This is a genomic window from Collinsella sp. AM10-26, from assembly GCF_003472525.1.
GTDB lineage: Bacteria > Actinomycetota > Coriobacteriia > Coriobacteriales > Coriobacteriaceae > Collinsella.
This window is the reverse complement of record NZ_QRMC01000002.1, coordinates 199,312-242,638: the sequence shown is the minus strand read 5'-3', so window position 1 is coordinate 242,638 and position 43,327 is coordinate 199,312. Positions and strand designations below refer to the sequence as shown.

General features: G+C 61.0%; 37 protein-coding genes and 6 tRNA genes (1 of these 43 cut by a window edge). 39 read left to right on the top strand and 4 right to left on the bottom strand.

Features of this window, described 5'->3' with window-relative positions; translation table 11 throughout:
- Window positions 1-340 precede the first annotated feature (340 nt).
- On the bottom strand, window positions 341-1,915 hold the full coding sequence (locus tag DW123_RS02665; RefSeq protein ID WP_118273104.1) for a carboxypeptidase M32: 1,575 nt from the start codon (window positions 1,913-1,915) through the stop codon (window positions 341-343).
- A gap of 503 nt (window positions 1,916-2,418) precedes the next feature.
- Here DW123_RS02665 and pheS point away from each other — a divergent pair.
- The 6 genes from pheS (at window position 2,419) to DW123_RS02635 (ending at window position 9,915) form a co-directional block, all read left to right on the top strand.
- The gene (pheS, locus tag DW123_RS02660; protein WP_040359117.1) at window positions 2,419-3,495 is read left to right on the top strand and encodes a phenylalanine--tRNA ligase subunit alpha; all 1,077 of its coding nucleotides are present in this window, start codon (window positions 2,419-2,421) and stop codon (window positions 3,493-3,495) included.
- Between the two features lie 162 nt (window positions 3,496-3,657).
- The gene (pheT, locus tag DW123_RS02655) at window positions 3,658-6,111 is read left to right on the top strand and encodes a phenylalanine--tRNA ligase subunit beta (protein ID WP_118273103.1); all 2,454 of its coding nucleotides are present in this window, start codon (window positions 3,658-3,660) and stop codon (window positions 6,109-6,111) included.
- A 166-nt stretch (window positions 6,112-6,277) separates the two neighbouring features.
- Window positions 6,278-7,360, top strand: coding sequence for a cobalt transporter CbiM (gene cbiM, locus DW123_RS02650; protein ID WP_118273102.1), 1,083 nt, complete (start codon window positions 6,278-6,280; stop codon window positions 7,358-7,360).
- A complete protein-coding gene (locus tag DW123_RS02645) occupies window positions 7,338-8,174 on the top strand; it encodes an energy-coupling factor transporter transmembrane protein EcfT (protein ID WP_118273101.1) in 837 nt (278 codons plus the stop codon). Before cbiM ends, DW123_RS02645 begins: the two co-directional genes overlap by 23 nt.
- Window positions 8,175-8,218: 44 nt before the next feature.
- Window positions 8,219-8,986 carry an energy-coupling factor ABC transporter ATP-binding protein gene (locus DW123_RS02640; protein WP_118273100.1) on the top strand — a complete coding sequence of 256 codons (768 nt, stop codon included), beginning with the start codon at window positions 8,219-8,221 and terminating at the stop codon, window positions 8,984-8,986.
- 80 nt (window positions 8,987-9,066) lie between these two features.
- The gene (locus tag DW123_RS02635; protein WP_118273099.1) at window positions 9,067-9,915 is read left to right on the top strand and encodes a hypothetical protein; all 849 of its coding nucleotides are present in this window, start codon (window positions 9,067-9,069) and stop codon (window positions 9,913-9,915) included.
- Here DW123_RS02635 and DW123_RS02630 read toward each other — a convergent pair.
- Both DW123_RS02630 and pyk read right to left on the bottom strand, forming a co-directional pair.
- A complete protein-coding gene (locus DW123_RS02630; RefSeq protein WP_117743144.1) occupies window positions 9,912-10,985 on the bottom strand; it encodes a hypothetical protein in 1,074 nt (357 codons plus the stop codon). The genes DW123_RS02635 and DW123_RS02630 overlap by 4 nt on opposite strands.
- Window positions 10,986-11,400: 415 nt before the next feature.
- A complete protein-coding gene (gene pyk / locus DW123_RS02625) occupies window positions 11,401-12,861 on the bottom strand; it encodes a pyruvate kinase (protein ID WP_118098052.1) in 1,461 nt (486 codons plus the stop codon).
- Between the two features lie 440 nt (window positions 12,862-13,301).
- On the opposite strand from pyk, the gene DW123_RS02620 reads away from it, so the two are divergent.
- The 26 genes from DW123_RS02620 (at window position 13,302) to proC (ending at window position 36,907) form a co-directional block, all read left to right on the top strand.
- The gene (locus tag DW123_RS02620) at window positions 13,302-15,983 is read left to right on the top strand and encodes a cation-translocating P-type ATPase (protein WP_117734719.1); all 2,682 of its coding nucleotides are present in this window, start codon (window positions 13,302-13,304) and stop codon (window positions 15,981-15,983) included.
- Between the two features lie 471 nt (window positions 15,984-16,454).
- Complete coding sequence (gene rsgA, locus DW123_RS02615; protein WP_199570180.1) at window positions 16,455-17,408, top strand: ribosome small subunit-dependent GTPase A; 954 nt, start codon at window positions 16,455-16,457, stop codon at window positions 17,406-17,408.
- Between the two features lie 252 nt (window positions 17,409-17,660).
- Window positions 17,661-18,320 carry a Flp pilus assembly protein CpaB gene (cpaB, locus tag DW123_RS02610; protein WP_233502122.1) on the top strand — a complete coding sequence of 220 codons (660 nt, stop codon included), beginning with the start codon at window positions 17,661-17,663 and terminating at the stop codon, window positions 18,318-18,320.
- Window positions 18,320-19,969 carry a hypothetical protein gene (locus DW123_RS02605; RefSeq protein WP_118273097.1) on the top strand — a complete coding sequence of 550 codons (1,650 nt, stop codon included), beginning with the start codon at window positions 18,320-18,322 and terminating at the stop codon, window positions 19,967-19,969. Before cpaB ends, DW123_RS02605 begins: the two co-directional genes overlap by 1 nt.
- The gene (locus DW123_RS02600) at window positions 19,966-21,294 is read left to right on the top strand and encodes a CpaF family protein (protein ID WP_118273096.1); all 1,329 of its coding nucleotides are present in this window, start codon (window positions 19,966-19,968) and stop codon (window positions 21,292-21,294) included. Before DW123_RS02605 ends, DW123_RS02600 begins: the two co-directional genes overlap by 4 nt.
- A complete protein-coding gene (locus DW123_RS02595; RefSeq protein WP_118273095.1) occupies window positions 21,267-22,193 on the top strand; it encodes a type II secretion system F family protein in 927 nt (308 codons plus the stop codon). The genes DW123_RS02600 and DW123_RS02595 overlap by 28 nt, the downstream gene beginning before the upstream one ends.
- Window positions 22,190-22,831 (top strand): type II secretion system F family protein, encoded by a 642-nt coding sequence (locus DW123_RS02590; RefSeq protein WP_118273094.1) that lies wholly within the window; start codon window positions 22,190-22,192, stop codon window positions 22,829-22,831. The genes DW123_RS02595 and DW123_RS02590 overlap by 4 nt, the downstream gene beginning before the upstream one ends.
- Window positions 22,832-22,841: 10 nt before the next feature.
- On the top strand, window positions 22,842-23,075 hold the full coding sequence (locus tag DW123_RS02585) for a hypothetical protein (protein ID WP_117734713.1): 234 nt from the start codon (window positions 22,842-22,844) through the stop codon (window positions 23,073-23,075).
- Between the two features lie 296 nt (window positions 23,076-23,371).
- The gene (locus tag DW123_RS02580; protein ID WP_117734712.1) at window positions 23,372-23,602 is read left to right on the top strand and encodes a hypothetical protein; all 231 of its coding nucleotides are present in this window, start codon (window positions 23,372-23,374) and stop codon (window positions 23,600-23,602) included.
- A 1-nt stretch (window position 23,603) separates the two neighbouring features.
- Window positions 23,604-23,822 carry a hypothetical protein gene (locus DW123_RS02575; protein WP_117734711.1) on the top strand — a complete coding sequence of 73 codons (219 nt, stop codon included), beginning with the start codon at window positions 23,604-23,606 and terminating at the stop codon, window positions 23,820-23,822.
- Window positions 23,758-24,294: a TadE/TadG family type IV pilus assembly protein gene (locus tag DW123_RS02570; protein WP_117734710.1), complete on the top strand. Its 537-nt coding sequence runs from the start codon at window positions 23,758-23,760 to the stop codon at window positions 24,292-24,294. The genes DW123_RS02575 and DW123_RS02570 overlap by 65 nt, the downstream gene beginning before the upstream one ends.
- Window positions 24,295-24,358: 64 nt before the next feature.
- A complete protein-coding gene (locus tag DW123_RS02565) occupies window positions 24,359-26,419 on the top strand; it encodes a hypothetical protein (protein ID WP_118273093.1) in 2,061 nt (686 codons plus the stop codon).
- Window positions 26,419-26,895: a TadE/TadG family type IV pilus assembly protein gene (locus DW123_RS02560; RefSeq protein WP_055285913.1), complete on the top strand. Its 477-nt coding sequence runs from the start codon at window positions 26,419-26,421 to the stop codon at window positions 26,893-26,895. Before DW123_RS02565 ends, DW123_RS02560 begins: the two co-directional genes overlap by 1 nt.
- Window positions 26,892-27,251: a DUF192 domain-containing protein gene (locus DW123_RS02555; protein WP_233502120.1), complete on the top strand. Its 360-nt coding sequence runs from the start codon at window positions 26,892-26,894 to the stop codon at window positions 27,249-27,251. The genes DW123_RS02560 and DW123_RS02555 overlap by 4 nt, the downstream gene beginning before the upstream one ends.
- Before the next feature lie 58 nt (window positions 27,252-27,309).
- Window positions 27,310-27,576, top strand: coding sequence for a hypothetical protein (locus DW123_RS02550; RefSeq protein WP_117734706.1), 267 nt, complete (start codon window positions 27,310-27,312; stop codon window positions 27,574-27,576).
- Window positions 27,576-27,860 (top strand): ribbon-helix-helix domain-containing protein, encoded by a 285-nt coding sequence (locus tag DW123_RS02545; RefSeq protein WP_117634287.1) that lies wholly within the window; start codon window positions 27,576-27,578, stop codon window positions 27,858-27,860. Before DW123_RS02550 ends, DW123_RS02545 begins: the two co-directional genes overlap by 1 nt.
- A gap of 123 nt (window positions 27,861-27,983) precedes the next feature.
- Window positions 27,984-28,056: transfer RNA gene (locus tag DW123_RS02540), tRNA-Phe, on the top strand.
- A 391-nt stretch (window positions 28,057-28,447) separates the two neighbouring features.
- On the top strand, window positions 28,448-29,509 hold the full coding sequence (locus DW123_RS02535) for a glycoside hydrolase family 5 protein (RefSeq protein WP_117634285.1): 1,062 nt from the start codon (window positions 28,448-28,450) through the stop codon (window positions 29,507-29,509).
- A 6-nt stretch (window positions 29,510-29,515) separates the two neighbouring features.
- Complete coding sequence (gene rsmI, locus DW123_RS02530; protein WP_117634283.1) at window positions 29,516-30,394, top strand: 16S rRNA (cytidine(1402)-2'-O)-methyltransferase; 879 nt, start codon at window positions 29,516-29,518, stop codon at window positions 30,392-30,394.
- A 69-nt stretch (window positions 30,395-30,463) separates the two neighbouring features.
- Complete coding sequence (metG, locus tag DW123_RS02525) at window positions 30,464-32,065, top strand: methionine--tRNA ligase (protein WP_118273092.1); 1,602 nt, start codon at window positions 30,464-30,466, stop codon at window positions 32,063-32,065.
- A 107-nt stretch (window positions 32,066-32,172) separates the two neighbouring features.
- Window positions 32,173-33,033, top strand: a complete 861-nt coding sequence (gene rsmA / locus DW123_RS02520) for a 16S rRNA (adenine(1518)-N(6)/adenine(1519)-N(6))-dimethyltransferase RsmA (protein WP_118098035.1) — start codon at window positions 32,173-32,175, stop codon at window positions 33,031-33,033.
- A complete protein-coding gene (locus DW123_RS02515; RefSeq protein WP_118273091.1) occupies window positions 33,023-33,940 on the top strand; it encodes a TatD family hydrolase in 918 nt (305 codons plus the stop codon). The genes rsmA and DW123_RS02515 overlap by 11 nt, the downstream gene beginning before the upstream one ends.
- A gap of 43 nt (window positions 33,941-33,983) precedes the next feature.
- Window positions 33,984-34,070: transfer RNA gene (locus tag DW123_RS02510), tRNA-Leu, on the top strand.
- A 577-nt stretch (window positions 34,071-34,647) separates the two neighbouring features.
- Window positions 34,648-35,586, top strand: coding sequence for an SPFH domain-containing protein (locus tag DW123_RS02505; RefSeq protein WP_117794003.1), 939 nt, complete (start codon window positions 34,648-34,650; stop codon window positions 35,584-35,586).
- 6 nt (window positions 35,587-35,592) lie between these two features.
- The gene (gene rlmH, locus DW123_RS02500) at window positions 35,593-36,063 is read left to right on the top strand and encodes a 23S rRNA (pseudouridine(1915)-N(3))-methyltransferase RlmH (RefSeq protein WP_022094530.1); all 471 of its coding nucleotides are present in this window, start codon (window positions 35,593-35,595) and stop codon (window positions 36,061-36,063) included.
- Between the two features lie 73 nt (window positions 36,064-36,136).
- Window positions 36,137-36,907, top strand: coding sequence for a pyrroline-5-carboxylate reductase (proC, locus tag DW123_RS02495; protein ID WP_117634270.1), 771 nt, complete (start codon window positions 36,137-36,139; stop codon window positions 36,905-36,907).
- A gap of 156 nt (window positions 36,908-37,063) precedes the next feature.
- Here the strand turns inward: proC and DW123_RS09635 are convergent, their stop codons facing one another.
- Window positions 37,064-37,237, bottom strand: a complete 174-nt coding sequence (locus tag DW123_RS09635) for a DUF6724 family protein (protein WP_171025133.1) — start codon at window positions 37,235-37,237, stop codon at window positions 37,064-37,066.
- Window positions 37,238-37,348: 111 nt separating this feature from the next.
- Between DW123_RS09635 and serS the strand changes: the two genes are divergently transcribed.
- The 7 genes from serS to DW123_RS02455 form a co-directional block, all read left to right on the top strand.
- The gene (gene serS, locus DW123_RS02490; protein ID WP_118273090.1) at window positions 37,349-38,632 is read left to right on the top strand and encodes a serine--tRNA ligase; all 1,284 of its coding nucleotides are present in this window, start codon (window positions 37,349-37,351) and stop codon (window positions 38,630-38,632) included.
- A gap of 173 nt (window positions 38,633-38,805) precedes the next feature.
- Window positions 38,806-39,183 (top strand): hypothetical protein, encoded by a 378-nt coding sequence (locus DW123_RS02485; RefSeq protein ID WP_117734697.1) that lies wholly within the window; start codon window positions 38,806-38,808, stop codon window positions 39,181-39,183.
- Window positions 39,184-39,260: 77 nt separating this feature from the next.
- Window positions 39,261-39,337 (top strand) — tRNA-Arg (locus DW123_RS02480).
- Between the two features lie 164 nt (window positions 39,338-39,501).
- A tRNA-Arg gene (locus DW123_RS02475) sits at window positions 39,502-39,578 on the top strand.
- Window positions 39,579-39,741: 163 nt separating this feature from the next.
- Window positions 39,742-39,818, top strand: a tRNA-Arg gene (locus DW123_RS02470).
- 347 nt (window positions 39,819-40,165) lie between these two features.
- Window positions 40,166-40,242: transfer RNA gene (locus DW123_RS02465), tRNA-Arg, on the top strand.
- Window positions 40,243-41,161: 919 nt separating this feature from the next.
- Window positions 41,162-43,327 carry the 5' portion of a lipopolysaccharide assembly protein LapB gene (locus DW123_RS02455; RefSeq protein WP_117799388.1) on the top strand. Its footprint extends 276 nt past the window's final position, so the window shows 2,166 of its 2,442 coding nt (coding positions 1-2,166); it begins with the start codon at window positions 41,162-41,164; the stop codon falls past the right edge of the window.

The window sequence follows — 43,327 nt, the reverse complement described above, 5'->3', positions numbered from 1 at the left end:
GGATGAGATTAAATCTCATCCGCGACCCTGTTTTAGCCCGAAATAAATGCTATCAACTTGACAACAGTACTCATTTTTGCCTTTTTTGACCACAGCCTCTCCGGAGCAGTCACCCAGCACTTGGGGACGTTCCCTTTCTGCCGGCACTTAGGGACGTTCCTTATCTGCCGGCAGTTTAGGAACGTCCCCAAGTGCCGGGTCCCCAAGTGCCGGGTTGTTGGCTGGCGAAGAGTGTCCCAAACGACTAGTCATTAAAGAGCGGCCCCAATGACTAAGTGAAAGGGGGCGCTGCGAATTGATTCCGCGGCACTCCCCTTTGCGTTGGCGTGTCGGTTATGCCTTACAGCTGGTACAGCGTGGTGAACTTGTCTTGGAGGTAGCTGCAGTAGTAACGGGCGTCAAAGTCCATGCCACAGGCGCCCTTGATGAGCTCCGGCGCGTCCTTGGCGCGGCCCCACTGCCAAATGTGCTCGCCCAGCCAGGCACGGACGGGCGCCAGATCGCCGCTCGCGCAGGTACCGGTAAGGTCGACGCCGTCGCGGCACATGGCCGGCACAAACATGGCGTCGTAGGCGCTGCCCAGCGCATAGGTGGGGAAGTAGCCAAACGAGCCGCCGCTCCAGTGCGTATCCTGTAGGCAGCCGCGCGTGTCGTCGGGAACGGGAATGCCCAAGTACTCATCCATGAAGCGGTTCCAAAGCGCGGGGATGTCCTTGGCCGTGGCCTCGCCGGCAAACAGCATGCGCTCGATCTCGTAGCGCACCATAATATGCAGCGGATAGGTGAGCTCGTCGGCCTCGGTGCGGACCAGCGACGGCTGCGCGATGTTCACGGCGCGGTAGAGCGTGTCTTCGTCCACGCTGCCATAGACCTCGGGCGCGTGGCGGCGCAGTACCTCGAGCAGCGGCCCCATAAAGGCGCGGCTGCGGCCCACGGTGTTCTCGAAGAATCGGCTTTGGCTCTCGTGGATGCCCATGGAGGTGCCGCCCTCCAGGCACGTGCGCGCATAGGCGGGGTTCACGCCCAGCTCGTACATGGCGTGTCCCGCCTCGTGGATGATGCTGTAGACATTGGAGATACAATCGTCCTCGTAGATGTGCGTCGCGATGCGCGCGTCACCCACGGCAAAACCCTCGCTAAACGGGTGCTCGGTAAAGGCAAGCGTGGTGTCGTCCAGGTTCAGGCCGACAAGCTTCATCAGGTCGAAGCTCATGGCACGCTGGGCAGCCTCGGGCACGTGGGCGTGCAAAAAGTCGGCGGCCGGCTGCTGGCCGCGCTCGCCGATGGCGTGCACGAGCGGCACGACCGTGGCCTTGACCTCGTCACAAAACGCATCGAAGCTCTTGGCGGAAAGGCCGCGCTCGTACTGGTCGAGCCAAACGTCGTATGGGTCGCGCTTGGGGTCCATAAGCTCGGCCTGATGCTTGAGCTGGCCCACGATCTTGTCCACATAGGGCTCAAAGCTCGTCCAGTCATTGGCCGTCTTGGCCTTGTGCCACACGGCGTCGGCCTCGCAGGTGAGCCTGGTCCAGGCCTCGGCCTCCTCGGTAGGGACAACGCTCGCTTCGCGCTGGTCGCGGCCGAGCACGCGGATCTCGTCGAGCAGCTGCGGGTCGTCTACATGTCCGCCTGCAACCGTCTCGCGCGCTAACGAGCGTACGAGCTCAACGGATTTCTCGCTGGTCAGCAGCTTGTGATGCTCGCCGGCAAGCGTACCCATGGCGTCGGCACGGGCGGCAGCGCCGTTGGCGGGAGCAATCGTCGCTCCATCGAACTCGGCAATCTTGAGCAGGTACTCGCGAGTCCACAGCTTGCCTTCGAGTTTGCGGAACTTTTTGACGGCCTTATCGACCTTCATGCCTTTAGGCGTCTTGCCCGCTGCGGGCTTGGCCTTCTTATCGAGTTTCTTTCCCATATCGTATCCTTAATCTCGCAGGCCGAGCGCCGCAGGCGGGTGCACGGCCAGTTTGCACAGCTACCTGCTTTGTACCCAGCGCGAACAAAACGGAACGCGGCGATGCGCTCGCGAAATGTGTTATCCTATAGCCCAATGCGTTGACGGAGAGGGTTTTGCCCGCCGTGTCGCCGGCAAGAGAGGGAAGGTCATGGGCTGCAAGCCTTCCTGCGGTGGCAAGGGCCAAGCGTTCACTCCCGAGCAGCGACCTCAACGGGCGCGCGGCCAGTGGCAGCAAAGCCCCAGTAGGGAAGCCGTGAGCCTCGCGACAAGAGGCGCAGAGTGGGCGCGGCGGGCCAGACATCCGCCGGGTCAAACAAGGTGGTACCGCGGAATTTAACCGTCCTTGGGCAATGCACATGCCCGAGGGCGGTTTTTTGTTACCGAACCGGGCCGCGCATCCGCAGCATCGGGCGGCGTCAGCCGTCCCGGAGCGCGGATACGCGAGAGACGAAAGGGAAGACATGAGTCTGATTGATGATCTGGTCAAACTCGAGGAAGAGGCCAAGGAGCTCGTCGCAGGCGCCGACGACGCCGCAAAGCTCGAGGCTGCGCGCGTTGAGCTGCTCGGCCGCAAGGGCCGCATCACCGGCCTGATGCGTATGATGGGCAAGCTCGCTCCCGAGGATCGTCCCGTCATGGGCAAGCGCGCCAACGAGATGCGCCAGCTGATCGAGGGCATGCTCGACGAGCGCACCACCGAGATGAAGGCCGCCGCCCTCAAGCACGCACTCGAGCACGAGGCCGTCGACATTACGCTGCCGGGCATCCGTCCGCAGATCGGTCACCAGCACCTGATCAAGCAGATTATCGAGGAGGCCGAGGACATCTTCTGTGGCATCGGCTACACCGTCGAGTCCGGCCCCATGGTCGATACCTCCTACTACAACTTCACCGCGCTCAACGCGCCCATGGATCACCCGAGCCGCTCGGCCCGCGATACCTTCTACGTGGTCGACAACAACCCCGGCAGCGTCGCGCACCCCGAGGCTCACGCCCATGGCGAGTCCGACGTGCTGCTGCGCACCCAGACCTCGGGCGTGCAGATCCACACCATGGAGTCGCAAAAGCCGCCCATCTACATGATCTGTCCGGGCACCGTCTATCGTCCCGATACGGCCGACGCCTGCCACCTGCCGCAGTTCAACCAGATCGAGGGCCTGGTCGTCGACGAGGGCATCACCTTTGGCGATCTTAAGGGCACGCTCGACTACTTTGTTAAGTGCATGTTTGGCGAGGACCGCAAGACGCGTTACCGCCCGCACTTCTTCCCCTTCACCGAGCCCAGCTGCGAGGTGGACGTGAGCTGCCACGTGTGCGGTGGCAAGGGCTGCAACTTCTGCAAGCACAGCGGCTGGATCGAGATCTTGGGCTGCGGCATGGTCGACCCCAACGTTCTCATCAACTGCGGCATCGACCCCGAGAAGTACACCGGCTTCGCCTTTGGCATTGGCGCCGAGCGCGTCGCGGCCCTGCGCTACGACCTGCCCGACCTCAGAACGCTCATGACAGGCGATATGCGTTTCCTGAACCAATTTTAGGCTTGCCCAGGCACCCCATCTTGGCGTTCAAACCGTCGCTCGCGTACCTTTAGTACGCGTCGCTCCTCTTTCACGCCAACCTGGGGCACCTGGACAACCCTAAGGCGAACGTCTTCATTTGATATTCCTCCCTATGCGGAGATTAAGAACTAGGAGAGCTACATGCGCGTTTCTTACGACTGGCTCAAGACCATGATCGATATTCCGGAAGATCCTAAGACCCTTTCGGACGAGTATATCCGCACCGGCACCGAGGTTGAGGCGATTGACACCGTGGGCGAGTCCTTCGACCACGTGGTGACCGCCAAGGTGCTCACCAAGACCCCGCACCCCGATAGCGACCATATGTATGTGTGCTCGGTCGACGTGGGTGACAAGAACCTCGACGCCGACGACAACCCCGCCCCGCTGCAGATTGTCTGCGGCGCGCAGAACTTCGAGGCCGGCGACCACATCGTCACGGCAATGATCGGCGCAGTTCTGCCCGGCGACGTCAAGATCAAGAAGAGCAAGCTTCGCGGCGTCGTGTCCATGGGCATGAACTGCTCCGCGCGCGAGCTCGGCTTGGGCGGCGACCACTCCGGCATCATGATTCTGCCCGAGGATACGCCCTGTGGCATGCCGTTTGCCGAGTATGTGGGCTCGAGCGACACCGTGCTCGACTGCGAGATCACGCCCAACCGCCCCGACTGCCTGTCCATGATCGGCATGGCCCGCGAGACCGGCGCCATCTTCGACCGCGATTTTCACGTTGAGCTGCCCGCCATCAAGGCCGAGACCGGCCGCGCGACCGACGACGAGCTTTCGGTCGAGATTGCCGACGAGGGCCTGTGCGACCGCTATGTCGCCCGCATCGTGCGCAACGTGAAGGTCGGCCCGTCGCCCGACTGGATGGTCAAGCGCCTCAACGCCCTGGGCGTGCGTCCGCACAACAACATCGTCGACATCACCAACTACGTGATGATGCTCACCGGTCAGCCGCTGCACGCCTTTGACCTGTCAACCTTTGCCGAGCGCGAGGGCCATCGCCGCGTGGTGGTTCGCGCCGCCCAGCAGGACGAGAAGTTCACGACCCTCGACGGCGAGGAGCGCACGCTCGACGCCGGCATGGGCCTCATCACCGACGGCGAGCGTCCCGTGGCGCTGGCCGGCGTTATGGGCGGCATGGATTCCGAGATCGAGGACGACACCGTCGACGTGATGGTCGAGAGCGCCTGCTTCAACGCCGGTCGTACCTCGCACACCAGCCGCGACCTGTCGCTGATCTCCGACGCCTCCATCCGCTTTGAGCGCCAGGTCGACGAGACCGGCTGCGTGGATGTCGCCAACGTTACCTGCGCGCTCATCGAGGAGATCGCCGGCGGCGAGGTCGCTCCCGGCTACGTTGACGTTTTCCCCGCGCCCAAGACCATCGACAGCATCAAGCTGCGCCTGGCCCGCGTGCATGCCATCTGCGGCGCCGACATCGAGCCCGACTTTATCGAGCGTTCGCTCACCCGCTTGGGCTGCACCGTTGAGCGCGACGGCGAGGACTTCATGGTCACTCCGCCGAGCTTCCGTCCCGACCTGCCGCGCGAGATCGACCTGATCGAGGAGGTCCTGCGCCTGTGGGGCATGGGCCGTGTGACGGCGACCATCCCGGCTGCCAAGAACCACATCGGTGGCCTGACTCGCGAGCAGAAGCTCACCCGCAAGGTCGGCGAGATCCTGCGCGCCTGCGGCCTCAACGAGACCACGACCTTTGGCTTTGCCGCCCCGGGCGACCTGGAGAAGATCGGTATGTCCACCGAGGGCCGCGGTTGCCCCGTGGTGCTCATGAATCCGCTGGTAGCCGAGCAGACCGAGATGCGTCGTTCGCTGCTGCCGGGCCTGCTGCAATCCGTGGCCTATAACGAGGCCCACGGCACGCCCAACGTGCACCTGTACGAGGTCGGCAGCCTGTTCCACGGTCGCGAGAACGCCAGCCTGCCCAAGGAGACCACGTCCGTGGCGGGTGTGCTCTCGGGCCAGTGGAGCGAGCAGTCCTGGAACATGAAGTACCGCAAGCTGCGCTTCTTCTTTGGTAAGGGCATTGTCGAGGAGCTGCTCGCCCAGCTGCGCATCGAGAAGGTTCGCTTCCGTCCCGCCGTGGGCGAGGGCTACGCCTTCTTGCAGCCGGGCCGTGCCGCCGAGGTTCTGTCTGGCGGTACCGTGCTGGGCTGGGTCGGCGAGATCCACCCCGAGGCGCGCGAGGCCTGCGGCATAGATGAGGTCGTCGTTGCCTTTGAGCTCGACCTGGACAAGCTGATCAAGGGTGCCCGCAACCAGGAGAACTACCGCGAGTTCTCGCAGTACCCGGCTGTTGAGCACGACCTGGCAATTGTGGTCGACAACGCTGTGACCTGCGAGGATCTTGAGCGCCGCATTACCAGTGCCGGCGGTAAGCTGCTCGAGGGCGTGCGCCTGTTCGACGTCTACCGCGATCCGGTTCGCATCGGCAAGGGCAAAAAGTCCATGGCCTTTGCGCTTACGTATCGCTCCGACGACCACACGCTCACCAGCGAAGAGGTCGAGAAGGCGCACCAGAAGATCGTCACCAAGGTGTGCAAGGGCGTAAACGGCGAGGTTCGCGGATAGGATCGCTTGCGTCTGTGACGAATGTATTGCAAAACGGCGCACTGCTTTGTTGGCAGTGCGCCGTTTGCTATGATAGCCGGCGGCGTGTTACGAACCTAGCAATACGTAACACTGGCAAGGTGATTCAAACGGCACTGCGATCGCGTGCCGACAACCGGGAGGCGCTATGCACATTCCAGATAATTATCTGTCCCCGCAGACCGATGTCGTCATGGCGGTGGCGATGGTGCCCGTTTGGGTCCACTGCATCAAGAAGGTGCGCGCCACGCTCGATCGCGAGCATATGGCTTTTCTGGGCATCTGCGCCGCGTTCTCCTTCTTGCTCATGATGTTCAACGTGCCGCTGCCCGGCGGCACCACGGGTCACGCCGTCGGCGGTGCGCTCATCGCGCTGCTGCTGGGTCCGGAGGCCGCCGCCATCGCGGTTTCGGTCGCGCTGGCGCTGCAGGCGCTGCTGTTTGGCGACGGCGGCGTTCTGTCGTTTGGCGCCAACTGCTTTAACATGGCCTTTGTGCTGCCGTTTGTCGCTGCTATCGTGTTCGGTGCGCTCAACAGTCGTCTGCACGACAAGAGCTGGGGCACCTCGGTTTCTGCCGTCGTGAGCGGTTGGGTCGGCCTGTGCCTGGCGGCCCTGTGCGCGGCAATCGAGTTTGGTATTCAGCCGATGCTCTTTACCAACGTTTCGGGCGCGCCGCTGTACTGCCCCTTCCCACTGTCCGTGGCTATTCCGGCCATGTTGATTCCGCATATGCTGGTTGCCGGCGTGATCGAGGGCGTGGCGACGGCCGCCATCTACGGTTTCATTAAGAAGACGGCGCCGAGCGTTATCGTCGGGCCCGAGGCCGTCGATGGCCAGCTTGCTGCCGATGGTACCGCCAAGAAGACTTCCCTAATCCCCACGCTTATCCTGGTCGCCGTGCTTATCGTGGCCACGCCGCTGGGCTTGCTGGCCACGGGTGACGCCTGGGGCGAGTGGGACGCTGAGGGCGCCGCGACCGCCGTTCAGGAGGCTGGTGACGACAGTCTGCAGGCTTCGGTCGGCCTCGATGCTCCGACCTTTGCCGATGCGCTGCCCACGGGCGACTACCTGCAGGTCTATTCCGAGGAGCAGGGCCTTGGCTTTGCCGGCCAGGCTGCCATGTATATCCTCTCGGGCGTGATTGGCGTGGCGGTGCTGACCATCGCATTCCGCCTGGTCTCGCTGACGGTCAAGGAAAGCGGTGCTCATGGCAACAGCCGAGCTGCCTAGCTGGCTTGCGGCCGAGGAGCGATATGAGCCCGTGGGGGCTCGGCATCGTGTGATGCAAAAGAATGTCCTGCACCTGGCGAGCCTGCTTGAGCGGGTTCGCCTGGGTGGAGGCGCGCACGAGGGCGGGTCGATGGTCGACCGCGCCCTTTCTTGCGTTTCGGCTCCGGTGCGCCTGGTGGGGATGTTCGTTTGCGTCCTGTGCGTGTGTCTGACGCAAAGCCCGCTGTATCTCATGTTGATGGCGGCTATCGCGCTGGTGCTCGTTGCCGTGCGCCCTGTACGCGGGCTGCGCGCGACCTTTGTGCCGGCGCTCGGCGCCGCGGGACTCGCAGTGGTTCTGGCGCTGCCTGCTCTGCTGCTGGGCGCTTCTGCCACGGGCGCCATGCTCAAGATCGCGCTCAAGACCTTCATTAATGTGTCGCTGGTACTGGGCGTTTCGTGGACGCTTACCTGGAGCCGCATGTCGGCGGCGCTCAAAATGCTGCATCTGCCCGACGAAGTTATCTTTACGTTTGATATGGCGCTCAAGCATATCGAGGTGCTGGGACGCACGGCGCACGATCTGTGCGAATCGGTCATGCTGCGCAGCGTCGGATCCGCGCCTGCGGGTTTTTCGCGCACCGACTCGCTGGCGGGTATCATGGGCATGACGTTTATCAAGGCGATGGAATGCAGCCGCGCGATGGACGAGGCTATGCTTTGTCGCGGCTTTGCCGGTGCGTATCCGGCGCCCGCGCGCGCCGGGTTTGGCTGGCGCGATGCCGTTTACGCGGCCGTTGTGGCGTTGCTCGTCGTGTTGTGCGCGGTGTTGTAGCGCGGACGGTCGAACTGTCGATGTGAGTAGGGAAGGGCGGCGTTTTGACGATCGATATGAATAATGCGGCGGGCACGAACGGTGCGGGCGCCGAGGTCGCGCCGCTCATCGAGCTACGCGACGTGGTGTTTTCCTATGCGGGGCATACGGTTGTCGATGGTGTGTCGCTGCAGGTCGATCGTGGCGAGCTCGTTGCCCTGCTTGGTCCGAATGGCTGCGGCAAGACGACGATCATGCGCCTTATTAACGGTCTTGAACTCGCGGACGCGGGTGCGTACCTGTTCGACGGGCATGCGGTCGATGCGGCATATCTCAAGGATTCCGCGACGGCCCAGCGGTTCCATCAGCGCGTGGGCTTTGTGTTCCAGAATGCCGATGCGCAGCTCTTTTGCGCCACGGTTGGCGAGGAGGTCGCGTTTGGCCCCGCCCAGATGGGGCTGCCGGCAGACGAGCTCGAGCGCCGCGTGCGCGATGCCATGGGGCTGTTCCAGGTTGCCGACCTTGCCGACGCCTCTCCCTATCAGCTCTCGGGCGGGCAAAAGAAGCGCGTTGCACTGGCTGCGGTGGTGTCGATGAACCCGGATATCTTGATCCTTGATGAACCTACCAATGGACTCGACGAAGATTCATGCGACATCGTGGTCAACTTCTTGCTGGCCTACGTCGCGGCGGGTAAGACGGTCTTGATGAGTACGCATCACCAGGATCTGGTGCGACGCCTGGGTGCCCGCGCCATCTATATCGATCGATATCACCATGTGGTCGAGGCGCCTTCGCCGTCGTATGGAACCGAAAGCGGTGCTACGGACTAGTTGCTGCGTAAAGCGTGCGTAGCCGCCTGCGCGGCTTTGCCGTGATGGTATAGTTATCCAGGTTTTTTATGGGGGTGGCTATGCCAAGCTGGAACATTCATATCGCTCAGACGGAGCGTTTGCTGGATCGCACCAGTGTGCTTGCCGATAGTGTGCGCGACCGCAATGCCTTTTTGTTTGGCTGCGTGGTTCCGGATATCTTCGTGGGCTATATGGTCCCTGGCATCGCCGATCCCATCCCGTACCGCATTACGCACTTTGCCAAGCCTGAGCCCATCCCTAAGCCTCGTGAGCATGAGTTCTGGGATACCTATGTGGCACCGTTGCTTAAAAGTTCGCCCACCGGTGCGCCGGCCGCGGCGACCTCGATTATCGAGGAACGCGAGCGACTGAACCGCGTGCACTATCCCCAGCGCTACAAGTATGCCGAGCCGGTTGCCGGTCCCGGCGCTAGTGAGTTCTCGCTTGCGTCCGAAGATGTGGCGCAGTCGCTGCTCGATTTAACGCTGGGCGTCTGGTCGCATCTGGTGGCCGACACGGTATGGAACACGCGTGTGAACCAGTATCTGGAGGCGCACGGCGGCAAGCCGTGTGAGGAGTTCCGCATTAAAAAGCAAGGCGACTTTGACTGGTTTGGCAAGACGCTGGGCATTGTTTCGATTCCGCGTGCGACCAATCGCCTGTATACCGCGGCGACGCGTTTTGGGCAGTATCCCATCCATAACGAATATGTGCTCAAGACTATCGGCGTCATGCACGAGATTGTACGCGAAAACCCCGGTGAGCCCGATCATCCGCCGTATCGCCTGCTAACCGAGGAATTTTTCGATGCAACGTTTACCGATGTCATCGAGCTAACCGAGGCAGGCTTTGCCGAGCGCGTAGCCGCTCCCGGCACACCCGCACTGCCCCTGATTGCTAGCTGCTAGCTGGCCGGCCCGGTAGTGAACAGCTCGTCCCAATCGACAAATAGCTTTTGCCGCAGGGCATCTTCGGCGTCGCACTCCTGTTTGGTCTTTGGGGTGTAGGGAAGCCCAGCCTTTTTATGGATGAGCTCGGCTATGTGGTCGAAGCTCTTCTTATCCTTAATCTGGTCATAGGTAAGTTGGATGACGTCGTAGCCCATGCTTGTGAGTGCGGTGGCGCGCTCGGCATCGGAGAGGCTCGCGGCTTCGCTGTCATGAGCGGAGCGGCCTTGGCATTCCAGAATGACACCCATGCTGTCGGTGAAACTTTCGATGAGGATGTCGGCGTAACAGCAGGTTTTGTCATACAGCGAACGTGCGGCTTCGCTGAGCGGGATGCGCGCGTTATTGGTGATGTCTATGCCCAGGCCGCCTTCGTCGCGGGGGAGTGAGATGAGCATGGATGTCTGGACCTCGAAGGGTGAGGCAGTCTGTCCTGTCATGCGTTTGGCGGCCCAACGGAGTTGCTTGACGCCGCGCAGGCCTGCGGCCTGCTTGGCGAACGCGGCGATATCCGCCGCGCTGAGGAGCGGCGCGCGTTTCCACAAATTGGTGCCATTGCCCTTGGTGTCAACAACGCGCTCCCAGCCACAGTCGGGTGGAATGAGCTTAAGGGATATTGCCTCATCAAGTTGCTTTTGCGCACGCTCGCAGGGCGTAAATACTGCAAATGAGCTGCACATCTCATAACACGCCATGAGCAGCTGGTTGCGTGAGACCTGCGTAGCAAGGTTGAGCAGTGTGAACTCGGGCGATGTGACATCAAATCCATGTTCAGTTTGCCTAAACGACCCGGGAGGTGGTTCCTGGGTCAGCAGGCGGCTGCGAAAAAGCTTGCCGTTCGCGCGGCGACCCTTTTCGCCCACGAATCTCCAGACCGGCTTGTCGAGTAGATCCTCAAATACTGGCTGTTTTGAGTAATGCACCAAGCGATGGTCATGATCGGGCGGCAGGATTGCCGGATAGAGTCCCAGTATCTGGGGCGGGATGCGATAGTACTGGAAAGCCGAGGGTCCGCAAGCGAGAAATGACATAGCAATCCGATCGTTTGAGCGTTGTTTGGGCTAGAAAGGCTATCGGTTTCGGAAGTGCGGGGAAAAAGAGAAGCAGGCAAAGCACAAGGAGTATTTGAGCCAACTTTATCAGGGGTTTTGTTGAAATAAAAGAGATTGTGCTCGGGAGTTGGCGATTTTTCCCCGCACTTCCGAAAACATAGTCATTTTTGACCTTGCTAAAACGATTTAGCAGCGTCGGTTAAGGTGTGGGTTTGCCACCGGGCGAACACTTTTAGCGCTTGGGACTTTTTTTGGGCCCTGAAGGGTGGATTTCGCGCTTTTGGTAAAGAAATGGGTGCGTGTTTTGCCGTGTGCCGGCATTGACACAGAAAAAGGGCCCGGAAGGCGAAGCCTTCCGGGCCCTTTGCAATGCAAACATGCTTGCAAGTACGACTTAACGCACCTGAGCGACGTAAGCGACGTTGGTCGAGGAGACCTTGTCCTCGAGCTGGACGCTCATGCGGGGATCGCCGGCGGTGGCGACGGTCAGATCGCCGGTCTCGACGTAGCCGAGCTCCTTGGCGGTCTCGATCGCCTTGACGATCGTGCCGTTGACGGTGCCCTGGGTAATCTCTGCCTGGTGCGGGATGACGCCCCAGTACATGATCATCTGCTGGACGGCCCACTCGTGGCGGGAGAACGCGCAGATCGGCATGTTGGGACGGAAGTGCGAGATCAGGCGAGCGGTACGACCGGTGGTCGTCGGCACGGTGATGCACTTGGCGCCAACGGTGGTGGCCATGTTCACAGCGGACATACCCACAACGTTGTTGACAACGCGGGTGCCGTGAGCGTCAGCGGGAACCTCGAGCGGAGCGTGAGCCGGGAGGTACTTCTCGGTCTCGAGAGCGATGCTGGCCTGCATCTTAACGGCTTCGACCGGGTACTTACCGGCAGCGGACTCGCCAGAGAGCATAACGGCGTCAGTGCCGTCGTAGATGGCGTTAGCAACGTCGGCAACCTCGGCGCGCGTCGGGCGCGGGTTCTGCTGCATGGAGTCGAGCATCTGCGTAGCGGTGATGACGGGCTTGTAGGCCGCGTTGCACTTGGCGATGATCTCCTTCTGGATATGCGGAACGAGCTCGGGCTTGATCTCGATGCCCAGGTCGCCACGGGCGACCATGATGCCGTCGGAAGCCTCGAGGATCTCGTCGAAGTTCTCGACGCCCAGGGCGCACTCGATCTTCGGGAAGATCGTCACGTGCTCGCCACCGTTCTCGCGGCAAAGCTCGCGGATGCCGCGGACGGACTCAGCGTCACGGATGAAGGAAGCGGCGATGTAGTCGATGTTCTCGGTCAGGCCAAAGAGAATGTCCTGACGATCGCGCTCGGTGATGGCGGGCAGCGAGATGTTGACGTTGGGCATGTTGACGCCCTTGCGCTCGCCGATTAGGCCGTCGTTCTTGACGACGCAGGTCATGTCCTGACCGTCGACGGACTCGACCTCGAGGGCAACCAGGCCGTCATCGATCAGGATGAGGGAGCCCTTCTCGACCTCAGAGGGCAGAGCCAGGTAGTCGAGGGAGATGTGCTCAGCGGTGCCGTGGAAATCCTCGGACGTGGGCTGAGCGGTGACGACGATCTTGTCGCCGGTCTTGACGGCAACCTTCTTGCCGTCGACCAGAAGGCCGGTGCGGACCTCGGGGCCCTTGGTGTCGAGCAGGATGCCGACGGGCAAACCGAGCTCCTTGGAAATACGACGGACGCGCTCGATGCGACCGTGGTGCTCGTCGTAAGAGCCGTGCGAGAAGTTGAAACGGGCGACGTTCATGCCCGCCTTGATCATCTCGCGGATGGTCTCGTCGCTATCGCAGGCGGGACCCATGGTGCATACAATCTTAGTGCGCTTGTACATTCAGACCTCCATCTGACATCGTCTTGCGCTGATAGATAAACCATAAGAAATAAAACTGAGTTGATTATAACGAAATGACGACCGAATACCCCAAAAAATCGACCGTACGCCGATTTAGAAGTTCATTCTTTAGTCAAAAAAGACTAAAGAAAAATTTTACCAAGCGGTCTTACCGCTGCTATCTGGGCGATATTTCAGTTTGCCGATGCGCTGAAGAAAAAACGTTTTATCAATCTCGAGCATCACACTGTCTGCACCGTTGCGCCTGTGCCGTGTTTCCAGATGGAATGTTTTGGCTAGACGCGTCGCTTTGGGGTACCATAGCTCCACTATCAACTGCCGCTCAGCACGGCAGCCTTGATGAGCCCTTGCCCTTCTCCTGGGAATTATGATCGGGCATCAATCTGCTGAGTGGCCCGAATCCCAGGAGGGGACTCTATATGCAAAAGGAATACCTGTCCGCCGCGGCGGAGGTGCTCAGCGACCAAGGTGTCGATGAGAACCTCGGCCTGAGCAACGGCGAGGCGTCGTCGCGTCTTGCCAAGACAGGCCCTAACAAGCTTGAGGAAGCCGAGAAAACGCCGCTTTGGAAGCGTTTCTTTGAGCAGATGGCCGACCCCATGGTCATCATGTTGATCGCGGCCGCGGTTATCAGCGCGCTCACGGGCATGGTCAAGGGCGAGCCCGACTTTGCTGATGTCGCCATCATCATGTTCGTCGTTATCGTCAACTCGGTGCTGGGCGTAGTCCAAGAGGCCAAGAGCGAGGAGGCCCTCGAAGCCCTGCAAGAGATGAGCGCGGCGCAGTCCAAGGTACTGCGCGACGGCAAGCTCGTGCACCTGCCGAGCGCCGAGCTCGTGCCCGGTGACGTGATCATGCTCGAGGCGGGCGACTCCGTCCCGGCCGACTGCCGCGTGCTCGAGAGCGCCACGATGAAGATCGAAGAGGCCGCACTCACCGGCGAGTCCGTGCCGGTCGAGAAGCACGCCAACGTGATCGAGCTTGCTGCGGGCACCGATGACGTGCCGCTCGGCGACCGCAAGAACATGTGCTACATGGGTTCCACCGTTGTGTACGGCCGTGGCCGCGCCGTCGTGGTCGGCACCGGTATGAACACCGAGATGGGCAAGATTGCCGGCGCCCTGGCCGAGGCTAAGGAAGAGCTCACGCCGCTGCAGGTGAAGCTCGCCGAGCTCAGCCGCATCCTTACCATCATGGTTATCGTCATCTGCGTCGTCATCTTTGGCGTCGATATCCTCCGCCACGGCGTGGGCAACGTCCTTACCGACCCGACCGCTTTGCTCGACACCTTTATGGTCGCCGTCTCGCTCGCCGTCGCTGCCATCCCCGAGGGCCTGGTCGCCGTTGTGACCATCGTGCTGTCGCTTGGCGTGACCAAGATGGCCAAGCGCCAGGCGATTATCCGCAAGCTTTCTGCCGTCGAGACCCTCGGCTGCACGCAGACCATCTGCTCCGACAAGACCGGTACCCTTACTCAAAACAAGATGACCGTCGTCAAGCACGAGCTTGCTGCGCCTAAGGAGAAGTTCCTGGCCGGTATGGCGCTGTGCTCCGATGCCCAGTGGGACGAGGATTTAGGCGAGGCCGTGGGCGAGCCGACCGAGTGCGCGCTTGTCAACGACGCCGGCAAGGCGGGCCTCACCGGCCTGACTGCCGAGCATCCGCGTGTGGGCGAGGCCCCGTTCGACTCGGGTCGTAAGATGATGTCCGTGGTCGTAGAGACCCTGGACGGCGAGTATGAGCAGTACACCAAGGGCGCGCCCGACGTGGTGATCGGCCTGTGCACCCACATCTACGAGGGCGATAAGGTCGTCCCCCTGACCGAGGAGCGTCGTGCCGAGCTCGTGGCGGCCAACAAAGCCATGGCCGACGAGGCCCTGCGCGTGCTGGCGCTGGCGAGCCGCACCTACACCGAGGTTCCCGCCGACTGCAGTCCCGCTGCGCTCGAGCATGACCTGGTCTTCTGCGGCCTGTCCGGCATGATTGACCCTGTCCGCCCCGAGGTCGCCGACGCCATCCGCGAGGCCCACGATGCCGGTATTCGCACCGTGATGATCACGGGCGACCATATCGACACCGCCGTGGCCATTGCCAAGCAGCTGGGAATCGTCACCGATCGCAGCCATGCCATCACCGGTGCCGACCTCGATCGTATGAGCGACGAGGAGCTCGACGCGCATATCGAGGACTACGGCGTGTACGCCCGCGTCCAGCCCGAGCACAAGACCCGTATCGTAGAGGCTTGGAAGTCGCGCGACCAGATCGTGGCCATGACGGGCGACGGCGTCAACGATGCCCCGTCCATCAAACGCGCCGACATCGGCGTTGGCATGGGCATCACCGGCACCGACGTTACCAAGAACGTTGCCGACATGGTGCTTGCCGACGACAACTTCGCCACCATCATCGGTGCCTGCGAAGAGGGCCGTCGCATCTACGACAACATCCGCAAGGTCATCCAGTTCTTGCTTTCGGCCAACCTTGCCGAGGTCTTCTCGGTGTTCATTGCCACGCTCATCGGCTTTACCATCTTCCAGCCGGTGCAGCTGCTGTGGGTGAACCTGGTCACCGACTGCTTCCCCGCGCTCGCGCTGGGCATGGAGGATGCCGAGGGCGACATCATGAAGCGCAAGCCGCGCAACGCCAAGGACGGTGTCTTTGCCGGACATATGGGTCTGGACTGCGTGGTCCAGGGCCTAATCATCACCGTGCTGGTGCTGGCGAGCTTCTTTGTGGGCGTGTACTTTGACATGGGCTACATCCACATCGCCGATATGATCGCCGGTAATGCCGACGAGGAAGGCGTGATGATGGCATTCATCACGCTCAACATGGTCGAGATCTTCCACTGCTTTAATATGCGCAGCCGTCGTGCGTCGCTGTTTAGCATGAAGAAGCAGAACAAGTGGCTGTGGGCTTCGGCCGCGCTGGCGCTGGTGCTGACGGTGATCGTAACCGTGCAGCCGACGCTTGCCGAGATGTTCTTTGGCCCCGTGACGCTTGAGCTTAAGGGCGTTATCGCCGCGCTGGGCCTGGCCTTCCTGATCATCCCGCTGATGGAGATCTACAAGGCGATCATGCGCGCCGTGGAGAAGGAGTAGGTCGAAAGGCCATCCTTCCCACCGGCCCGACCGCCTGCGGGGTTTCCACGGGCACGTCCTCGCCGCTTTGCGGCTGCGGGATGTGCCCTTGGGAAACCCCTCCCGGCGGGCGGGCCTTCGGATAACCTCTCAGGACCATAAGCTGAGGGAAAGTTTGTGAGCTGGTCGGGCTTTGCCCGGCCAGCTCTTTTTGTTTTAAAATACCTGCTCAGTTGTGTGGTTTTGTGCTGGGAGGCGCTTGTGGGCAAGGCTAAGGCTAAGGCGAAGAAAAAGACGACGGGGGCGCGGGCTAAGCGCGATCGTCGTCGGAAGCTCGCGACCGAAGCCCCTGCATCTGCTGAGGAGTTGCTGGCAAGCGTGCCGGGGCTTGACGCGTTGCAGGATGTTCCGGCGTTCGATGACCTGCCGGTCGATGCGGCTCAGCAGGCTGCATTTGACGACTTTTGCGCACAGGCTGAGGAACCCGAGCAGATGCAGCTCGGTGCCGTGGTGCGCCTGGACCGCGGATTTCCGCTGGTGGCAACTGCCGACGACACGTTTCGTGCCGAGCATGCCGTAGGGTTTGCCAAGTCGCGTGGCGAGGACGAGGTCTTGCTGCCCGCTGTGGGCGACCGCGTGGCGGTTCGCCGTGCTCCCGGGCACGACATGGGCGTGATCGAGTGCGTACTGCCGCGCCGTACGAGCTTTGAACGTTGGCGCGGCCGTGCCCGCGGAGAGCGCCAGGTGCTCTGCTCCAACGTGGATAGCGTGCTAATCGTGCAGGCGCTCGGTGCTGGCGAGGTGCTGCTCGACCGCGTGGCGCGCTCGCTGGTGTTGGCGCTCGACTGCGATGCCGAACCGGTGGTGGTGCTCACCAAAGCTGACCGCTGCGATGCCGAGGAGCTCGAGCGCGATCTGGACCGCGCGCGCCGCCTGGTGGGTCCGGACGTGCGCGTGATCGTGACGTCCTCTGCCGAGGGCCGCGGCCTGGACGAGGTCCGTTCCTGCGTGCCTGCTGGGAGCTGCGCCATGATTCTGGGCGAGTCGGGTGCCGGCAAGTCGACGCTGCTCAATGCACTGCTGGGCCACGATACGTTGGCGACCGGCGGTGTGCGCGAACGCGACGATCAGGGCCGTCACACTACCGTCGCGCGCGTGATGGTGGCGCTGCCGGGCGACGCCGGCGTGATCGCCGATGCCCCGGGCCTGCGCAGCCTACCGCTCGTGGGTCACGAGCGGGGTCTGGCGCGCGCCTTCCCCGAGATTGTCGAGGCATCGCGCGCGTGCCGGTTTGGCGATTGCACACATACCCATGAGCCGGGTTGCGCCGTTCGCGAGGCCGAGGACGCCGGGCAGATCGACGGCCTGCGTCTGGAAACGTTCCAAAACCTGGCGTTATCCATGCGCGTGAGCGCTCAAATGCTCGATCCCGATGTCCATTTGTAATTGATTTTTCCTATGGCAGCCGTCTCCCAACTGTTCGGGAGACGGCTTTTTTGCTGCGGAAAAGCCTCGAAACATGCAGTTTGCTGACGTGCTGACCAAAACCTTGCCACGAGCTTGACGGGCTGGTCAGTTTTTGGTCAGCGATTGGTTTGACATCGAAAACCAAGATCGCGATTGCGCCGCTTTGCACTCTGACCGCCCAGACAATGGTGGTACGGGCATTCGCCCGGCACTGCCATGAGAGGAGCGGCCGTGAACAAGAGCAAGCGCATCGCCATCAGTCTGGTCGCAGGCGTGCTCGCTGCTCTGCTCTGCATGGTTTACGGCTCGTCGATCCGCTCGCAAGCCGAACAGGTCCAGGCTGAGACCTTGGCCAAGTACGGGGGCGATCGCGTCGAGGTATGCGTTGCGGCGCGCGATATTGATGTGGGCGAGACCCTCGATGAGACCAATGTCATAACCCAGGAATGGCTGACGAGCCTGCTGCCGCGTGACGCGGCGACCGAGCTGCGCCAGGTGCGCGGCGACGTGACGACTTCGCGTATTCCCAAAAACGCCGTGATCTGTAATGTCTACACCAAGGCCGAGAGCCACAAGCTCGAGGTGCCTAAGGGCAAGGTCGCCGTTTCGGTGGCGGTCGATGCCGAGCACTCGGTCGGCGGCGCCACGGGCGTGGGCAGCTACGTGGATGTGTATGTGCAAAAAGACGGCGTAACCGATCGGCTGTGCGGCGCGTACGTGATCGATACCAGTGAGGATTCCGGCGCCACGCGCGAGGGCAAGATCGAATGGGTGACGCTGGCGGCTGACCCCGAAGACGTCAAGGAACTGCTGGGCGCCTCGGGCAAGGGAACGGTCAGCTTGACGATTCCCGCCACGGCGCGCGGCAGAAAGAGCGGAGGCGACGAGTGATGAAGGCGATCTGGCTTGCGTGCTGCGCGTGCGGCGATTACGGGCTGTTGCAGCGGGAAGTCGAGGGCCGTGATGCGGGTGCACAGGTGCTTCGCGTGGGTGACCTGGACGGGCTGGTTTCCATGGCGCGGGCGTTTCCGTCGCGCCGCGGGGCTGCCATCATCGCGGCGTCTCTGTTTGATACCGAAGATGTGCGCAAGACTGTTGCGCGCCTGACGGCCGAAGGCCGCGTGAGTCGCGTGGTCGTGTTGATAGAAGCGCTCGATCCGTCGGATATCAAGGGGCTGTTTCGCGCGGGGGCGACCGAGGTCATCGCTGCGCACAGTATATGTGGCAACGGGCGCGCGGGCGAGGGAGCGGTTGATTCCGATCGGCGCATGACGATTGAGCCCGATGCTTTTGTTGATAGGGAACCCGGGGCGCCTCGCGCTACAAGAGGCCCGCGTGTTGATGATTATGGAAAAGCGGAAGCCGAGCATGGTCGGCGCCCCCGGAACCCCCTTGTATACGATGACGCTGGAGGGCCGGCACAGCATGCTGGCGACTCCCCGGCTGTAGATATGGGATACGTGCACGGCGTGAATCTGGCGGATGAACTGGACGAAGTTGAGGGCTTTGCCGGGTGCGGCGAGTTGTCGCCGATGCAGCATGAGCAGATTGCACAGAACGAGCCTGCCTCGCAGACCGAACAAGCTGCCATGCCGGCTTGGACGCAGCGTGTGGTTGCGGCGGGGGAGACGGGGACGCTGTCACCGACGCCCGCCCCGCCGCTTCAGACGCCGCCGGCAGACGCCGCCGCTCCGCCGCATCGAGCTCCGGTCATCTGCGCCATTTCGGGTTCGGGCGGTTGCGGCAAGTCGACGATTGTTGCCACCATGGCACACACATCGTCGCTGTTGGGCTTGCGTGCCGCCGTGCTCGACCTGGACCTGATGTTTGGAAACCTTTACGACTTGTTAGGCGTCGATGCTCCGCGCGATATAGCGGCACTTATCGAGCCGTCGGCGGCGGGCGCGCTCACCGAGCCGGATATCGTAGCCGCATCGATGCGCGTGGCGCCGGGCGTTACGCTCTGGGGTCCCGTCGCGGCGCCCGAGCAAGCCGAGCTCATGGCACGTCCGGTGGAGCTACTGCTTGATGTTCTGCGTTGCGAATCCGACGTGGTCTTTATCGATACCTCGATCTTTTGGGGCGACGCCGTGGCGGCTGCGGTGGCGGCGAGCGACCGTTGTCTGGTCGTTGGCGATGCGGCGGTGTCGTCCGCGACATCGGCGTCGCGTGTCATTGAACTGGCAAGTCGAGTAGGTGTGCCGCGCACGCGCATGAGCGCTGTGTTCAACCGGTTCGGTGCGCGCGGGGCAGACGAGGACGTCGCCATGCGCTTTGAGATTGCCTGTGCGTTGAGCTCCAAGATTCGTATCGCCGATGGCGGACAGGATCTCGCCGCGCTCATGGCGTTTGGGCGCGCTGACGAGGCAGTGGGGCAGACCAGCGCTTTTGCGACCAGTGTGCGCGAGGCCACGCGCGAGATGCTCGTGGAACTGGGGTGCGCCGTCGGCCCTTGGAGCGATATGGTCGCCGACCGTGCAACACGCACCGAACGCCCGCGTATTCGCCTTCCCTGGTCGCGCGAGGGTGATCAGCGATGAGCCTGCAAACGAGGATTAAGGCTGCCGGCGCTGCAGCGACGGCAGCGCCTGTAGATGCAGGGCGTCGCCGCGCGGTGAAACGACGCACCAAGCGCGCCGTAATGGACCGCATGGGTTACGACGAAGTGGCGCGTATCAGCGCCTATATCGACCCGGCGCTTGCCCGCTCGGAATTGCGTCCCGCGGTGGAGGCGGCGCTCAATGTTGAGGAGCCGACCGATCTCGCGACGCCCGAGCGCGAGACCATCATCGACGAGATTTTGGATGATGTGGTGGGCTTGGGGCCGTTGCAGCCGCTCATCGAGGACGACACCGTTACCGAGATCATGATCAACGGCTGCCGCTCGGCTTTCTTTGAACGCGGCGGCGTTTTGTATCCCATCGAGCACGCGTTTGAGGACGATGAGCAGATCCGTGTGCTTATCGACCGCATCATCTCGCCACTTGGCCGCCGTATCGACGAGCGCAGCCCCATTGTCAACGCCCGCCTCAAAACGGGCTATCGCGTCAACGCGGTGATTCCGCCTGTGGCGATTGACGGACCGATTCTCACCATCCGAAAGTTCTCGGACCGTATCTGCTCTCTGGACGAGCTCGTGGGGTTGGGATCGCTGCCGCTTTGGTATGCGCAGCTGCTGTCGTGCGCGGTGTCGCTGCGACAGGACCTGGCGGTTGCGGGAGGCACGGGATCTGGTAAGACCACCCTGCTCAACGCGTTGTCATGCGAGATTGCCACCGGCGAGCGCATCGTGACGATCGAGGACTCTGCCGAGCTCAAGTTTGCACATCATCCGCACGTGGTGCGCCTAGAGGCGCGCGAGGCTTCAATTGAGGGTGAGGGCGCGGTGACGATCCGCGACCTGGTAACTAATGCCCTGCGCATGCGCCCCGACCGCATCGTGGTGGGCGAGGTGCGCGGTGCCGAGTGCTGCGACATGTTGCAGGCCATGAACACGGGCCACGACGGGTCGCTCACCACACTTCATGCGGGTTCAGAACAGGAGACCGTGGTGCGCCTGACGTTGCTTGCACGTTATGGCATCGATCTGCCGAGCGAGCTCATCGAGGAGCAGATTGCCATGGCGCTCGATGGCATCGTGATGTCCGAGCGCCACGCCGATGGCAGGCGCTTTGTGGCCTCATATTCGGGGGTTCACCGCGGCGTGTCGGGCGGTGTTGAGCTCGAACGCTACGTGACTTTCGATGCCGCCGAGCGCACCTGGACGCTCGACCGCGAGCCGCCGTTTATCGCAGAAGGCCTGCGGTCGGGGGCGCTTACACAAGAGGAGGTGGACGAATGGAGATCGCTATGCCCCTCGTCGTAGGGGGCTTGGCAGGGCTTTCTGTCGCGACGGTGTGTGGGACAGAGCCTCGTGTGCCGCGGGTACCGCCGTCGGAGCTGGCACGTCAGGCGCTCGAAACGGTGGCAGAGAAGCTGCCGCGTGAGCTGGTGGAAAACGATCTGCTGAAAAAGATCGCCCGTTCGTGGGCATCGTTGGTCCCCACAGATCGCTTTGGGCTTGCTATTGAGGATAACGCGACTCGCCTGGCATTTCTGCTGCTATCGAGCGGTGTCTGCTGCGTTTTGCTAACGATGGTGTCGTTATCGCCCCTCGGATTTGCCTTGGGACTTGTTGCTCCGTTTGCCGTTGGCGTCGCCCGGGATGGCTTTGAGAGCCGGCGCGAGCAACACGATGTGGAGGAGGCCATGCCCGAGGCGTTTACCGCACTTTCCATGTCGCTTGCCTCGGGACATTCGCTGGCCCAGGGCATGCGCTTTGTGGGCGCTCATGCGCAAGAGCCGGTGCATACCGAGTTTTTGCGGGTGGCGGCGGCGATCGATTGCGGCATCTCGGCGACCGATGCGCTCGACGACCTGCTTGTCCGCATCGACGCCCCCGGGCTTTCGCTTGTCGCGTTGGCGCTCAAGGTGTCGCAGCGAACCGGTGCCCCGCTTGCCGACCTGCTGGCCGAGGCGTCGAGCATGGTGGGGGAGCGCATTGAGCTCAAGCGCCGCCTGGATGTCAAGACGTCGCAGGCCCGCATGTCGGCGCATATGGTCGCGGCGATGCCGGCGGGCATGTGCGCGGTGCTGGCGCTGCTTTCGGCAGATTTTCGTCGCGGTCTTGTGACGCCTGCCGGTGCGGGCGCTGTGGTGCTGGGTCTTGCCCTCAACGCCGTTGCCCTGGTGGTTATCCGGCGCATTATGAGGGTGGAGCTATGAGCGCCCTGGTTGCAGTTGCGGCTTGCCTGTGCGCTCTGAGTGTATTTGTCGCGACGGGTTTGGATCGGGCGGATGCACGCAAGATCGCAGGTACCTGCAAGCGCGAGGCAGTGCTGGTCGCTGCTGCGGGTCGCTCGGTGGCCGATGCCCTGACCGCGCGAGTGAAGGGCGCGGTTGGGGCGGGCGGCCCGGCGCGAGTGTCGCTCGGCGAAGTGTCCGAGATGATCGATGTTGTTCGCTTGGGTCTTTCGGCCGGTCTTTCGTTTGATGCGGCGCTTGAGATTTTCTGCGCCAACCGCCGGTCAGTGCTGGCTCTTCGCCTTGAGCGGGCCCGCATGGCGTGGCAGGTGGGCGTGGGCACGCGTGAGGACGAGTTGTTGGCCACCGCGCGCGACCTGGACGTGCGAGCGCTCGAGACCTTTGCCATCACGGTGGGGCAGGCGCTCGCCCTGGGTGCCCCACTTGCCGAGACGCTGGCCGCTCAAAGTCGCGAGATCCGTGCAGCTCATCGCGCCGCGGTTGAGCGCGAGATCGAGCGTGCGCCCGTCAAGCTGCTGATTCCCACCGGCACGCTCATCTTGCCGGCGTTGCTTCTGTCCATATTGGGCCCGCTGCTGGGAGCAGGCGGGATGATGTAGGGAGGAATACATGAACACGATGGTCGAAGTTGCTGACAAGGCTTGGAACTGGGCTTTTTGCCGGGCGATCCGCGCTCGCCAGCATGCCAAGGAACTGTTGCAGGAGGAGAGCGCGCAGGGTACCACCGAGTACGCCATTTTGGTGGGCGTGCTTGTGGTGATCGCGATTATTGCCATCGTTGCATTTAAAGGCAAGGTTAAAGAGCTATGGGATGCGATCAGCGAGGGCATCAACAGCCTGTAGAGGGCGAGCGCCCCATCGGGGTGCTGCTGGTGTTTGCTTGCCTGATCGTGGCGATAGCGGCGGTGCTTTGGGGGCTTAACTCCGCGCGGCAGCAGCGTCCTGGGGCCGCCTTCGACTCGGGCTCAGATTCGGCGGTGGCGTCTCAAAAAGATGAGACGCGAGATGCGGACGATTCGGATGTCGCTGTCACGGCGCAAACCTTTCTGCGGACGCTCGACAAGCGGTCTGCCACTGCGACGGATTCGCCTGAGGGCAACGCGATTGCGGTCCGGCTTGCATGGTCCGAGGACCGACCGATGACCGAGGCAGCGGCGGATATGTTACGCGCCTACCGCGAGGTGCCAACGGCCCAGCTCGCCCTGAGCGGCTATCTCGATATTAAGGGCAACGTATGGGGCGCCATCGTGCGCGATGGACGCGGCTGGGTCGATATGGTGACGGTTGCTGCGGATGTCGGCGATGCTTCGTGCCGCCTGCGCGTGATCCGCCTGAGCCCGCAGGCATCGAACTCAAAGGAGGGGTCGTGAAATGCATGACGTCCTGCGCGAGGAATCTGCCCAGGCGACGGTCGAATACGCCATCGTCACGGTGGCGCTGCTTTCCATCGTGCTGGCGATCGCGGGACTTTGGCGTGCTGGCACCGATGGGCGCTTGGCGGCGCTGGTCGAGCGGGCGGCATCCCATGGCGTTGCCTCGACGTCGGTTATCGACGCCGCTGCGGGCGCTAAGGACATCGCGTTGTATTGATATCGCGCGTGAGGACCGGGCGCAGTCTACGGTCGAGGCCGCTTTTTTGCTGCCGACGTTTCTGACGCTCATCCTTCTCGCACTGCAACCGGTGTGCCTGCTCTATACGCGCGCGGTCATGGAGTCTGCCGCCGCCGAGACCGCGCGGCTCATGACCACGACGACGGCGGAGGACGATGATCTTAAGGAGTTCACCCGCCGCCGGCTTGCCGCAGTGCCCAACGTTTCGATCTTTCATGCCGGCGGGCCGTTGTCGTGGGATATCGAGCTTGGCCGGGCCGGTGCGGGTGGCGTCTCGTCCGTGTCCGTTTCCGGCGAGGTCAAGCCGTTGCCTGTGATCGGTGCGTTTGCGCAGGCTATGGGTGGTACCGCCGAGGGCGACTACGTTGAGCTCAAGGTCAATGTCTCGTATCAATCGCGTCCCGAATGGCTGGAGGGAGATTATGATTCGTGGATTGCTGCATGGGATTAAGCGTTTCTGGTCTAGGCGCGTTTTGACGCGCCGTCCGAGCTGCCATCGCAAACGAGGAGGCTTTATGGGTCGAGCCGGTATCGACCTGTTTATCGAAGACGGTGCCTACACCACGCTTTCCTCTGCCGTGGTCATCCTAGTGGTGCTTACGTTGTTGTTTTCGTCAACCGCGGCGATATGGAGCATGTCGCGTGCCGGGGATATCCAGGTGGCGGCCGATAGCGGCGCGCTGGCGGGTGCCAACGTAGTGTCGTCCTATCACACGGCTGCCACGGTGGTTGATGCGAGCATCTTGAGTCTGGGGCTGGCGGGGTTTGCCACGATCGGGACGGGCCTGGTCGCCATCCTCATCCCGGGTGCCGAGCCGGTTGCCGGCAATATGGTCGACACCGGGATTGGGATCATTAAAACGCGCAACAAGTTTGCCAAAAGCGCATCGGAAGGCTTACAGAAAATCGAGACGGCTCTGCCGTATCTGGTTGCCGCGCGAGCTACACAGGCGGTGTCGGCGCAGGATACCGATAGCGTGAGCTATACCGGTACGGCGCTTGCCGTGCCCAGGACGTCCGAGTCCGATTTCGTTGCGCTCGAGGGGTCCGAGATCTCGCCCGATGCTATTAAAGACACGTCAGATGATTTAGAGCTCGCAGCCAAAAAGTTGAAGGAGGCTTCTGAGGATACGGCGAAAGCAAAAGAGCGCGCCTGGCTTGCGGACTGCGGCGGGTCGGACAAGGGCACGATTGGTAGCCGTTCGTGCATGTGGGAGCGCGCGAAGAAGCTGGCGTCGCTGCCGGGCGAGCTCAACCCACATTACGCATCGAGCGTCACGTGGGAGCCCCAGGTGGCGCTTGACCGAGCGAGAACATATTACCGTCAGCGCTTGGCTAACGAAAAGCCGCTTGGAAGCGGTGTCGAGATGCAGGCGGAGTCTGCCGCTCGAAAGGCGTTCTATCGGTATGCCGGTGAAGAGCTCGGGCGTGCCTCCATCGTGGACGACGGCACGAGCGTCGTCGCGGACCTGCCGCTGCTGCCGCGCAATGCGGACGAGGTCAGGGCGAGCGATCTTTATACCGATGCCGCGTGGCCGACGAGCAGCAATGACGGCAAGACGTACATCCATTATGGAACTGGCTGCCCAAACTATAAAAAGGGAGCGCCGGGAGGACTGTCATCGGTTGCTGACTTTGACGGGAGAGAAGCATGCGACCGCTGCCATTTTGGAGTCAAGACACTGGGTGCCGTCGCCGCTCCTTCTACATCGATCGAAAACGGCTTCGAGTATCACTTTGACAAGTTCAAAGACGCCATGGAAGACTACGCCGAATGCCGCAACAAAGAGCTTGAGCTCGAGCGACAGACCGAAGGCGAGGCAGATCGCGCGGGAAGCGCATTCGATCAGGCCATTCAAGCGCTTTCGGGTGAGCGTCCGCGTATCGCGCCGCCCGGTCGCAACGGCGTGGTCGCCCTTGCGGTTTCGGGCGATATGACCAGCCCCGATCAACTTAACTCCTCGTTTAACACGGCGGTTGAGCTTGGCAGTCGCGGTGCCATCTCTGCCGCGGTGCTGGCGCCCGATGAGGCGACGGCGCAAAACAACGTGCTTTCGCGATTTTTCTCGACATTGAAGGAACGCTCGGGCGGCGTTGCCGGCGTGCTCGACGGCGTCATGGATGTTTGGGGACGGCTGCTCGTAGGATACGGTGATATCCAAGGTTCGGCCGACGAACTTATGGACGAGATGATTAAAGACCTAGGAGGGGGCGGCGGCGCGTTGGGCTCCATCGCATCGTGGCTCGGCGATACCGTTTCGGCGTCCGTGGCGGCGCTGGGTTTGGAACCGTGCGACTTGCGCCTGCGAAAGCCGGTGCTGACCGATTCCGCCAACGTCATTAAGAGTCCGGGGTCTGACATTGCTGGTTTCTCTCAAGCGCAAGACAAGCTGCGAGGTATTCCGTTGGGCGTGACCGATCCCAAGGCGCTTTGCGAGGCGTTGGAATATCAAGTCGAACGCACCATTGGCGGTACGGTGTTCACGCTTGCGGAGATTCCTCTGCCCGGCGGCGGCTCCATCCCACTCACCGTCGATGTCGCCACGCTGGTTGGTGCTCTGGGCGGTGGGTCGTAATGAGTATCCGCATGCGTCTGCGTGAGGAGCGCGCCCAAGCGACGGTGGAGATGGCAGTGGTTACGCCCGTTTTGCTGGTGCTGGCACTCATCGTGTACAACGTCATGATCTTTGCCAGCGCTGTCGCGCGCTTCGACCGCGTGGTGCCCGACATCGTGTTGGCGCACGCCGTGGCGTCGGAGGGGGAGGGCGACGAAAGCTCTGCCGATGCCTCGGCGACGGTTCAGACACAAATTCTGAATGCCATGGAAGGCTATGACTTGCAGATCGAAGTGTCGAGCGAGCAAGGCGCGGAGGCATCGGATGGTGGCCTGCTCTCCCTATCCGGTACGTTTAGGACCTACACCTGCACCATGCACTATGAGCCGTGGCCGACTTCTCTCAGCATCGCTGGCGTTCCGCTGGGGGCGCCGACAACGTTGTCGCACGAGCGCGCGGTGACGGTCGATCCATGGCGTCCGGGGGTGGTCATGTGACCGCGGTCTCGTCCTACATCGCTTACGCGCGGGCACTCAACAGGCTGGGTTGGACGCCGGCCGAGTTTGCGGTGGCGGAGTCGTTCGTCGTGCGCCTGCTCGGCATGCTGGGACGGCGTCCGGTTGCCGCCAACGGCCTGCCGCTCGTCATGGCGTTTCCGCACTGTTCCTCGGTCCACACGTGTTTTATGGCCTATCCCATCGATATCGCCTTTATCGACCGCAACGGCAACATCCTCGCACGCTATGAAAACGTCCGTCCGTGGCGCATGTGCTCTCACCCGTGCGCCTGGGCCGTACTGGAACGTCCCTCAATCCTCGCCTCGCTCCCTGCCCTCCAACAAGTGCCGGCGTAAGAATTGGCGACAGCGGACTTTCGTCATACGAAATTGGGTAAGATGGAGGAGAAGATGCATGGATGTTGAGATCCATCCCAACGCTAAAAAGCACCTGACGGAAAAGCAGGTGCTTAGCGCCTGGCTTGCGGTTACTGAGTGCATTCGTCGCGAGTCGAAGGACGAGCCGCCGAGATGGCTTGCGATTGGATGGCTCCCAGACGGACGAAGCGTGGAGCTTGTCGCGGTCGAGCTTGTCCGTGGGTGGCTTATCATTCATGCCTTGTCTCCAGTCCAGAAGAAATTTTGGCAGAAGATTGAACAGACTCGGCAAAGGGGTCGATGATGGGCAAGACGTATACGGCCGCTAATGGTCAGGTTGTAACGGATGAAATGATTGACGCGTGGTGCAAGTCGTACGAGCGCGGAGAGTTTCCGGATGGCGAACACACCGTTGGTGGGATTGTGCATGGACGGCCCCCACTCTCAGGTGAGGGGACGGCAACGCTGTCGGTCAAGATTCCTCTGGGAATGAAGGAGGCCATTCGTCGACGGGCGGCTGCCGAGGGGATGACGCCAAGTGAGTTTGCCCGTGCGGCTCTGAGTGAAAAACTTCTTGCTGCCGGCTGATGCCCCTGACGTGCCGATTTATAGAACCGAGGCTGTGCTCAAAAACTTTTTTAAAATTCTCGGTTGACCGGAACGCGTCCTTGGTTATACTAATCAAGCCTTGAAACAAGGCACACCTCAAATGGCTGGGTAGCTCAGTTGGTAGAGCAGAGGACTGAAAATCCTCGTGTCAGGGGTTCGATTCCCTTCCCCGCCACCTTGAATTGACTAGGACCCCTGCAAAGGGGTCCTTTTCTTTTATGCAGACCCCACATGGAATCGAACCCCGTGAGGGCGCGGAGCTGAGTAAACGCGTAAGCGTTTGCCAGCGCAGCTCGCAAGGCGCGCAAGCGCCGCAGCGGTCCGTCCGCGCAGCGCGCGGACGCGATTCCCTTCCCCGCCACCTTGAATTGACTAGGACCCCTGCAAAGGGGTCCTTTTCTTTTATGCAGTCCCCTGCGGAAAGCGCATCCCAGACATTCCTCCCGCTTTTGCGTCACTTTTCAGACCATTCGGTCGCCTGCCCGCACGCGCGGGTATACTCAAAACGATACTTTTCCTATGCAATACGATGCGGGCTCGACCTGCACGATCCGAGGGGGGCAGTGATGGAGAGGATACTCGGCGTTAATCTCTCTGGCTGGTTTATTCCCGAGCCTTGGGTGACCCCGTCGCTGTACGCGGCGACCGGTGCATCCAACGCGGCCGAGCTGCAGGAGGCCATGGGCACCGCCGCCTATAACGAGCGCATGCGTCGTCATTACGAGACGTTTGTGAGCGAGGATGATTTTCGCCGTATGGCGCAGATCGGCCTCAACGCCGTGCGCCTGCCGGTGCCTTGGTATGCCTTTGGCTCACAGGAGTCCGATGCCTCCTATATCTCGGTTGTCGACTACATCGACCGCGCGATTGAGTGGGCTGCCAAGTACAACATTCGCGTGCTGCTTGACCTGGCAACTGTGCCCGGTGGTCAGGGCGATTCCAACGATTCGCCCACCACGCCGGAGGCTGTTGCCGAGTGGCATTCGTCCACTAACGGCCGCCATGTCGCACTCGACGTGCTCGAGCGTTTGGCCGATCGCTACGGTGAGGCCGAGAGCCTGCTGGGCATTGAGCTGCTGGACACGCCGCAGATGAGCGTCCGCAAGAGCCTCTTTACCATGACGGATGGCATTCCGGCTCACTACCTGCGCAACTTCTATCGCGATGCTTACGAGCTCGTCCGTTCGTATATGCCCGAGGATAAAATCGTCGTCTTCTCGTCTTCGGGGTATCCCAGCGAGTGGAAGCATTTTATGCGCGGCACCAAGTACAAGAACGTCTACATGGACCTTCACCTGTACCATTACCGTGACGAGTATGCACTCGACATCACGAGCCCCCGCGGGCTGACGACGGCGATTTCGCGTAACAAGCGCGAGCTTAAAGAAGCGATTTCGACGGGGTTCCCCGTGCTGGTGGGCGAATGGTCGGGTGCGGCGATCTTTGCCAACTCGTCGGTTACGCCCGAGGGCCGCAATGCCTACGAGCGCGTGTTCATCGCCAATCAGCTGGCATCGTTTGCGCCGGCTGCCGGTTGGTTCTTCCAAACGTGGAAGACCGAGAAGCGTATTGCGGCATGGGATGCCCGCGCGGCGCTCGGTACGCTCGAGCGCGGCATGATTGAATAGGTTGATATGACGCAAAACAGCGCCCATACGGGCAAACTCTATGTGGTCGGCACACCCATCGGCAACTTGGGAGACCTGTCCCCGCGCGTTGGCGAGGCGTTTGCCGCCGCCGATGCCATCTGCTGCGAAGACACGCGTGTGACGTCAAAGCTGCTAATGCACCTGGGTATCTCCAAGCCGCTTGTCCGTTGCGACGAGAATGTGATCGCCAGCCGCGCCGCCGGCCTGGTCGACCGTCTGCTGGCGGGGGAAACCCTCGCCTTTGCCTCGGACGCCGGCATGCCGAGCGTGTCCGATCCCGGCCAGGCGCTGGTCGAGGCAGCGCGTGAGGCCGATGTACCCGTCGAAGTTATCCCCGGGCCCTCTGCTTGCGTCACGGCGCTCGTTTCGTCCGGCATTCCCTGCGAGCAATTTTTCTTCGAGGGCTTTTTGGGCCGCAAGCACGGTGACCGCGTGCGCCGTCTGCAGCGCCTTGCCGTGGTGCCCGGCGCGCTCATCTTCTACGAGTCTCCACATCGCATCGTGGCGACGCTCGAGGCTGTGGCCGAGGTCTTTCCCCAGCGTGAGGTTGCCGTCTGCCGCGAACTCACCAAGCTACATGAGGAGGTCTTGCGTGGGCCCGCCGCCCAGCTTGCCGAGGAGCTGCGTGCTCGTGGCGAGGTAAAGGGCGAGATTGCGCTGGTCATCGCGCCGCCGAGTGAGGACGAGGAGGCCGGCATCGTGCCGGCTGGCGCTGCGGCGGCAGATCCCGACGAGGCCCTGCGCGAGGATATCCGCGCCGCGCTCGAGGAGGGGGAGCCCGCTTCTGCGGTGGCCAAGCGCCTGTCTCAGAAGTATTCGCGCCGCAAGCGCGATGTCTATGCCATGGTGCTCGATATGCAATAGATGGAGGATATCCAGCCCTTGCGCTAGAATCATCCCCTGTATGCAACGTTTTTCTGGAGGACTAACCCCATGGATCAAAGCAAGCCTTCGTTCTTTATCACGACGCCCATCTACTACGTCAACGCCGATCCGCACCTGGGCACGGCTTATTCCACCATCATCGCCGACGTCCAGGCTCGTTATCGCCGCTCTGCCGGCTACAACGTCAAGTTCCTGACCGGCATGGACGAGCATGGCGAGAAGGTCGCCGAGGCCGCAGCCAAGCACAACATGACGCCGCAGGAGTGGACCGACAGCCAGGCTCCGCACTTCAAGGAGTTGTGGAGCAAGCTCGAGATCTCCAACGACGACTTCATCCGCACCACCGAGCCGCGCCAGCATCATGCTGTACAGTACCTGTGGGAGCGCATGAAGGAGTCCGGCTACCTGTATAAGGGCAGCTATGATGGTTGGTATTGCGTGCCCGACGAGACCTACTTCACCGATACGCAGGTCCAGAAGGGTGACGAGGAGTACGGCAGCGTCGGTCAGCACCTGTGCCCCGATTGCCACCGTCCGCTTGAGCGCGTGCAGGAGGAGTCTTACTTCTTTAAGCTTTCCGCCTTCCAGGACAAGCTGCTCAAGCTCTATGACGAGCACCCCGACTTTGTTGAGCCTGCGTTCCGCATGAACGAGGTGCGCAGCTTTGTCGAGGGCGGCCTCAACGATCTTTCCGTGAGCCGCACGAGCTTTGACTGGGGCATTCAGGTTCCGTTTGATGAGGGCCACGTGACCTACGTGTGGTTCGACGCCCTGCTCAACTATATGACGGCTGTCGGCTACGGTGTCGACACCGACGAGGCCCGTGCCGAGCTGGCCTATCGCTGGCCCGCGCAGTTCCACATCGTGGGCAAGGACATCATCCGCTTCCACTGCGTCATTTGGCCCGCCATGCTCATGGCCATCGGCGAGGCCCTGCCCGAGCATGTCTTTGCCCACGGCTTCCTGACCGTGCGCAACGCCGAGACCGGCAAGGCCGAGAAGATGTCCAAGAGCCGCGGCAACGCCATCGCTCCGCAGGACGTCATCGACATGCTGGGTGTCGAGGGCTATCGCTATTACTTCATGACCGACGTGGTGCCCGGCACCGACGGCGCCATCAGCTTCGATCGCATGGAGCAGGTCTACAACGCCGACCTGGCCAACAGCTGGGGCAACCTTATCTCGCGTTCGCTCAACATGAGCGGCAAGTACTTTGACGGCTGCGCGCCCGCCAAGCCCGCATCGTTCGATGCGTTCGACAACCCGCTGGCAAAGATTGCCGATGGCCTGGTTGAGCGCTATATGGCCAAGATGGACGTGCTCGATTACGGTGGAGCCAAGGACGAGGTCATGGAGCTCATCCACGCCGCCAACCATTACATCGAGGACTCCGAGCCTTGGGCGCTTGCCAAGGACGAGGCCAAGGCTGACGAGCTCGCGTTTGTGATCTACAACCTGCTCGAAGCCATCCGCATCGCCGCCCACCTGCTGATGCCGCTCATGCCTCAGACTTCTGCCGAGGCTCTGCGCCGTCTGTCCTGCGAGGACGAGGCCGCAAGCGACGATCTCAAGGGTATTTGCGCTTGGGGTCTGCTTGCCGGCGGCGCTCCCGTCGAGAAGGGCGAGCCGCTGTTCCCGCGTCTGGGTTAAGACGCCGCGCGCCATATCGGCAATTCGCAGTTTAGGTGTAAGGGCATGGCCGCAACGGTCCATGCCCTTTTGTTTCAAGACGTCGCCACCATGCTAAGGAGGCAACTATGACAACTTCGCCTTTGGCAAACCCCACGGCAACAAGGGAGCTGCTGGAGGAGTTTGGCCTTGCGACCAAGCATCGCCTGGGCCAGAACTTTCTAATCGACAACCATGTGATTGAGCGTATCTGCGAGCTTGCCGAGCTTGCAGGTGACGAGCGCGTACTCGAGGTGGGTCCGGGTGTTGGCACGCTCACGCTTGCGCTGCTGCAGGAGGCTGCGTGCGTCACGTCGATCGAGGCCGATCCCGAGCTCGAGCCGGTGCTCGATGCCCATGCTGCCGACTATGCCAACTTCCGCTTTATTATGGGCGATGCGCTCAAGGTGGGCCCGGAGCAGATTGAGCAGGCTGCTGGCGGCGAGCCCACGGTATTTGTCGCGAACTTGCCCTATAACGTGGCGGCGACGATCATTTTGCAATTTTTCCAGACGATGCCGGCGCTCAAGCGTGCCGTCGTCATGGTGCAAAAGGAGGTTGCCGATCGCATTGCCGCGACGCCGGGCAATAAGACCTATGGCGGCTATACGGCAAAGCTCGGCCTGTATACGCAGGTGACGGGTCGCTTTGAGGTGCCGCCGCGCTGCTTTATGCCGGCGCCGCATGTGGACTCAGCCGTCGTGCGCATCGACCGCGTTGACGGCGTGGTGCCCGAGGGGCTCGATTGCGAGTTTGTGGCCCGCGTGATCGACGCCGCATTTGCTCAGCGTCGCAAGACTATCCGCAATTCCATGAGCGCCAACGGCTTTGCCAAGGACGTGCTCGATGCCGCCTTTGAGGTTTGCGGTATCGCGCCGGCCACGCGAGCCGAGACACTCGATGTTGCCGACTTTGTCCGTCTGGCCCAGGAGCTCATCCATGATGCCTAATGCCGAACGTGTGACGTTTACCAAGAAAAAGAAAACGGTCGCCTGTCCGGAGCCCTTGGCGCCGCTCGCTGATACTCATGCGCACCTGCTTTCGTTTTGGGGCAAGGAAGTGCCCGAGACGCTCGTGCGCTCTAAAGCCGCGGGCGTCGACCTGTTGGTGACGATCTTCGACCCCATTGCCGATAAGCGCAGTGTGGCGGACTATAGCGACTGGCTAACGCGTGAGATTCTGCCAATGCAGAATATTCCGCAGATTAAATATCTTGCCGGCGTGCATCCGTATGGCGCGCCGGACTATACCGACGACGTTCACGCACAGGTCGTTGCCGCACTCGATGACCCCTTATGCGCCGGTATTGGCGAAATCGGCCTGGACTACCACATGGACTATGACGACGATATCGCGCCGGCGCCCCATAACGTGCAGATTGACTGCATGGCGCGCCAGCTCGAGCTTGCCGTGTGCCGTAACGTGCCGGTGGAGCTGCATCTGCGTCACGAGGACACGGACCAGGAGCGTACCTCGCACGTGGACGCCTACAACGTGCTTCGTGAGGTGGGCGTGCCCCAGGCCGGTTGTGTGCTGCACTGCTTTGGCGAGGACCGCGCCACGATGGAGCGCTTTGTGGGTTTGGGCTGCTATATCGCCTATGGCGGCGCGGCCACCTTTAAGCGCAACGATGACGTGCGCGAGGCATTTGCGGCGACCCCGCTCGATCGCATTTTGTTCGAGACGGATTGCCCGTATATGGCGCCGGAGCCCATTCGAGGTCTTGAGTGCGAGCCGGCAATGATTTCAATCACGGCAAACACGCTGGTCAACGACCGTGTCGATCGCACTGGTGAGGACGCCGAAACAATCGCGCAAGCCGCTTGGGAAAATGCTTGCAAACTTTTTCAAAAATAGTTCTTGCGTTCACGGTGGCGCTCCGTTATTCTAATTCCTGCACGCGGGCGTGGCGGAATTGGCAGACGCGTACGGTTCAGGTCCGTATGGGGGCAACCCCATGAAGGTTCAAGTCCTTTCGCCCGCACCATTGAATGAAAGAGCTCCCAGCAATGGGAGCTTTTTTGTTATGTGCTCATCGCGGGGACTTGAACCTGCGAAGGAGCGAACGTTAAGAAAACGCGGAGTGTTTTTAGCGAGCTGGCGAGTCCGCCGGCAGGCGGCCGAAGCCGGTGCGGATCCGCGCAGCGGATACGCGGATGTCCTTTCGCCCGCACCATTGAATGAAAGAGCTCCCAGCAATGGGAGCTTTTTTGTTACGGGCCGTTTTTGGCAGATTTGACCTATCGATTTCGCGCGGTAGATGCCCCTGCGGTCAAAAAGTGGCAAATATGAGTACTGGCACGAAAATAGAGACATTTCACGAAGCCATTTTTGCTCATTTTACGCAACAGATGTACGCTAATTTGACTCAATCATGAGACGAAATGAAGTAATTTCGATAGACTTCGGGTTCAAAGAGGCGATTTTGACCCAAATACGCTGTTACTAAACTGGTAACAGTACTCATATTTGGTCTTTTTTGACCACGGGTCCTCTTGTTGGTGTCACACAGCTGCTTCGTGCGGGTATCCTAGTCCCAACGTGTGCCTATCAGAGGAGAGACCATGCTGTTTTCCGGTATCATCGCCGCCCTTACCAGCCTTTTGATTCCCATCATCATCCTGTTGCTGCTGCTGCCCAGCGCCTGCTATGTCGTTGAACAGCAGCATGCTGTGATCATCGAACGCTTAGGCAAGTTCAACCGCATCGTCAACGCGGGCTTCCACATGAAGGTGCCCGTAGTCGACCGTAAAGCTGCCACGGTGAGCCTGCGCACGATGAAAAACGGTTTTGGTATCGACGTTAAGACTCAGGACAATGTGACTATCGGCCTCGAGGTCTCGGCTCAATATCACGTGAGCTATGACATGGGTGCTGGCCCGGCGGATTCGGGCATCTACAAGAGCTACTATATGCTGCAGGAGCCCGTCGACCAGATGCGTGACTTCATCACCGACGCCCTGCGCTCTTCGATTCCCGTCTACACACTCGATGAGGTCTTTGCCAAGAAGGATGACATCGCCAAGGATGTTAACGCTACCGTTTCCGAGCAGATGGCTGCCTACGGCTTCACCCTCGTGTCGACGCTCATTACCAAGATCGCACTGCCGACTGAGGTCGAGAACTCTATGAACGACATCAACGCCGCCCAGCGCAAGCGCGCTGCGGCACAGGAGCTCGCCGAGGCCGACCGCATCAAGCGCGTCACCGAGGCGACCGCCGAAGCCGAGGCCATGGAAAAGGCGGGCGAGGGCATCGCCAACCAGCGCAAGGCGATCGCTCTGGGCATTAAGGACTCGCTCGAGATTATCCAGGAGACAGGTGTTGGCAACGATGAGGCCAACCAACTGTTCATGTTTACGCAGTGGTCCGAGATGATGACGGAGTTTGCTCGCATGGGTAAAACCTCGACGGTCGTGCTGCCGAGCGACTTCTCGCAGTCGGCCTCTATGTTCGAGCAGATGCTGACCGCCGGCAAAGTTCAAAACGGTTCGAAGGAGTAGGCACGCGTGAAATACACCGTCGTTTGTGTTGGCAAGCTCAAAGAGCGCTTTTGGAAGGACGCGTGTGCCGAGTACACCAAGCGCCTGGGCGCCTATGCCAAGGTGGATATCCGCGAGGTGGCCGATATCGACCCTGCCAAGGCGGGCGGCGTGGATGCCGCGCGTGACAAGGAGGGGGCGGCGATTCTTGCTGCCTTGCCGTCTCGAGCGCATGTGATCCTGCTGGCTATCGAGGGCAAGGAGCGTTCGAGTGAGGAGCTCTCGGCGAGGCTCGACGATCTTATGCTGCGAGGCAGTAGCGACATTGCCTTTGTAATCGGCGGTTCGGACGGCGTGAGCGATGACGTGCGCGCACGAGCCGACGAGATGCTCAGCTTTGGACGTATTACCTTGCCGCATAACCTGGCGCGTGTAGTGCTGCTAGAGCAGATTTACCGTGCCTGCAAGATCAGCCGTGGCGAGCCGTATCACAAATAGGTCGGCAATACGAAACAGTGACGTGGGACAATACCTTTCGTTTTGAGGAATGTGTCTGAGAGGACTATGTGATATGAAGATCGGATTTGTCGGTTTTGGCAATATGGCGAGCGCCATGGCCGATGGCTGGATTGCCGCCGGTGTGACTGCGAGCGACATGTGCGCCTGCGCGGGCCGCTACGACGCCTTGGTTGAGCGCTGCGAGGCGCGTGGGATGGTCGCCTGCCATGATGCGGCGGAGGTTGTCGCCGCATCTGATATCGTGGTTGCTGCGGTCAAGCCGTACATGATCGAGAAGGTCTTCGCTCCGCTCAAGGACATTCTTGCCGACAAGGTTGTCCTTTCGGTCGCCTGGACTTGGGACAGCGCCAAGTGGGAACAGGTCCTGCCGGGTGTCGCGCACATCTCGACGGTGCCCAACACGCCGGTTTCAGTGGGCGAGGGCGTTATCGCCTGCGAGAAGTCCTCTACGCTCAACGACGAGCAACGTGCTGTTGTGCTCGACCTGCTCGGTAAGCTTGGCGCCGTCGTCGAGCTCGACACGAGCCTGCTGTTTGTGGGCGGTACCGTGGGCGGTTGCGCACCGGCATTTGTCGCCATGGCGATTGAGGCCTTGGGCGATGCGGCCGTCAAGCACGGTATCCCGCGCGCCGATGCCTACCGCATCGTGAGCCAGATGGTGCTGGGTACGGCAAAACTGCAGCTTGTAGGCGGCCAGCATCCTGCGGCGATGAAGGATGCCGTATGCTCGCCCGGCGGCGCCACCATCAAGGGCGTCGTCGCGCTCGAGGACGCCGGCATGCGCAGCGCCCTGGTCAAGGCCATCGACGCCACCCTCCAGTAAACCTGCCATTTAGGGACAGGTTTATTTTGGCAGGTTTTTCCTGCGGTTTTGTCCTTTTAGCGAAAAGCGCCCCGCAACTGGCTCAATTCCAGTTGCGGGGCGCTTGCGTTTGCCCAGATAAAACCGACCATAATAAACCTGTCCCTTTTTGGTCGGTTAGTCCCAGAAGCCGTCTTCTTCGTCCTCGGATTTGGGGCCGCGGTCGACATACATCTTATGGGTGCGCTTCTCCATTACAAAGGCAAGAATCGCAAACAGCAGGATGCCGCCGGCGAAAAGGATGGCAAAACCGGTGCGGGTGCCAAACAAAAAGGAAAAAACTGCGTCCATTGGGTGCCTTCTTGCGTAGTTGAGTTGGGTCGTAAACGCTCATAAGTATATACTTGCCCATACATGTACAAGGTTGCAACCTAAATGGAATGTATATCGCCGGAGGATCTAATGCTTGATATCAAGTTTGTTCGCGAGAACCCCGATGCCATCGATGTCGCCATGGCTAACCGCCAGACATCTTGGGATCGCGAGAAGTTCTTTGAGCTCGACGACGAGCGCCGTGCCGTCATCACCGAGGTCGAGGAGCTCCAGGCTACGCGCAACGCCGAGTCCAAGAAGATCGGCGCCCTGATGAAGGAGGGCAAGAAGGACGAGGCAGAGGCCGCCAAGGAGGCCGTGCGCGCCGTCAACGAGAAGATTGACGGTCTGGCCGAGCGCCGAGGCGCTCTCGAGCAGGAGCAGTATGACTTCATGGCTCACCTGCCCAACATCCCTTGTGAGGCCACGCCGTACGGCAAGGACGAGGACGAGAACATTGAGCGCCGTCGTTGGGGCACCCCGCGCGAGTTCGACTTCGACTTTAAGCCGCACTGGGATCTGGGCACCGATCTGGACATCCTCGACTTCGAGCGCGGCAACAAGCTCTCCGGCAGCCGTTTTACCGTTCTCGGTGGCGCCGGCGCCCGTCTTGAGCGCGCCCTCATCAACTTCTTCTTGGACACGCACACGAGTCGTGGCTTCAAGGAGTGGTGGCCGCCCATCGTCGTCAAGCGTCAGACCATGTTCGGTACGGGGCAGCTGCCCAAGTTCGAGGACGACGCTTATCACGTCTCGGGCGACAACTTCCTGATCCCTACCGCCGAGGTTGTGCTCACCAACCTGCACGCCGGCGAGGTTCTCGACGCCGACACCCTGCCGCGCCGCTACACCGCCTTCACCCCCTGCTTTCGCGAGGAGGCCGGTTCCGCCGGTCGCGACACCCGCGGCATCATCCGTCAGCACGAGTTCGACAAGGTCGAGATGGTCAAGTTCGCTAAGCCGGAGGAGTCCGACGAGGAGCTCGAGAGCATGACCGCCGAGGCCGAGTACCTGCTGCAGCAGCTGGGCCTTCCGTATCGCGTGATTAGCCTGTGCACCGGCGACTTGGGCTTCTCTGCCCGTCAGACCTACGACGTCGAGGTCTGGCTGCCGAGCTACAACGCCTACAAGGAGATCAGCTCCTGCTCCAACTGCGGTGACTTCCAGGCTCGCCGCGCCAACATCAAGTATCGTGACCCCGAGAACTTCAAGGGTTCGCTCTACCTGCACACTCTCAACGGTTCCGGCCTGCCGGCCGGCCGCACCATGGCCGCCATTCTGGAGAACTACCAGAACGCCGACGGCACCATTACGATCCCCGAGGTTCTGCGTCCTTACATGGGCGGTCTCGAGAAGATCGAGCCGGTCGCGTAACTTGGCTGCATAGGGGATATGCAAGGGCGCTCCTTCGGGGGCGCCCTATTTCGTGCGCAGGTCCATACCATGCCGTGCGGACAGCTCAATAGAAAACACACGAACAACTGTTCTGTATACAGCCATCTACCTGCTATGCTTTTGCTAAATAAGAGCGAGAGAAAGGGGACGCGATGGAGCTGTTTGATGATCGGGTGGTTTTGTTTGAGAGCGACGAGGGCGGGGAGTACCTGCTTGTAACGTGTGAGCCGTCTGGCATGGGTGGCCTGGTGGTTCGACAGACGAGCGAGGGTCCGTTGACCCAATGGTGCTTTGAGGAGTCGCCGCATGTGGTCGAGACCTTTGTGACGCATGAGGGACTTGTGGCCCTGGAGCATTTCTATGGGGTCCGGACATCTAACCAGGCTGCGCGCATGCTGAGCATCTCGTTTGCCGATTATGATTGTGCCCAGCGGGTGAGATCGCTCCTGAGGGAACTTGATGCTAAGTTTGACGTGATCGAAAAGCCAATCGATCGTACGGGGAACGGTGGTATATGCGGAGCAGCGTGACAAAACTGCGTTCCACAAAAAAGTTTGAGATTGTGCTTGACTCCAATAAGCTAAAGTGGTTTTATATGTCTTGCGCTGCGGCGTTACCTCAGCTGGATAGAGGGTCTGACTACGAATCAGAACGTCATAGGTTCGAATCCTATACGCCGCACCAATTGAAATTGAAAGCCTCCGGTGACGGGGGCTTTTCTTTTAGGCGGACGCCGCATGGATTCGAACCTCGGTCGAGGCGCGAGCGTCTTAATCATCATTTCGTAAAATTTTTCCAAATTGTCGCTTGACCCATCGAGGGGTCACGTGCATAATAATCCGTGCGTTGCGGCGTTACCTCAGCTGGATAGAGGGTCTGACTACGAATCAGAACGTCATAGGTTCGAATCCTATACGCCGCACCAATTGACTTTAAAGCTCCCGGCAACGGGGGCTTTTCCTTTACGGGGGCAGTGCGGAGATTCGAACCTCGGTCGAGGCGCGAGCGTCTTTATCATCCTTTCGTAAAATTTTTCCAAATTGTCGCTTGACCCATCGAGGGGGCACGTGCATAATAATCCGTGCGTTGCGGCGTTACCTCAGCTGGATAGAGGGTCTGACTACGAATCAGAACGTCATAGGTTCGAATCCTATACGCCGCACCAATTGACTTTAAAGCTCCCGGCAACGGGGGCTTTTCCTTTACGGGGGCATTGCGGAGATTCGAACCTCGGTCGAGGCGCGAGCGTTAAGAAAACGCGGAGCGTTTTTAGCGAGCGGGCGAGTCCGCCGGCAGGCGGGCGAAGCCGGTGCGGATCCGCGCAGCGGATGCGCGGAATCCTATACGCCGCACCAATTGACTTTAAAGCTCCCGGCAACGGGAGCTTTTCTTATATCGCGATGCGTCGAAGATCGCATCAAGGGGTCAAAATGAGTAAAAATCAAATTCAATAACTTTTTTTGAAAAACGCTTGACGATTATTCAGTCCATGTGCATAATAATTAACAAGTCGCGGCGTTACCTCAGCTGGATAGAGGGTCTGACTACGAATCAGAACGTCATAGGTTCGAATCCTATACGCCGCACCATTTGAGATTAAAGCTCCCGGCAACGGGGGCTTTTCTTTTACGTAAACACCGCATGGATTCGAACCTCGGTCGAGGCTCGGGCGTAAAGAAAACGCGGAGCGTTTTTAGCCCGCGGGCGAGCACGCCGGCGGGCGGGCGAAGCCGGTGCGGATCCGCGCAGCGGATGCGCGGAATCCTATACGCCGCACCATTTGAGATTAAAGCTCCCGGCAACGGGGCTTTTCTTTTACGTAAACACCGCATGGATTCGAACCTCGGTCGAGGCTCGGGCGTAAAGAAAACGCGGAGCGTTTTTAGCCCGCGGGCGAGCACGCCGGCGGGCGGGCGAAGCCGGTGCGGATCCGCGCAGCGGATGCGCGGAATCCTATACGCCGCACCATTTGAGATTAAAGCTCCCGGCAACGGGGCTTTTCTTTTACGTAAACACCGCATGGATTCGAACCTCGGTCGAGGCTCGGGCGTAAAGAAAACGCGGAGCGTTTTTAGCCCGCGGGCGAGCACGCCGGCGGGCGGGCGAAGCCGGTGCGGATCCGCGCAGCGGATGCGCGGAATCCTATACGCCGCACCATTTGAGATTAAAGCTCCCGGCAACGGGGCTTTTCTTTTACGTAAACACCGCATGGATTCGAACCTCGGTCGAGGCTCGGGCGTAAAGAAAACGCGGAGCGTTTTTAGCCCGCGGGCGAGCACGCCGGCGGGCGGGCGAAGCCGGTGCGGATCCGCGCAGCGGATGCGCGGAATCCTATACGCCGCACCATTTGAGATTAAAGCTCCCGGCAACGGGGGCTTTTCTTTTGCGCCAGCTTGAGTGCTTTCGTCCAAAGGGACGATTTCCTGTCGACTCGTGTAAGATTCCGAGTAGATGTCGCGACTTATTCGCGACCACTCCTTCTCAAGCGACCGATCAGGGTGATATTTCGTGGCAGAGCGTCCGACATACAAGCTCAGGTTTCTCGATCCCAAGAAGCGCTTTCCGGCGATGCCCGAGCAGCCTGCGGGACGCTCATATGGCGTGGTCTGGAAACTCTTTGGCGAGGATCAACATGAATCTTGTTATGTCGTCGAATTCGTTGGCAAAAGTCATGTGTCGCTTTTGGGCTACGTAAGCGTTTCGGGTGAGGTGTACAAGGTGGACCGCCCCGTTAGCGAGGCTCCGCTGCCCAACGATCCCGACATGGAACTGGTCCTTGACGAGTCCGATTCCAGTATTGGCGAGATTATGGTGAGGGCGGCCAACGGCGCCATGCGCGCGTGCGCGCGAACTGCCGGATCTCCCGAAGGCCCCATGCGCGAGCAGTCCGACCGCGAGACGTGGAATTCGACCCGCGCTCTTCCTTACGGCGAGTTCATGGCCTCGATGTTCTTGCGCTACGTGATATTTGCCAACTCCGAAAGCGCTATTGCGAACACGGCGGGCGTCGACGGTCTCGATGATGACATGCAAAACGTTGTCGACAAGATCAAGCTCGTAAAGTTACCCGAGCCGGTCGAGGTGTTTTTGGGCTTTAACACGGCACCGCTCCCCGATGCTATCGAGACGCTGCTCTACCGCGTTGACCATACCGAGAATCCGAGTGGTATCGAGCGTTATGCCGCGGCCTTGATGAGCGAGGTCAATCTGCCACGTCTGCGCACCATCGCGGCAAAAACTGAAATGAGCCTAGCGCGCATCGACCGCTCAAAGCTTTTCTATCTCAATTTTGATCGCAGTCTTCTCGATCAGGCCGAGATCGATGCCCTGCTTGCCATCGAGTGCCGTCTCAACCGCCTCTCTGGCATCCTTGAGCGCATCGGGGCCGGATTAGGCCCCGTCGCGTCCTCGCCGAGCTTTGAGGGCTGTGCGCTTTTTGATTCGTGGCATATCGCCAAGACGACCAACGATGTCCCCCGTCTGCTCGATACGGCCTCAAGCGATAACCCGTGGGGCAAACCGGGTACGGTGGCTTGCCAGCCGGGCGGTGAGTGGGACGTTCGCACCCGCTTTGCACGTATCGTAGAAGCGCTCAACGTGGTCACACGGCTCGACTATACCTATCGAGTAAATGTTGCCGAGGGGATTATGCTCGTTCGGTTTGGGCGCTCTGTCGTGGATGCCATGCCGCAACGTGAATACGACGCTCAAGATGACGCCTGGCGCGAGCTGGAAGAGGACACGCGTGCGATCTGGGCTGCGGAGCACGATGCGCGCGTGGCGCTCACGCTTGCGGCGGCGTGTTTTGCCGCGGGCACCTGCATCACGCGCTGCTATGTGCAGATTGCTGCTCCCGACAGTGAGCAGGGCGAGCGCGTTGTCGCAACGTATTTCTTTGGGCGCGCGGCCTATCTGGCCGATTGCGTGCCTGTCGCCAAGGATCTTGAGAGCATGGACATGGACGATATGCCGTGCAAGCGTGTGCTTGAGGCCTATGAGTCAACTGCTCCGGAGACGATTGAACCTGCGGAGGTTCATGCTCGTCCGCGTGATGACCATCGCACGCTGCCGCCGGCGCTGCGCGATCTGCTGCTTGCCGATAAGGCTGACGAGTTGGAGGTCATGGAAGAGGACGATGACCCATACGTGGCCCGTGTTGTTGAATTGCGCGAGCAGGCAAAAGTCGACCGTACAGGTGCTTTTGAAGGTTTTTCCCGTCTTGTCGAGGAGTTGGAGGCTAAGTGCGCCGTCGCCGAGCTTTTGGCGACGGGTCCGGTTCAAACGCAGTTTTGTGATAACCAGCTGGTGCGCATGGTGCTACCGGTGTTGGAAGAAGACCGCTCTGTGCGAATCCTTCGTGCGCCCGATGCGCTGTACTTTGCCCAGCACGAGATCTGCAGCTTTTACGCCGAGCAAGAGGACTTTGAACGAGCACTGCCCGAGGTGCGCCATCTTTACGATCTGGCGCGCTCGTCCATGCAGTCTCACTTCGCGCTCATCAACGTGTTGGCACGTCTGGAGCGCTTTGACGAGATTATCGAGGTAGCGCGCCATGGCCTGCGCATTGCAAGCGACCGTACTTCAATCGGTTACCTGTTTTATCGCCTGGCGTTTGCCTATTGGAACTGCGACCAGCTCGAGCTCGCGTTGGCGTGCTACCGCCTGGTGCCGCGC

What these genes read in the sequence shown, in the direction of transcription:
- DW123_RS02665 (WP_118273104.1), bottom strand. Translation starts at nt 1,915, where the DNA reads ATGGGAAAGAAACTCGATAAGAAGGCCAAGCCCGCAGCGGGCAAGACG.
- pheS (WP_040359117.1), top strand. Translation starts at nt 2,419, where the DNA reads ATGAGTCTGATTGATGATCTGGTCAAACTCGAGGAAGAGGCCAAGGAG.
- pheT (WP_118273103.1), top strand. Translation starts at nt 3,658, where the DNA reads ATGCGCGTTTCTTACGACTGGCTCAAGACCATGATCGATATTCCGGAA.
- cbiM (WP_118273102.1), top strand. Translation starts at nt 6,278, where the DNA reads ATGCACATTCCAGATAATTATCTGTCCCCGCAGACCGATGTCGTCATG.
- DW123_RS02645 (WP_118273101.1), top strand. Translation starts at nt 7,338, where the DNA reads ATGGCAACAGCCGAGCTGCCTAGCTGGCTTGCGGCCGAGGAGCGATAT.
- DW123_RS02635 (WP_118273099.1), top strand. Translation starts at nt 9,067, where the DNA reads ATGCCAAGCTGGAACATTCATATCGCTCAGACGGAGCGTTTGCTGGAT.
- DW123_RS02630 (WP_117743144.1), bottom strand. Translation starts at nt 10,985, where the DNA reads ATGTCATTTCTCGCTTGCGGACCCTCGGCTTTCCAGTACTATCGCATC.
- pyk (WP_118098052.1), bottom strand. Translation starts at nt 12,861, where the DNA reads ATGTACAAGCGCACTAAGATTGTATGCACCATGGGTCCCGCCTGCGAT.
- DW123_RS02620 (WP_117734719.1), top strand. Translation starts at nt 13,302, where the DNA reads ATGCAAAAGGAATACCTGTCCGCCGCGGCGGAGGTGCTCAGCGACCAA.
- rsgA (WP_199570180.1), top strand. Translation starts at nt 16,455, where the DNA reads ATGCAGCTCGGTGCCGTGGTGCGCCTGGACCGCGGATTTCCGCTGGTG.
- DW123_RS02605 (WP_118273097.1), top strand. Translation starts at nt 18,320, where the DNA reads ATGAAGGCGATCTGGCTTGCGTGCTGCGCGTGCGGCGATTACGGGCTG.
- DW123_RS02600 (WP_118273096.1), top strand. Translation starts at nt 19,966, where the DNA reads ATGAGCCTGCAAACGAGGATTAAGGCTGCCGGCGCTGCAGCGACGGCA.
- DW123_RS02595 (WP_118273095.1), top strand. Translation starts at nt 21,267, where the DNA reads ATGGAGATCGCTATGCCCCTCGTCGTAGGGGGCTTGGCAGGGCTTTCT.
- DW123_RS02590 (WP_118273094.1), top strand. Translation starts at nt 22,190, where the DNA reads ATGAGCGCCCTGGTTGCAGTTGCGGCTTGCCTGTGCGCTCTGAGTGTA.
- DW123_RS02585 (WP_117734713.1), top strand. Translation starts at nt 22,842, where the DNA reads ATGAACACGATGGTCGAAGTTGCTGACAAGGCTTGGAACTGGGCTTTT.
- DW123_RS02580 (WP_117734712.1), top strand. Translation starts at nt 23,372, where the DNA reads ATGACCGAGGCAGCGGCGGATATGTTACGCGCCTACCGCGAGGTGCCA.
- DW123_RS02575 (WP_117734711.1), top strand. Translation starts at nt 23,604, where the DNA reads ATGCATGACGTCCTGCGCGAGGAATCTGCCCAGGCGACGGTCGAATAC.
- DW123_RS02570 (WP_117734710.1), top strand. Translation starts at nt 23,758, where the DNA reads ATGGCGTTGCCTCGACGTCGGTTATCGACGCCGCTGCGGGCGCTAAGG.
- DW123_RS02565 (WP_118273093.1), top strand. Translation starts at nt 24,359, where the DNA reads ATGGGTCGAGCCGGTATCGACCTGTTTATCGAAGACGGTGCCTACACC.
- DW123_RS02560 (WP_055285913.1), top strand. Translation starts at nt 26,419, where the DNA reads ATGAGTATCCGCATGCGTCTGCGTGAGGAGCGCGCCCAAGCGACGGTG.
- DW123_RS02550 (WP_117734706.1), top strand. Translation starts at nt 27,310, where the DNA reads ATGGATGTTGAGATCCATCCCAACGCTAAAAAGCACCTGACGGAAAAG.
- DW123_RS02545 (WP_117634287.1), top strand. Translation starts at nt 27,576, where the DNA reads ATGGGCAAGACGTATACGGCCGCTAATGGTCAGGTTGTAACGGATGAA.
- DW123_RS02535 (WP_117634285.1), top strand. Translation starts at nt 28,448, where the DNA reads ATGGAGAGGATACTCGGCGTTAATCTCTCTGGCTGGTTTATTCCCGAG.
- rsmI (WP_117634283.1), top strand. Translation starts at nt 29,516, where the DNA reads ATGACGCAAAACAGCGCCCATACGGGCAAACTCTATGTGGTCGGCACA.
- metG (WP_118273092.1), top strand. Translation starts at nt 30,464, where the DNA reads ATGGATCAAAGCAAGCCTTCGTTCTTTATCACGACGCCCATCTACTAC.
- rsmA (WP_118098035.1), top strand. Translation starts at nt 32,173, where the DNA reads ATGACAACTTCGCCTTTGGCAAACCCCACGGCAACAAGGGAGCTGCTG.
- DW123_RS02515 (WP_118273091.1), top strand. Translation starts at nt 33,023, where the DNA reads ATGATGCCTAATGCCGAACGTGTGACGTTTACCAAGAAAAAGAAAACG.
- DW123_RS02505 (WP_117794003.1), top strand. Translation starts at nt 34,648, where the DNA reads ATGCTGTTTTCCGGTATCATCGCCGCCCTTACCAGCCTTTTGATTCCC.
- proC (WP_117634270.1), top strand. Translation starts at nt 36,137, where the DNA reads ATGAAGATCGGATTTGTCGGTTTTGGCAATATGGCGAGCGCCATGGCC.
- DW123_RS09635 (WP_171025133.1), bottom strand. Translation starts at nt 37,237, where the DNA reads ATGGACGCAGTTTTTTCCTTTTTGTTTGGCACCCGCACCGGTTTTGCC.
- serS (WP_118273090.1), top strand. Translation starts at nt 37,349, where the DNA reads ATGCTTGATATCAAGTTTGTTCGCGAGAACCCCGATGCCATCGATGTC.
- DW123_RS02485 (WP_117734697.1), top strand. Translation starts at nt 38,806, where the DNA reads ATGGAGCTGTTTGATGATCGGGTGGTTTTGTTTGAGAGCGACGAGGGC.